The sequence below is a fragment of the Croceibacterium selenioxidans genome (assembly GCF_018599195.1).
Taxonomy (GTDB): Bacteria; Pseudomonadota; Alphaproteobacteria; order Sphingomonadales; family Sphingomonadaceae; genus Croceibacterium_A; species Croceibacterium_A selenioxidans.
The window spans coordinates 1,520,223-1,577,073 of sequence record NZ_JAHFVK010000001.1 but is presented as its reverse complement, the minus strand read 5'-3'; the positions used below and the strand labels follow the sequence as shown (position 1 = coordinate 1,577,073).

54 protein-coding genes, 2 tRNA genes and 1 pseudogene (2 of these 57 only partly in view) are annotated in these 56,851 nt (G+C 62.5%); 26 read left to right on the top strand and 31 right to left on the bottom strand.

Going from position 1 to position 56,851, the window contains the following annotated elements; genetic code table 11:
• Positions 1-1,312, bottom strand: partial view of an energy-dependent translational throttle protein EttA gene (gene ettA / locus KK137_RS07700; RefSeq protein WP_214535552.1) — the 5' portion only. The gene continues 362 nt to the left of window position 1, outside the view; the window shows 1,312 of its 1,674 coding nt (coding positions 1-1,312); its start codon is at positions 1,310-1,312; its stop codon lies beyond the left edge, outside the window.
• Between the two features lie 152 nt (positions 1,313-1,464).
• On the bottom strand, positions 1,465-1,932 hold the full coding sequence (locus tag KK137_RS07695) for a GreA/GreB family elongation factor (protein ID WP_214535551.1): 468 nt from the start codon (positions 1,930-1,932) through the stop codon (positions 1,465-1,467).
• Positions 1,933-2,081: 149 nt separating this feature from the next.
• On the opposite strand from KK137_RS07695, the gene KK137_RS07690 reads away from it, so the two are divergent.
• From KK137_RS07690 to KK137_RS07680, 3 genes are all read left to right on the top strand, one after another.
• The gene (locus tag KK137_RS07690; protein WP_214535550.1) at positions 2,082-2,288 is read left to right on the top strand and encodes a hypothetical protein; all 207 of its coding nucleotides are present in this window, start codon (positions 2,082-2,084) and stop codon (positions 2,286-2,288) included.
• Between the two features lie 84 nt (positions 2,289-2,372).
• The gene (locus KK137_RS07685; RefSeq protein WP_214535549.1) at positions 2,373-2,633 is read left to right on the top strand and encodes a hypothetical protein; all 261 of its coding nucleotides are present in this window, start codon (positions 2,373-2,375) and stop codon (positions 2,631-2,633) included.
• A 646-nt stretch (positions 2,634-3,279) separates the two neighbouring features.
• The gene (locus tag KK137_RS07680) at positions 3,280-3,882 is read left to right on the top strand and encodes an alpha/beta hydrolase-fold protein (RefSeq protein ID WP_214535548.1); all 603 of its coding nucleotides are present in this window, start codon (positions 3,280-3,282) and stop codon (positions 3,880-3,882) included.
• A 221-nt stretch (positions 3,883-4,103) separates the two neighbouring features.
• Here the strand turns inward: KK137_RS07680 and KK137_RS07675 are convergent, their stop codons facing one another.
• Both KK137_RS07675 and KK137_RS07670 read right to left on the bottom strand, forming a co-directional pair.
• Positions 4,104-4,592 carry a hypothetical protein gene (locus KK137_RS07675; RefSeq protein WP_214535547.1) on the bottom strand — a complete coding sequence of 163 codons (489 nt, stop codon included), beginning with the start codon at positions 4,590-4,592 and terminating at the stop codon, positions 4,104-4,106.
• Between the two features lie 106 nt (positions 4,593-4,698).
• The gene (locus tag KK137_RS07670; protein ID WP_214535546.1) at positions 4,699-5,541 is read right to left on the bottom strand and encodes an oxidoreductase; all 843 of its coding nucleotides are present in this window, start codon (positions 5,539-5,541) and stop codon (positions 4,699-4,701) included.
• 49 nt (positions 5,542-5,590) lie between these two features.
• On the opposite strand from KK137_RS07670, the gene KK137_RS07665 reads away from it, so the two are divergent.
• From KK137_RS07665 to KK137_RS07635, 7 genes and pseudogenes are all read left to right on the top strand, one after another.
• A complete protein-coding gene (locus KK137_RS07665; RefSeq protein ID WP_214535545.1) occupies positions 5,591-6,217 on the top strand; it encodes a TetR/AcrR family transcriptional regulator in 627 nt (208 codons plus the stop codon).
• Positions 6,218-6,650: 433 nt separating this feature from the next.
• A complete protein-coding gene (locus KK137_RS07660; protein WP_214535544.1) occupies positions 6,651-7,316 on the top strand; it encodes a sensor histidine kinase in 666 nt (221 codons plus the stop codon).
• A 4-nt stretch (positions 7,317-7,320) separates the two neighbouring features.
• A pseudogene (locus tag KK137_RS07655) lies at positions 7,321-7,512 on the top strand (hypothetical protein); the annotation flags it as partial.
• A gap of 250 nt (positions 7,513-7,762) precedes the next feature.
• Positions 7,763-8,569: an OsmC family peroxiredoxin gene (locus tag KK137_RS16820; protein ID WP_338028004.1), complete on the top strand. Its 807-nt coding sequence runs from the start codon at positions 7,763-7,765 to the stop codon at positions 8,567-8,569.
• Positions 8,570-8,647: 78 nt separating this feature from the next.
• Positions 8,648-9,661, top strand: coding sequence for a zinc-binding alcohol dehydrogenase family protein (locus KK137_RS07645; RefSeq protein ID WP_214535542.1), 1,014 nt, complete (start codon positions 8,648-8,650; stop codon positions 9,659-9,661).
• A 59-nt stretch (positions 9,662-9,720) separates the two neighbouring features.
• Positions 9,721-10,155, top strand: coding sequence for a GlcG/HbpS family heme-binding protein (locus KK137_RS07640; RefSeq protein ID WP_214535541.1), 435 nt, complete (start codon positions 9,721-9,723; stop codon positions 10,153-10,155).
• A 242-nt stretch (positions 10,156-10,397) separates the two neighbouring features.
• On the top strand, positions 10,398-10,628 hold the full coding sequence (locus KK137_RS07635) for a DUF3363 domain-containing protein (protein WP_338028003.1): 231 nt from the start codon (positions 10,398-10,400) through the stop codon (positions 10,626-10,628).
• Here the strand turns inward: KK137_RS07635 and KK137_RS07630 are convergent.
• The 4 genes from KK137_RS07630 to KK137_RS07615 all read right to left on the bottom strand — a co-directional run bounded on the left by KK137_RS07630 (position 10,550) and on the right by KK137_RS07615 (position 15,006).
• Positions 10,550-11,101, bottom strand: coding sequence for a flavin reductase family protein (locus KK137_RS07630; protein ID WP_214535540.1), 552 nt, complete (start codon positions 11,099-11,101; stop codon positions 10,550-10,552). The genes KK137_RS07635 and KK137_RS07630 overlap by 79 nt on opposite strands.
• A 76-nt stretch (positions 11,102-11,177) precedes the next feature.
• Positions 11,178-11,990 (bottom strand): SDR family NAD(P)-dependent oxidoreductase, encoded by an 813-nt coding sequence (locus KK137_RS07625; RefSeq protein ID WP_214535539.1) that lies wholly within the window; start codon positions 11,988-11,990, stop codon positions 11,178-11,180.
• Positions 11,991-12,036: 46 nt separating this feature from the next.
• Positions 12,037-13,029: a helix-turn-helix domain-containing protein gene (locus tag KK137_RS07620; protein ID WP_214535538.1), complete on the bottom strand. Its 993-nt coding sequence runs from the start codon at positions 13,027-13,029 to the stop codon at positions 12,037-12,039.
• A 471-nt stretch (positions 13,030-13,500) separates the two neighbouring features.
• Entirely contained in the window at positions 13,501-15,006 is a 1,506-nt protein-coding gene (locus tag KK137_RS07615; protein ID WP_214535537.1) for an ATP-binding protein, read from the bottom strand.
• 55 nt (positions 15,007-15,061) lie between these two features.
• Here KK137_RS07615 and KK137_RS07610 point away from each other — a divergent pair, with 55 nt between their 5' ends.
• Together KK137_RS07610 and KK137_RS07605 are read left to right on the top strand one after the other, a co-directional pair.
• Positions 15,062-15,700 carry a response regulator transcription factor gene (locus KK137_RS07610; RefSeq protein ID WP_214535536.1) on the top strand — a complete coding sequence of 213 codons (639 nt, stop codon included), beginning with the start codon at positions 15,062-15,064 and terminating at the stop codon, positions 15,698-15,700.
• A gap of 85 nt (positions 15,701-15,785) precedes the next feature.
• The gene (locus tag KK137_RS07605) at positions 15,786-16,199 is read left to right on the top strand and encodes a response regulator transcription factor (protein ID WP_214535535.1); all 414 of its coding nucleotides are present in this window, start codon (positions 15,786-15,788) and stop codon (positions 16,197-16,199) included.
• Between the two features lie 157 nt (positions 16,200-16,356).
• Here the strand turns inward: KK137_RS07605 and KK137_RS07600 are convergent, their stop codons facing one another.
• From KK137_RS07600 to KK137_RS07575, 6 genes are all read right to left on the bottom strand, one after another.
• Complete coding sequence (locus tag KK137_RS07600; protein ID WP_214535534.1) at positions 16,357-17,109, bottom strand: alpha/beta fold hydrolase; 753 nt, start codon at positions 17,107-17,109, stop codon at positions 16,357-16,359.
• Positions 17,110-17,731: 622 nt separating this feature from the next.
• Positions 17,732-20,425, bottom strand: coding sequence for a TonB-dependent receptor (locus KK137_RS07595; RefSeq protein ID WP_214535533.1), 2,694 nt, complete (start codon positions 20,423-20,425; stop codon positions 17,732-17,734).
• 157 nt (positions 20,426-20,582) lie between these two features.
• Complete coding sequence (locus KK137_RS07590; RefSeq protein ID WP_214535532.1) at positions 20,583-21,569, bottom strand: hypothetical protein; 987 nt, start codon at positions 21,567-21,569, stop codon at positions 20,583-20,585.
• Entirely contained in the window at positions 21,566-22,357 is a 792-nt protein-coding gene (locus KK137_RS07585) for a hypothetical protein (RefSeq protein WP_214535531.1), read from the bottom strand. The genes KK137_RS07590 and KK137_RS07585 overlap by 4 nt, the downstream gene beginning before the upstream one ends.
• 1 nt (position 22,358) lies before the next feature.
• Entirely contained in the window at positions 22,359-22,784 is a 426-nt protein-coding gene (locus KK137_RS07580; protein ID WP_214535530.1) for a DUF6152 family protein, read from the bottom strand.
• A gap of 705 nt (positions 22,785-23,489) precedes the next feature.
• Positions 23,490-24,539: an NAD(P)-dependent alcohol dehydrogenase gene (locus tag KK137_RS07575; RefSeq protein WP_214535529.1), complete on the bottom strand. Its 1,050-nt coding sequence runs from the start codon at positions 24,537-24,539 to the stop codon at positions 23,490-23,492.
• A 345-nt stretch (positions 24,540-24,884) separates the two neighbouring features.
• Here KK137_RS07575 and KK137_RS07570 point away from each other — a divergent pair, with 345 nt between their 5' ends.
• Together KK137_RS07570 and KK137_RS16575 are read left to right on the top strand one after the other, a co-directional pair.
• Positions 24,885-25,721 (top strand): chromate resistance protein ChrB domain-containing protein, encoded by an 837-nt coding sequence (locus KK137_RS07570; protein ID WP_214535528.1) that lies wholly within the window; start codon positions 24,885-24,887, stop codon positions 25,719-25,721.
• Between the two features lie 218 nt (positions 25,722-25,939).
• The gene (locus tag KK137_RS16575; RefSeq protein ID WP_250893616.1) at positions 25,940-26,494 is read left to right on the top strand and encodes a hypothetical protein; all 555 of its coding nucleotides are present in this window, start codon (positions 25,940-25,942) and stop codon (positions 26,492-26,494) included.
• A gap of 9 nt (positions 26,495-26,503) precedes the next feature.
• On the opposite strand, the gene KK137_RS07560 is transcribed toward KK137_RS16575, so the two are convergent.
• The 5 genes from KK137_RS07560 to KK137_RS07540 all read right to left on the bottom strand — a co-directional run bounded on the left by KK137_RS07560 (position 26,504) and on the right by KK137_RS07540 (position 32,327).
• Positions 26,504-29,200: an N-6 DNA methylase gene (locus KK137_RS07560; protein WP_214535527.1), complete on the bottom strand. Its 2,697-nt coding sequence runs from the start codon at positions 29,198-29,200 to the stop codon at positions 26,504-26,506.
• Between the two features lie 174 nt (positions 29,201-29,374).
• Positions 29,375-29,451: transfer RNA gene (locus KK137_RS07555), tRNA-Pro, on the bottom strand.
• Positions 29,452-29,526: 75 nt separating this feature from the next.
• Positions 29,527-29,602, bottom strand: a tRNA-Ile gene (locus KK137_RS07550).
• Positions 29,603-29,661: 59 nt separating this feature from the next.
• Positions 29,662-30,657, bottom strand: coding sequence for a polysaccharide deacetylase family protein (locus KK137_RS07545; protein ID WP_420829314.1), 996 nt, complete (start codon positions 30,655-30,657; stop codon positions 29,662-29,664).
• Positions 30,658-30,692: 35 nt separating this feature from the next.
• Entirely contained in the window at positions 30,693-32,327 is a 1,635-nt protein-coding gene (locus KK137_RS07540; RefSeq protein ID WP_214535526.1) for a histidine kinase dimerization/phospho-acceptor domain-containing protein, read from the bottom strand.
• Between the two features lie 201 nt (positions 32,328-32,528).
• On the opposite strand from KK137_RS07540, the gene KK137_RS07535 reads away from it, so the two are divergent.
• The 4 genes from KK137_RS07535 (at position 32,529) to KK137_RS07520 (ending at position 34,803) form a co-directional block, all read left to right on the top strand.
• Positions 32,529-32,993, top strand: coding sequence for an Lrp/AsnC family transcriptional regulator (locus tag KK137_RS07535; RefSeq protein ID WP_055920287.1), 465 nt, complete (start codon positions 32,529-32,531; stop codon positions 32,991-32,993).
• 180 nt (positions 32,994-33,173) lie between these two features.
• On the top strand, positions 33,174-33,572 hold the full coding sequence (locus KK137_RS07530) for a DUF6152 family protein (protein ID WP_214535525.1): 399 nt from the start codon (positions 33,174-33,176) through the stop codon (positions 33,570-33,572).
• A complete protein-coding gene (locus KK137_RS07525) occupies positions 33,572-34,315 on the top strand; it encodes a hypothetical protein (protein WP_214535524.1) in 744 nt (247 codons plus the stop codon). Before KK137_RS07530 ends, KK137_RS07525 begins: the two co-directional genes overlap by 1 nt.
• Positions 34,315-34,803, top strand: a complete 489-nt coding sequence (locus KK137_RS07520; RefSeq protein WP_214535523.1) for a GNAT family N-acetyltransferase — start codon at positions 34,315-34,317, stop codon at positions 34,801-34,803. Before KK137_RS07525 ends, KK137_RS07520 begins: the two co-directional genes overlap by 1 nt.
• A 53-nt stretch (positions 34,804-34,856) precedes the next feature.
• On the opposite strand, the gene KK137_RS07515 is transcribed toward KK137_RS07520, so the two are convergent.
• The 3 genes from KK137_RS07515 to KK137_RS07505 all read right to left on the bottom strand — a co-directional run bounded on the left by KK137_RS07515 (position 34,857) and on the right by KK137_RS07505 (position 36,157).
• Positions 34,857-35,141, bottom strand: coding sequence for a barstar family protein (locus KK137_RS07515; RefSeq protein WP_214535522.1), 285 nt, complete (start codon positions 35,139-35,141; stop codon positions 34,857-34,859).
• Between the two features lie 127 nt (positions 35,142-35,268).
• Positions 35,269-35,478: a hypothetical protein gene (locus KK137_RS07510; protein ID WP_214535521.1), complete on the bottom strand. Its 210-nt coding sequence runs from the start codon at positions 35,476-35,478 to the stop codon at positions 35,269-35,271.
• Positions 35,479-35,893: 415 nt separating this feature from the next.
• Positions 35,894-36,157 carry a TetR family transcriptional regulator gene (locus tag KK137_RS07505; RefSeq protein WP_214535520.1) on the bottom strand — a complete coding sequence of 88 codons (264 nt, stop codon included), beginning with the start codon at positions 36,155-36,157 and terminating at the stop codon, positions 35,894-35,896.
• Between the two features lie 94 nt (positions 36,158-36,251).
• Between KK137_RS07505 and KK137_RS07500 the strand changes: the two genes are divergently transcribed.
• From KK137_RS07500 to KK137_RS07485, 4 genes are all read left to right on the top strand, one after another.
• The gene (locus tag KK137_RS07500) at positions 36,252-37,283 is read left to right on the top strand and encodes a hypothetical protein (RefSeq protein WP_214535519.1); all 1,032 of its coding nucleotides are present in this window, start codon (positions 36,252-36,254) and stop codon (positions 37,281-37,283) included.
• A gap of 287 nt (positions 37,284-37,570) precedes the next feature.
• On the top strand, positions 37,571-38,125 hold the full coding sequence (locus KK137_RS07495; protein WP_338028002.1) for a GNAT family N-acetyltransferase: 555 nt from the start codon (positions 37,571-37,573) through the stop codon (positions 38,123-38,125).
• Between the two features lie 279 nt (positions 38,126-38,404).
• The gene (locus KK137_RS07490) at positions 38,405-39,385 is read left to right on the top strand and encodes a sterol desaturase family protein (RefSeq protein ID WP_214535518.1); all 981 of its coding nucleotides are present in this window, start codon (positions 38,405-38,407) and stop codon (positions 39,383-39,385) included.
• Positions 39,386-39,512: 127 nt separating this feature from the next.
• Positions 39,513-40,151, top strand: coding sequence for a hypothetical protein (locus KK137_RS07485; protein WP_214535517.1), 639 nt, complete (start codon positions 39,513-39,515; stop codon positions 40,149-40,151).
• An 88-nt stretch (positions 40,152-40,239) separates the two neighbouring features.
• On the opposite strand, the gene atzF is transcribed toward KK137_RS07485, so the two are convergent.
• From atzF to KK137_RS07445, 8 genes are read right to left on the bottom strand one after another with little or no spacing between them, the layout of a single operon-like run.
• Positions 40,240-42,018, bottom strand: a complete 1,779-nt coding sequence (atzF, locus tag KK137_RS07480) for an allophanate hydrolase (protein WP_214535516.1) — start codon at positions 42,016-42,018, stop codon at positions 40,240-40,242.
• Positions 42,018-45,605, bottom strand: a complete 3,588-nt coding sequence (uca, locus tag KK137_RS07475) for an urea carboxylase (RefSeq protein WP_214535515.1) — start codon at positions 45,603-45,605, stop codon at positions 42,018-42,020. Before uca ends, atzF begins: the two co-directional genes overlap by 1 nt.
• A complete protein-coding gene (locus KK137_RS07470; RefSeq protein WP_214536060.1) occupies positions 45,602-46,237 on the bottom strand; it encodes an urea amidolyase associated protein UAAP2 in 636 nt (211 codons plus the stop codon). Before KK137_RS07470 ends, uca begins: the two co-directional genes overlap by 4 nt.
• A 19-nt stretch (positions 46,238-46,256) precedes the next feature.
• Positions 46,257-47,081, bottom strand: coding sequence for an urea amidolyase associated protein UAAP1 (locus KK137_RS07465; RefSeq protein ID WP_214535514.1), 825 nt, complete (start codon positions 47,079-47,081; stop codon positions 46,257-46,259).
• Positions 47,078-47,557 carry a CopG family ribbon-helix-helix protein gene (locus KK137_RS07460; RefSeq protein ID WP_214535513.1) on the bottom strand — a complete coding sequence of 160 codons (480 nt, stop codon included), beginning with the start codon at positions 47,555-47,557 and terminating at the stop codon, positions 47,078-47,080. Before KK137_RS07460 ends, KK137_RS07465 begins: the two co-directional genes overlap by 4 nt.
• 12 nt (positions 47,558-47,569) lie before the next feature.
• Complete coding sequence (locus tag KK137_RS07455; RefSeq protein WP_214535512.1) at positions 47,570-48,352, bottom strand: ABC transporter ATP-binding protein; 783 nt, start codon at positions 48,350-48,352, stop codon at positions 47,570-47,572.
• Positions 48,349-49,164: an ABC transporter permease gene (locus KK137_RS07450; protein ID WP_214535511.1), complete on the bottom strand. Its 816-nt coding sequence runs from the start codon at positions 49,162-49,164 to the stop codon at positions 48,349-48,351. Before KK137_RS07450 ends, KK137_RS07455 begins: the two co-directional genes overlap by 4 nt.
• Positions 49,165-49,194: 30 nt before the next feature.
• Complete coding sequence (locus KK137_RS07445) at positions 49,195-50,280, bottom strand: putative urea ABC transporter substrate-binding protein (RefSeq protein ID WP_214535510.1); 1,086 nt, start codon at positions 50,278-50,280, stop codon at positions 49,195-49,197.
• A 210-nt stretch (positions 50,281-50,490) separates the two neighbouring features.
• On the opposite strand from KK137_RS07445, the gene KK137_RS07440 reads away from it, so the two are divergent.
• From KK137_RS07440 to KK137_RS07425, 4 genes are all read left to right on the top strand, one after another.
• On the top strand, positions 50,491-51,579 hold the full coding sequence (locus tag KK137_RS07440) for an MBL fold metallo-hydrolase (RefSeq protein ID WP_214535509.1): 1,089 nt from the start codon (positions 50,491-50,493) through the stop codon (positions 51,577-51,579).
• A gap of 28 nt (positions 51,580-51,607) precedes the next feature.
• Complete coding sequence (locus KK137_RS07435) at positions 51,608-52,618, top strand: MBL fold metallo-hydrolase (protein WP_214535508.1); 1,011 nt, start codon at positions 51,608-51,610, stop codon at positions 52,616-52,618.
• A gap of 31 nt (positions 52,619-52,649) precedes the next feature.
• Positions 52,650-53,579 (top strand): Vgb family protein, encoded by a 930-nt coding sequence (locus tag KK137_RS07430; RefSeq protein WP_214535507.1) that lies wholly within the window; start codon positions 52,650-52,652, stop codon positions 53,577-53,579.
• Between the two features lie 625 nt (positions 53,580-54,204).
• Positions 54,205-56,595 carry a TonB-dependent receptor gene (locus tag KK137_RS07425; protein WP_250893615.1) on the top strand — a complete coding sequence of 797 codons (2,391 nt, stop codon included), beginning with the start codon at positions 54,205-54,207 and terminating at the stop codon, positions 56,593-56,595.
• Positions 56,596-56,659: 64 nt separating this feature from the next.
• Here KK137_RS07425 and KK137_RS07420 read toward each other — a convergent pair whose 3' ends face one another.
• On the bottom strand, positions 56,660-56,851 hold the 3' portion of the coding sequence (locus KK137_RS07420; RefSeq protein ID WP_214535505.1) for a tetratricopeptide repeat-containing sulfotransferase family protein. 1,374 nt of this gene lie beyond the right edge of the window; the window shows 192 of its 1,566 coding nt (coding positions 1,375-1,566); its start codon lies beyond the right edge, outside the window; it ends in the stop codon at positions 56,660-56,662.

Genomic DNA, 56,851 nt, shown 5'->3' with positions numbered 1-56,851 from the left:
GGCCCTTGAAGTTGAACGCGCCGACATAGGCGCGAGTCGACATGTCGTGTCCGTTTACCTTCATGTAGTCGAGGCCGTCAGAGATCTCTTCCCAGACGTTGTGCTTGGGATCCAGGTGATCGCGGCTCTGGTCGACGAAGCCCAGACGAACCGTCGTCCCGACCTCGATCGAGCCCGAGTCAGGCTGCTCCTTGCCGGTGATGATCTTGAACAGCGTCGACTTGCCGGCGCCGTTTGGCCCGATCACCCCGACAATGCCGCCTGGGGGCAGGGTGAAGCTCAGATTCTCGAACAGCAGCTTATCGCCGTACGCCTTCGAGATATTGTTGACCTCGATAACCTTGCCGCCAAGCCGTTCGGGGACCTGGATGACGATCTGAGCCTTGCCGGGCTTGCGGTCGTTCTGAGCTTCCTGCAGCTGTTCGAACTTACGGATACGCGCCTTGGACTTGGTCTGACGCGCAGCGGGAGTCTGCCGGATCCACTCGAGCTCCTCCCGGAGTGCCTTCGAGCGCCCGCTCTCCTCGCGTTCTTCCTGGGCCAGGCGCTTGGCCTTCTTTTCCAGGTAGGTCGAGTAGTTGCCTTCGTAGGGAAAATACTTGCCGCGATCGAGCTCGAGGATCCAGTCGACCACGTGGTCGAGGAAGTAGCGGTCGTGGGTGATCATCAGGACCGCGCCGGCATATTCCTTGAGGTGGTTTTCGAGCCATTCGACCGATTCCGCGTCGAGATGGTTGGTGGGCTCGTCGAGCAGCAGGATCGAAGGCTTCTGAATCAGCAGCCGGGTCAGCGCCACGCGGCGCTTTTCTCCGCCCGAAAGGCTTTCGACGCCGGAGTCGCCCGGCGGACAGCGCAGCGCTTCCATGGCGATCTCGAGCTGGTTATCGAGCGTCCAGCCGTCGACAGCGTCGATCTTCTCCTGCAGTTCACCCATTTCGGCGCCGAGCGCGTCGAAATCGGCGCCGTCCTCACCCATCTCGATACCGATCTGGTTGAAGCGCTCCACCATGTCGGCCACGTGACGGGCGCCGTCCTTGACGTTCTCGAGCACGGTCTTGGTCGGATCGAGCTCGGGCTCCTGGGCAAGATAGCCGACGGTAATATACTCGCCGGGCCAAGCCTCGCCGGTATACTCCGTGTCGATCCCGGCCATGATCTTCATGAGCGTCGACTTGCCGACGCCGTTCGGGCCCACGATGCCGATCTTGGCGCCCTGGTAGAATTGCAGGTTGATGTTTGACAGCACCGGCTTCTGAGCGCCGGGGAATGTCTTCGTCATGTTCTTCATGACGTATGCGTACTGGGCGGCCATGGTCGTCCTTGGAAAATCTTTATGGGGAGATTGCGGCGCAGATAGGCGGTGCAGAGGCGGGGGGCAAGCGGGCAGGAACTATGACTGGGAACGCCCGCTGACACCAAGCTCACGACAACGCGGATCGCTGGGGCAGGGGGCGGCCGACAGGTTCATCCGCTCACGACCTTGATCTCCACGATCTCGATCGCGTCGCTCGCGTTGCCGAAGGGAAGGGTTTCGCCTGCTTCGGCTCCCAGCATGGCGCGGCTCAAGGGGGCGTTAAAGGAGAGCAGGCCCGCGGCGGGATCGGCCTCATCGTCTCCGACAATCCGAAATGTCTTGAGTTTGCCGTTGAGGAGAAGGCGGACTTCCGTCCCGAACTCCACCTTGTCGCCAAGCGGGAGCGGGGCAAGCTCGGCAGTCACCTGGCGGGTATTCCAATAGCGCAGGTCGCGCTGGAGCTTCTTGATAGCTTCAGGATCTTCGATGCGACCAAGCTGAGCTTCGAGTTCGGAAATCCGTTCCCTGATCAGCGCCAGGCCCCGGCCCGTAACGAGGTTCGGGCCAGCTGGAATGGGAAGCTCGAACTTGGGCTCCAGATGTTCCTCGTCACTCTCGCGACGGAATGCCACGCTCATCGGGTGATCTCTCTTTCTCGTTCCTCAAGTCGCGCAAGATGGGATGCGCAAGATCGCTTTACCAGCAGCCCCTCGTGCCTGAGGCGTGGCTGTTGATTAGCTACCTCCGGTCTCTGGACCGGCGCAAGTTCGCACCCTAGCGCCGCCGCATGGCTATCATTGCGACTATCATGAACACTGTCACCGGACGTCCGATCCAGAAGATGTCGTTCGGACGAATGCCTAAGCCTTGGTCGAGCTTCAATCTCGCCACCGGTGAACTGGTCACGGCCGAGCGCATCGATATCGGAAAGCCCGCTCCTGGCAAGTTCGTCGCTCCTGTCGACGTCTGGGTGACTGTAAAGTCGGCAGAGTAAATCGGGCGCCAAATTGCGGCGATGAGCCGTGGCGTGGCAGACGTTGCTGTTTGCTCCGCCGCAGCTATCCGCTAGCACTTGGCGATGGACTTCGATGATCTGTTGCAGCGCTATTTCGGCACATCCGACCTCTCGGATGCATCCGCGGCAATGCAGACCGCCGCCCTCGATCGGCTTCGGGTGGACTTCGGTTTGGAGACCGATCGCGCGCGACGTTTTGCGCTATGGTCGGTGCTCTATATGCTCGGACAAGCGCCCGATCTGGATGTGGCGTTCAAGGACGAAGCCGATCGCGAAGCCGCTCGAAACCTGATGGACTTGCTCGACGCCGGCGGTGGCAACTGACCGACTCAGCGCGGTAAGGCCCACGGCCTGGCGCAAGGTGGTCGGGGAGACAGGATTCCAGACCGGAATAGCTCTCGCCCAGAGCCACGGATTTCCGCGGTTCTCGCAGGATTGCCCGCGCTGTGTGACTCGGTTGTGTGTACCCGTCTAGTGCCATTGAGCGATACTTGGGGACGCAGAGTTGGCAACGGACGATCCGCACGAAGACATCATGGCCAGCGGCGCACTTCAATGCCGCATGACAAGCCGAACAGATGGCCGCGCAAACCAGCACATCGCGACGGCCTAAGTACGCATTTGCCAACGGAGGGCCGTCCACACACGGCCATAGACGTCCCTTAGTGAGTCAACGGGGCAGAGTTGATGCTCGCATCCAGTCAAACTGCCTCATCACCCGTTGGGGAGCAGGGCCGCCAATATCTCTCACAGAGCTCTACGGGATCGTCGCCCAACTTGGGTGCATCCGGAAAAAAGCCCAGCTCACGCCACTGCTCTAACCCCTTCCAGCTAGCGAGCGGATTCAAGTAGGCTAGGCAAGCCTCTTCCTCGAACAGGTGTGCATCCTGAAGACGCATATGCGGGGGTGGCGGGTTTCCGTTCGTCACCCACTCGTGAATCTCAGCCTGAAGCGCATCGCTAGGCGAGGGTGACTTACGCCGCCGCATCCGAACTTTTAACCTCTGATATGCGCGCATGGCTGCTGCAGTCATCAGTTGCTCGGGACCTCCTTCAAGCAGCGGCAGAAGAGCTCTCAGGCGAGAGACCTCTCCAATCAAACGCGCTGCTTCGATTTCTGACAAACCGGCTCAAGCCCTTCGTGGACGAAAACTATCGGACGCGGCCGGGTCGCCTGGACACAGCGATCTTCGGTGCGAGCATGGCCGGCGTCATGGCGGGCGCGATTTTGGTTGAAGCGCAACAGGTATTCGGACGCGGCGCCTGCATGTCGCCCAACTGGCCCATCTACGACAACCGCTTCATCGACTACGAGCAATTGCTGTCGATCTGGCCGAGCTACTTTGGCAGGCTGGGAGCGCCCGAAGGCAGGCGTCTATGGCTCGATCACGGGACAGAAATGGGACTGGACGCGGGGATAACGCCACACCAGGTCAATATCGCCGATCGATTGGTCGAGTTGGGATGGGTGCGGGGCTGCAATCTGCAGACGCGAGTTTATCAGGGCGCTGGTCACGCATTTGCGCAAACCGCAGTGCAAATGGACGAGGTGCTCGCGTGGCTGCTTGCTTAGACTCACGAAACTGAGTCGAAAAAGCGGACCTCGACCAACCTCCGCAACGGGTCGTTTGCAGATCGTCCGCTTTCCAGGGTGGAAATTCCAGAACCAGATTGTCGACGCGACCGTCAATCGCCATGTGGGCAGTATGGCGGAGGCGCATCCTTCTACCGCCAGACGCGGACGTTTATGTCCGGCGTCTGGCGGTACCTTCGGGGCGTAAGCCGGCGAAGGACTCAACTTCCGGCAATCGTTGCCTGTCTTGCGAGGCGGACAACCTGGACGGCCAGGCCGACCAGGAGAAAGACCAGCAGTCCTCCCTGGGCGCCTAGAAGCAACGGCGATTTCAGGTCTGTGACCAGGGGGTGGCCATCGGGGACCCGACGCAGCACTTCGGTAATGGTCGGCAGCATCAGGAGAAACGCGCTCAGGCTCAGAGAGATGGTTTCGATGTATCGGGCTGCGCGAGCCCGGCCCAGGATGCGCTCGGCCCCATAGCCTGCAAGCAGGAGCAGAATGGTCGCGGTACCGAGAGCGTAGCTGACCGGAGCATGGGCTATGAGGAACACCGTGACGGCGCCGACAAGCATGGAAACGAGATAGACGGTGCCCAGTGGGGAGTGGGGAACAATTCGGCCGTGCCGGACAAACATGTAAAGAGCCACGGGAATGGCAGGAAGGCTGCCGATCGTGTGGATCCAGCCAAGCGTTGAAATCCCAAACATGGTGCGTGACCTTTCTGATCTGTGGGGGGAGGGGTGCCCAAGCGACTGGTCTCCGGCCTACGAAGACGCGTGGATCGCCTTCGCAGGCCACCGCGGCCTTAGGCACTCACGATGCGAAGCTGGTGGAGCGAGAAAGGTCCTTCCACGCGTTGATTTCGCTCCGCATCCCGTCGAGCTTCTGGTTGACTAGCTCCAGCGCATCATCGCCCAGGAACAGCCGCACGGGCGGATTCGCGGCGTCGACCAGTGCGAGCAACGCCCGCGCGGCCTTGGCCGGATCGCCCGGCTGGTTGCCGCTCTTGGCCTGTCGGCCGGCGCGGATCGGGTCCATGACAGCGTCATAGTCGGCAATGCTGCGCGGCGTGCGATCCATCGAGCGCCCGGCCCAATCGGTACGGAATTGGCCGGGAGCGAGCGCCGTCACCCGAATCCCGAAGCCCGCCACTTCCTTGCCGAGTGCTTCGGAGATGCCTTCGAGCGCAAACTTGCTGCCGCAATAAAATGTGATTCCGGGCAAGGTGATGAAGCCGCCCATGGACGTGACGTTGACTATATGGCCGCGCCGCCGTTCGCGCATGCCCGGGAGCACTGCCTTGATCATCGCGACCGGCCCGAAGACGTTGGCGGCGAACTGGCGCTGGAGATCGTCCATGGAGGATTCCTCGAGTGCGCCTTCGTGGCCGTAACCGGCATTGTTCACCAGCACCTCGACCGGTCCCGCCAGCCGTTCGGCTTCGGCGACCGCCGCCGGGATCGCCTCGAAATCGGTCACGTCCAGCGTGACCAGGTGAGCGCGACCGGGCGCCAGCGCGGCGAAGGACTCGGCGTCGCCCTTCCGCCGCACCGTGCCGATCACCCGATGGCCCGCTTCAAGTGCGCCCAGGGCAAATGCTCGCCCCAGCCCGGAACTGACGCCGGTGATGAGGAATGTCTTGGGAATGGATGTCATGGTGCAACTCCGGGCTATGAATCTAACTATATCATGATATAGATACGGCATGACACGAGACAAGACCCAGGCTGTTCCGACCGCCGCACGGGGCGAGCCGCTTCGCGAGCGGGTGATCGATGCTGCGGAGCGGCTGCTCCGCCGGGGCAAGGCCGATTTCTCGATGCGCGACCTTGCCGCCGAAGCCGGGGTCAGTTTCGCGACGCCGTTCAATCAGTTCGGGAGCAAGGCCGCGATCATGCATGCCCTCTCGGGGCGGCGGATCGATACGATGGCAAAACGCTTTGCCGAGATGTCGCCGCCTCCCGATGCCGCCGGCCGGGTGCTGTTGGCCGTCGACACGGCGGTCGAGGTGATGCTCGAAGAGCCGGAGATAAACCGAGCCGTGATGGGGTGGATCGGCACGGCCGGCCCGTCCACCGGAACGGTCCTGGCGCACTCCACCACCTTATGGTCGCTGGCCCTGGGAGCCGGCGACGGCTTGAGTGTTGAGGGCAGGCAGGAGGCGCTGCGCTGCTTGCCAGAACAGCTCGCCTTCGCCTTTCGCGGGGTTCTGTCGTTCTGGACCGCCGGCGAACTATCGAGTGATGCTCTTGCCTCGAATGCGCGAGAGATCACGAAAACCTTGCTGCGTGGATTTGCTGGGCGGCCGCTGTCCCGCGAGTCCGCATCCTGAGCTTCCGTTCGAAGGCGCACTTCGCGAATGAGGGTTGCGTGTCGCCGAGCCATTGTCCGGTCTCCTTTGTGAAGGTCTCGGAGTAGGACACGACGCCGGCGGGTTATTCCGGATTCGCACCGCTATCGTCGAAAACAACCGCTCATCGCTCTTGCGACGCGCGCTCGCGTCAGCGGCGCGATCGGCCCGCTTGAAGCGGCTCGCTGTGACCTCAATTTCGAAACCGGACTGCCGACCGTGGGAGCCGAGCCCATCAGCCTGGCAGCGGACCGTGCCGTGCGCGCCGGCAAGCTACGTGCCTTCGCGGAAGATCGCATCCGTGGCCACCGCTAGAGCGCCCTTGGTCCGTCACGGACCGGGCAACCTAGGAAGGTAGATCATGCGCAATGCATTTCGGTTAGCGGCTGATGATTCCAGCTCATCTGGTTCCGGCATGGAGGCGGATGCCCGCACGAGCATCGCACATGATTTTCGCAATATGCTCCAGGTGGTGTCGAGCTCAGTGCAGGTGGCGCGACGGCATCTCATCGACAGGTCCGATCGAGAACTTGCCGAGACACTGGACGGCGCACTGGAAGCCCTGGAGCGTGCCAACTATCTCGCCCGTCGCCTGGGCTCGCCGGGATTCTTGACGGAGCCGGAACCGGTCTTGATCCAGTCGCTCGTGCCGTCCTTGCGGAGGTTGCTCAGCCGCGCCCTCGGGGATGCCATTTGGCTCCAGACACTCGTCTCCGAGGACCTTCCCCCGGTGCTGTGCAACCGGCACCAGCTTGAGGACGTGTTCCTGAACCTGGCAGTAAACGCGCGGGCCGCCATGCCTGACGGCGGCGCGTTCATCATCGAAGCGCGGGCCTGCGTCCCGCACGCTCACAGCCAGGGATGCGTGGCAATCAGTTTTACCGATACCGGGATGGGAATGACGCCGGAGGTTGCCGCTCAGGCCTTCGAGCGGCGTTTCACGACCAAGCTGTCCGAAGGCAACTCGGGACTGGGCCTCTACAACGTACGCCAGTTCGCCAATGGGCTCGGTGGCAGCGCTGACATCATCAGCACGCACAAGAATGGCACCTGCATCCGCTTGCACCTGCCCGGATCCTGAACCCATGAACTTGGGGCTGAGGCGTGTGCTGAATCAAGGCTTCCGAAAGGAGCCTTGGACGGCGCGATACGATCTGAGCGTGGCGGAGCGTCGGCTGATCGAGACGCGCGGGGTGGCGCGGGTGGATGACCGGCGAGTGATCAACGGCATCTTCTACTGGCTTCGACAAGCTGGCTCGCAAGGTCCTCGTCGCACTCTTGCTCGTTTCGGCACGTCTCCCGGCGTGCGGGCGCCAGCTGCGGCGGCGCAGCGGGAATAGCGGAAAGTGTGAGAGCTCGATCAGCGCCGTGCATTCGTCGTCCGAGGGTGCAGATCCGAAATATCTCGCCGAAGCGATCATTTAAGAAGGTGTGGTCGCGGCGCTTTCGCGCTCATCCAAAGGTACCAACGATGACTGACATAATGCTGCCGGACACCGTGATGGGCTGTTGGCAGGGAATCCCAGCGTGAACTCAGCGCCTATCGATCTCGCTGCCGAGGTCACCGTCTTCACGCTCAGCGGAGATGTCGACAGCACTGCCGTCAAGTCTGCCGTCGACCGAAAAGTCGGGAAGCGCTCAGGCGAGATAGCCGTCGAGCCATACAAGTCCGACATCGCGCCATTTGAAAACTCGGGGGCGGATTGGAAAGACACGGGCGCCAAGGCCGACCAGGCTTCGGGGGTGATGACGCCGCATCGGCGTATCGTGGCCAGATCGGAGGCTTTCGTGCCCGCATCAAATCCCGAGTCCGCGGCAAGCTACACATCCGCAATCGCCCATGACGTCAGCCCCTCGCGGGGAGGGGCTGACGCGTCAACAGAGCAACCCCGCAGGAGCTTTGAAATGATCCGCACATCATCCGCCATCTGGCGCGGCACCGGCCGTGACGGCAAGGGTGTCCTGAACTCGCAGTCGGGCGTTCTGGCCGAGACCCATTTTGGCTACCGGAGCCGTTTTGAGGATGGCGCCGGCACCAATCCGGAGGAATTGCTCGCGGCAGCGCACGCCGCCTGCTTTACGATGGCAGTCGCATTCGGTCTTCAGGCTGCTGGTTTTGCCGCGACGCAGCTCGAGACCGAAGCAGCGATATCGGTCGAGCCCGATGCGGGCGGCTTCAAGATCACCAGGTCCGCGTTGACGCTGATCGGGTCAGTCCCCGGAATCGACGAAGCGCAATTCCTCGAGTTTGCCCGCTCGGCGGAGAAGAATTGCCCCATCTCAAAGGTCCTGCGGGCTGAGATCACGCTGACAGCGAGCCTGGGTTCAGACTGACGCGCCTGCGATCAGCGGAAGGCGGTTGTCGCAACTGAACGCCGTTGGGACAACCGGAAGGGCAAGCTGGAGACCATCATGAAAGCAATAGGCTACCAAATCCCGGGCCCGATTACGCAGGACGCCGCGCTCGTCGACATCGAGCTTCCGGTGCCCGTTCCCTCGGGCCGCGATATCCTCGTCGCGGTGAAAGCGGTCTCGGTTAACCCGGTCGACTACAAGGTCCGCCGCAGCACCGCGCCCGAGGACGGCGAATGGAAAGTGCTTGGCTGGGATGCCGCGGGCGTGGTCAGCGCCGTCGGCCCGGAGGTGACCTCGTTCCAGCCGGGCGACGAGGTGTTCTACGCCGGATCGATCACCCGCCAGGGTACCAATGCCGAGTTCCATCTGGTGGACGAGCGCATTGTCGGCCGCAAACCAGCCGCACTGGACTGGGCCCATGCCGCAGCCTTGCCACTCACCTCGCTGACCGCCTGGGAGGCGCTGTTCGACCGTCTGGACGTCAAAAAGCGGGTACCTGGCGCGACACCGGCAATCCTCATCATCGGAGGGGCCGGCGGCGTGGGATCGATCGCAATCCAGATCGCGCGGCAATGCACCGACCTCACGGTGATCGCGACCGCTTCGCGCCTGGAGTCGCGGAACTGGGCGCTGTCGTTGGGTGCACATCACGTCATCGATCATTCGCAGCCGCTCGCGGCGCAGGTTGCCGATCTCGGCCTCGGCGCCCCGGCGTTTGTCTTCTCGACGACGCACACCCAGCCGCATGTCGGCGACATCGCCGAGCTGATTGCACCGCAGGGTCGCTTCTGCCTGATCGACGATCCGGATGGCTTCGACGTCATGCTTTTCAAGCGCAAGGCGGTGTCGATCCATCATGAGCTGATATTCACGCGACCGATCTACGGAGCGCCGGACCTCGCCGAGCAGGGCAAGATCCTCAACCGGATTGCCGCTCTCGTCGACGGCGGCAAGATCAGGACGACGCTGACCGATCACCTCTTGCCCATCAACTCAACGAACCTCAAGCTGGCACACACGCTGCTCGAAAGCGGTACGGCCCGGGGCAAGATCGTCCTCGAAGGCTTCTGAGCACCCATTCCCCAATCCCCATCATCCCGAGCCGATCCGCGCTCGGGGAAAGGAACGTCATGAGCACCAAGTCCATCGCCACCGCATCGATCAACCGCGAGGCTGCCGCCGCCTTGATCGACGCCGCAATCGCCTCGGCCCGCGAGGTCGGCATCCCGGCCGCGGTTGCCGTGGTCGATGCCACCGGCAATCTCCGCGCGTTCGAACGCACCGACGACGCACCGTTCCTCACGGTCGATGTCGCCGTCGACAAGGCGTGGAGCGCGGCCTCGTTCGGCTATCCGACGCATGTCTGGAACGACTACGTCAGCAACGACCCGAAAGTTACGCCGCTCGCCTATCGTCCCCGAATGGTGGCGGTCGGCGGCGGTTATCCTATCCTGGAAAACGGCAAGCTGATCGGCGGGATCGGCATCTCGGGCGGCACTTACCAGCAAGACCAGGACGTCGCGTCCACGGCGCTTCGGCAGCTGGGATTTGAAGTCTCAGCTTGAACACGGCGCGGCCACCTCAACTCCGGGGTGACCCCAGCTTGGCGGTCCGAGACGCCGTCGTTCGGCGGCGTCGCCACCTGTTCGAGGTCCCAGGCCCAGACGCGGGCATAGCCTCGCGTGCGTGAAGGAAGACGCCCCGGGGAAGCTGCCGAAGGTTCCCGGATCGAGACCATCTGTCGTCGCCCGGTCGAGGTCAACAGCGGCGTTTTGAGCAGATCGAACCCGCCCGGGAATTCACGCTCGTGCCGTGGCGACCGGCGCTGGAGCGCCAGCTCGGCAAATCGGTCTCAGGACTGATGCGGCGCGACGGCGCCAGCTGGTCGATCGGGCGGGCCGGAGCGGGCCGACGATTGAATGAGCTCGAGACACCGCCAGATGTGCCGAAAAGACCACCCTACAAATTCTGGGACTTGAAGCGGGCACGAAAATCCAACTCCTTCCCGGCTACCATGAAGGTGCCCTGGCCCCGGTAGTGGATGGTGCGGGGCGCAACGATATCCGCAACGTGGGCTTTGACGACCTCCCATATGAAGAAGCTGTAGTCGTGCACCAACTGGTCATCGAACAGCTTGCATTCGAAGCTGGCGTAGCATTCGGCGATGAGCGGCGCACCGACGCGCGATGCCGTTACCGACGTGAGGCCTGTCGCGGCGAACTTGTCGCCCGCATCGGCATGGCTGTTGCCGATCTGGACGACCTGATCAGCGAGATCTTCGGTGGGCACGTTGATGACGCATTCGCGCGCCGCGTGGATCATCGCATGGCTGCGATTGCCCTCCCAGATGTAGCAGCCGACGAGCGCTGGCGAGAATTGCATCATGCTGTGCCAGCCCATGGTCATAATGTTCGACTGTCCTTGCCACTGTGACGTGACCAGAACGATTGGCCCGGTTTCGAGATGGCGGCGGATGTCGATGAGTGGGAAATCCCGCTTGTCGAGGGGCATGGGCTGCTCCTGCTGTAGATGGACGTTGAATGGGCGGACGGCCCCGGCGGCACCGGGGTCGTCCGTCCTTCGCCGATCAGTCGATCGCCACGCTTATGCCGCCGTCGGCCATGACGACCGAGCCGACGATGAAGCTCGCGCGATCCGATGCGAGGAATGCGACGATCTCCGCGATCTCGACCGGATCGGCGGCACGCCCGATCGGTGCCTTCTTGCCATGCTCTGCCAGGAATTCGCGTCCGTCCGCCCTGAAATGGTTGAGGAGGTTGGTGACGACGTCACCGACGCCAATCGCGTTCACGCGAATGCCGTCGCCGATCGCCTCCAGCGCCTGGGTGCGAGTGAGCTGTGCGAGCGCGCCTTTGGACGCCGTGTAGGCGGCGATGCCGGGAAAGTCGAAGTACGAGGCATAAGACGCGATATTGACGATCGCCCCTGACTTGTTCGGCGTCATCGCTTTTTGCGCTTCGCGCGAATAGAGGAAGGCGCCGGTGACATTCGTCTCCATTTGCCAGTTCCATTTCTCGCGGGTCAGCTCGCTGAGGTTCTTGTAGAGGATGCGGCCGGCATTGTTCACGAGGATGTCGAGCCGGCCGAAAGTGGTGACGGCGAGCGAGACGGCCTGCTCGGCGGTGCCGTCCGCAGTAACGTCGCCTACGAACGCCACCAGGCCGTCGCGTTCGAGGGCCTTGACCGAAAGATCGATGTCCTCGGCCACGACCTTGGCGCCGCGGGCATGCAGCAGTTCGGCGATGGCACGGCCGATACCGCTGGCGGCGCCGGTGACGAGGGCGACCTTACCCTCCACTTCATTCACGGTCGATGCGAAGTCGGTCATCATGCGTCTCCAGTTCGGGATCACGGCGTCCTGCAACGTCGTGTCAGTCACGGGTGGTGCCTCTGGATGAGCGCGAAATCCCCGCGACCACACTTTCCTAAATGATCGCTTCGGCGAGATATTTCGGATCCGCACCCTCGGACGGCGAACGCACGGCGCTCCACGGGCTCTCATCCATTCCATTATCCCCGATGCGCCGCTGCAGCTGGCGCCAGCGCGCCGGGGACTCGCTCACCATCCGGCGGAACACGGTGGTGAAATGCGCCTGCGTCTGGAAGCCGACGGCAAGGGCAACTTCTGCCAGGGGCATGTCCGACGTACGCAGAATCTCCTGCGCACGCTGGATGCGTCGGCGAACCACATATTCATGCGGCCGCATGCCTGTCGCCGCGCGGAACTGGGCCGCGAAATGCATGCGGCTGAGCCCGGCGCTCTTGGCTAGATCGCTGAGTGACAAAGGCTCCGACAGGCCCGCCTCAACAAAGGCCTCTACTCGCTTGAGGCGCCACTTGATCAGACCCCGGTTGCCGGTTTCGGTGCCAGCGGCCGGCCCGTTCGACAGCCGCGCCATGATCGCCAGCGCGATGCCGTGCATATACAGCTCGGCGCTCTTCGGTTGAAACTCCTCCGCCTTGAAGAGCAGCCACGCCAGCCGCTCGATGGTCGGATCGGAAGGCCTCAGGCCGGGTCCGCCAAGGGGATCGGCAACGTCTGCTTCGTCGGCATCCTGCGAAAGCCGACCGATGCGATCTACCGGAACAAACAGGCAGAGCATGTCGCACGGACTGCGAAACCGGACCGTGGCTTGCCGCCTGTTCGGTGCGATCAGCGCCGTCCCGACCGAAACCAGTCCATCGTGCACCTTCCGGCCACCTGCCGTGAACGTGGCATCGGTCGGGCGAAGTGCGATGGCCACGACGATGCAGTCGGGGTCTGCGGGGATTTCATGTTCTTGACCGTCACCGATGTCGTCCCGCCATCTGCGGACGAGGATTCGCGGGGGAGTCCGATCCGGCACATGCTGCCGGCCCGAGCGCAAGTCGCTCCCCTCCGAGGGGCCGGGGTGCCGGATCAGGCGGGAATGAAGCATGGTCTTCCTCCGATAACCAATCGAGATGTTCGTCTCGCTCGGTTATCGAAATCGGCTCGTCCCCCCGCCATTCTACGCGCGTCGATCAGACTTATACTCGCGTATGATCGCGCTATGAGGCGCAGACAGTGACGTGCCGCTTTCCAAGCCGGTCGAGGCTTGAGGGCTTCGGAGTCGGCGGACGTTGCACCGTCCTGCTGATGATCTGGCGAATACCGGTGCGCGACCAGCCGATTGCGTGAGGCGAGCCGCAGATCACAGCGATCGATTCACTTCGGGGGGGGCGGGCCGGCGAGGGAAGAAGCCGGCCCGCTCGAGGTTGCCGCGTTGCGGCGACTGCCGGATCGGGGGGCGATGGACCCTGGCGTCCGGATCCAGATAGGCCGAAGCGCCAACACGCTCCATTAGACCTGAGCGTTCCCCGATAATACCTGAGTATGATTAGCGGCGTGGCTTCCCCTTCGCGACGCCTCAGGTGTCTGCGTCGCCAGCGTATGGAAGCCGCACGGTGAAGCGCGCGCCGTGGGGAGATCGCGCCTCCGCGGTAATGGCGCCACCATGGGCCTCGACGATCGTTTTCGATACCGACAACCCGATCCCCATGCCCGTGGCCTTGGTCGTGTAAAAGGCGTCGAAGACGGTGCTGACCTTGTCGTCCGGGATGCCGGGCCCGGTATCCTCGACCACGAACACGACGCCGTCCGCGGCTTCCGCTGCCTGGAGGCGGATCTCGCGGTGGCCGGCCTGTCCCGCCATCGCCTGCGCGGCGTTGATCACAAGGTTGACCAGCACCTGCTGCATCTGGACGCGGTCAGCGCTGAGCTGTCGCCCGATGTCCGGGGTTTCCAGGGCTAGAGACGATCCAAGAGACCGCACCTGCTGCGAGACTATCGCCCGCACGTCGCGCAGCAGCTGGGCCGGATCGACCGGCTTGCGCTCAAGCGATCCCCTGGAGGCGAGCGCTCTCATGCGAACGATGATCTCGGATGCGCGATTGGCCTCGCCGACGAGCAGCTCGAGCGACTGCCGGACCTCGTCAAGGGCCGGCTCGGACCGATTGAGCCACCGCAACGCGGCGCTGCCGTTGTTGACGATCGCGCCTAGCGGCTGGTTGACCTCATGCGCGATCGACGCCGCGAGCTCGCCGAGCATCGCGACCCGGGACGCGTGGGCCAGTTCATTCTGGAGGGTCTCCACCGCCGCGGCTCGGGCCTTCCGTTCGGTAAGGTCGATGATCGCGAGCGTGATTGTCGACCGGATGTCACTGGATTGGGGGAAGACGCAGTTCAGCAACACGTCGAGCGGCGTGCCGTCCTTGCGCAGGAGCCTGGTCTCCACCTCGAACCGCTCGTCTCCCGCCCTCGCGGCATCGACGAGGGTCTGGAAGTCGGGCTCGCTCGAGGCGGGCCACAGGTCGGCGATTCCGCAGCCGATGGCGTCCGCCCGGTTCATCTGGAAGAGCAGCTCGGCTGCCCGGTTGAGATCGACAAGGCGGAGCGACGGCAGGATCTCGCGCACGCTGCCGCCGACCTGGCGGTTCTTCCGTAGCGTGTAGTCGATCTCCCAGTATGCGACCGGGCTGCCATCGAACACGCTGTGGAAGCGGTGCTGGTGAGATGCGGTCTCGAAGATGAAGGCGAGGAAGCCATTGTATCCCGCGTCGTCTGACTGGGGCACGTAGCGAACGGATAAATCGCGCATCGTGCCATCGCGGTGCCGCGACCGCGCGTCGAACGCGACCTGCTCGCCGGCGGCGACTTGCGCCAGGAAGGGTGTGAGGCGAACATACTCGTCATCGCCGAGGATTTCCCGCATGTGCATGCCGATGAAGTCATCGGGCGCGCGCCCGAACCATTCCTCGAACTGGCTGTTCACGAAGCGACAGTTGTGGCCGGCGTCGTAGGAGCAGATCAAGGCGGGAATGGACGCGGTTATTTCCGCCAAGTCCATTCCGACCCAGTGTGCTGGAGTGGCCATTCCTCGCTCCTCACCATAGATTGACGGGGTCATGCCAGTGCTTCACCATTCTTCCATGCAGATCAAGCAGCCCTCCGCCGACGCGTTGCGGCAGGTGGTCCACGTCGTCGATGACGACGCGGGCATGCGCGCATCGCTGGAGAATCTCTTCCGGTCCGTCGGTTACCACACGCGGTCCTACGCCAGCGTCGACGAGTTCCTCGCGGCGGACGCCGAGGCCGATCCGGGCTGCCTCGTGCTGGACGTGCGTCTTCCCGGCACCAGCGGCCTCGACTTTCAGGATCAGCTGCGTGAACAGGATTCGCTACTCCCTGTCGTCCTCATGACGGGCCACGGCGACATACCCATGTCCGTCCGGGCGATGAAGGGTGGGGCGATCGACTTCCTCGCCAAGCCGTTCCGCGAGCAGGACATGCTGGACGCGGTGTCGACGGCCCTCGCGCGCAATCTTTCGACTAGGGCGGCGTCCACACAGAAGGCGGACGTGCAGTCGCGCTACGAGACGCTGTCGCCGCGCGAGCGCGAGGTGATGGCGATGGTCGTTGCAGGCAGGCTCAACAAGCAGATCGCCTACGACCTTTCGCTCAGCGAGATCACGGTGAAGATTCACCGCGGCAACGCGATGCGGAAGATGGGCGCACGCAACCTGGTCGATTTCGTGCAGATCGCCGCGTCGCTGTCGCCGGCGGTCTGAAGCTGCTCATCCCCGCGTATAATCATAATTCCGGGTATCTGCGCTATCTGGGTGCCACATCCTTTCTGGCTGCAGGACGTCTAAGTTGGGCAACGAGCGCATCATAGCGGTGATCGACGATGACGAGGGCATGCGCGTCTCACTCGACGGACTGCTGCGCAGCCTCGGCTACCGCACTGCGCTGTTCGCAAGCGCGGAGGCGTTTCTCGGCGACGGCGCTGGCCGACTTGCGGACTGCGTGATCAGCGACGTCGCGATCCCCGGTGGCATGAGTGGGCTCGAGCTCGCACGGCGCCTCGCCACCGATCGTCCCGAGGTTCCGCTGATCCTGATGAGCGGGTGCGCGGACAAGAGCTGCCGCCAGGAGGCCGCTGCCCTGGGTGTCGACGCTCTGCTGGCCAAGCCTTTCGGGGACGAGATGCTGATCCGGTTTCTCGATCGTGCGCTTGCCGAGGCATCGCCTTGGCGAGAGGGTGGCAGCGGGCGCTCGCTCCCTTGAATGGCTCATCCGCCGCATCAGAACCGGAAGGCGAGCATCCCGTGCGTTTCCGCAGCGATGGCCGAGACAAGCGAAGGCGCTGAAGCCAGACAAAGTGGCTTCAGCGCCTGACCAGGACGACGCGTCGGGTCCGAAACGGACGTCAGCGGCCCCTGCCTTACTTGCTCGCCGCCTCGGCGATGACGTCGGCAACCTCGCGCGGATGCGAAATGTATACGGCGTGGCTGGCACCAGGCACCTCGGTGATCTTCAGGTTCGCCCGCTTGTACATGGACCGCACCGCCTCGGTGCCGGCCGCCATGTCCAGCCCAGCCACGATTCCGTAGCCCGGCTTGGTCTTCCAGGCGGCCTGCTGCGTCTTCGTTCCGAGGATCTTGCCATCGACAGGAACCTGCGAGTTCGCCATGAAGTCGGTCTCCGCCTCGGGCAGGTCGGCCGCGAAGCCCGCCCCGAACTTCGCAGGATCGAAGATCAGGAAACCGTCCGAGGTCGACATGAACGGGTCCACGGTCGGGCTTGGCATCTTCTCGAAGATGTCGCCCACGCTCTCGCCAACATCGGGCACGATCGCCGCGACGTAGACGAGTGCCGACACCTTCGGATCGACGCCGGCTTCGGTGATAATCTGCCCGCCGTAGCTGTGACCCACGAGAACGACAGGGCCGTCCTGAAGCTCGATGGCACGACGGACCGCCTGCAGGTCATCCGCCAGCGAGGTATTGGGTTCCTGGACGACGGTGACCTTGAAACCCTTCGCGACCAGTTGGTCGAAAACGCCCTTCCAGCCGCTGCCGTCGACGAATGCGCCGTGGATCAAGATCACGTTGTTCGCCGGCTGCGCGTGAGCCGAGGGAGCTGCTAACGTCGCCGCTAGGGCGGCAGCACCGAGGGAGAGAGACTTGAAAGACATCTGCTGATCCTTCCATATGAAAAAACAAGGTTTTCACGTTCGGGTTGATCGGATGGACCGACCGGGCCTTGGTAGCTCCCGAGGATGCGGACAGCTGAACCGAGGTGCAGCGAATATCGACGCTGGCATGCCGCCGGAAAATTGGACGTCGGTCTGACGCCGATCATCCTCGCGTATGAGCGTGCTCGTCACCGGGAGTGTGAAACCGGCGGTTCGCCATGTGGTCCTGGCGCGTCAGGCGGAGGCGTCACGCCAGACCGTGGCTGCGGGTACGGCCCAGCGAGGATAGCAGCGCCTCGCCGCGAAGAAGCTTCGCGAGAAGTCAGAGCAACTCTAACAACTCGTAGGCAAGGCGTAGAATGGCCGATTGCGGACGGTCGGCTTTCGAAGCGAGGTGAGCGTTAGCTGACGGTCAGTTGTCTGCACCAAAAAAGTTGGTTCTGCATGGCCGCTGCGAGCGGACAGCAGCCATGAGAAATTGCGTCGCGCGTTCACGCTTGGCACCGCCGGTTGCGTGAGCCGGGGATCGTAGCGTTCGGGCAGGCGCAATGTCTGTCCCGAACGACCACGATTCTTCAAACTTCGCGCACGGCGCCCACCGCGCGGTAACCGGCGAGATGCGTCAATGCCACCTGGTGCTAAAGACCACGCCCGCCCAACGAGGGCGCTGGTAGACGGTGTAGCTGTTCCAGCCCGCGTCACCCCTATCTTCGTTGAACACGTTCCGCACGATCAGGCTCACATCGAATAGCCCGTCCTCGCGACCGAGGCCGATCGCCAGGTCGGCAATTCCGTAGGGATCCCGCCAGCCGTAGCTCGACAACGCGGCATCCCCGTTCTCTTTGCCGGTGTACGTATAGTTCACGCTCGCGTGGAATTCCTTGTCACCGAACACCGGGCGCCGATAATCGGCCGACGCGTTGAACTGGATCTTCGGTGCGTTGGCCAAGGTGTAGCCGGACACGTCGCGGAAACGCTGCGTCAGGTTGGCGTTCTCGGAAGGCTGTCCCGAGAACTGGTGGTCGATATACTTCGCATCGGTGTATCCGCCGGAAAAGCGGAATGTGAGATACTGGATGCCGGTGTAGACCAAGTCCAGCTCGAGGCCCTGCGTGCGCACCTTGGCGACGTTGCCGACGCCGCTCGAATAGTAGAGCGTACCGTCGTTGTTCAGTTCCGTGAGCAGCTCATCGTAGAAATACACGCTCTGCTGGAAGTCCTTGATGTTCGCGCGGAACAGGTTTGCATTGAGCACCAGGTCGCCGTTCAGCCAGTCGGTGCGCACGCCGAGCTCGAAAGATGTGGTCCGCTCCTTCTTCGCGGGAAGGTTGCGCGGCGCGCCGCTGTTACCGGGCACTAGCCCGTTAAACTGCGCGATCCCGGGCTTCTCGCCGTACTGAATGGTCGCGTAACCGGTCAGGTTTTCGGAAAATTGATTCCGGACGCTGAACTGTCCGGTGTAGATGTTGCCTTCCCACGGCTCCGCTTCGGTCTGGTTGTACAGCGTACCCAGGGTGCGAAGACGAATAGCCTTGGCGGCAGCCACCTGGCGACGCTGTGCAGCCGTCAGGCTGTTGTAGGCGCCGCCTGGCGTCCCCGTCCCGGCGACACCGAAATACTGCTGGGCGACGGTGTCGGCCAGCGTCAGCTGCGCCGCACTCTGGCCCGGCAGCAACTGGCCAGCATTCGCACCGGTGAACCCGACAGTATTGAACCCGCCCAACTGGACTGCGCCAGCTTTGACCGGGTTCAGCGCTGCCCCGTAGCCATTGTCGATCACTGAGATACCCTCGTTCAACTCGCGCGTTTCGCGCGAGATGCGGGCCCCCGTGGTGACCGTCAGCGGCCCGCTGATATGCCAGTCGGCCTGGGCAAAGACCGCCTTGCTTTCGTTGCGCCCATAGCTCTGGGTCGAAGTGAAGAGGTTCGCCAGCGAATTGGTCAGCAGCTCCCGGCCCGAGCTGTCCACGTCAAGCGCCCCGTATTCCTGGGGATTGGCATTGTAGGCGCCGGAATCGCTGCCCTGCCGGCTGCGCGGTCCGAATGAATCGTACTTGGCCAACAGGTAGAACAGGCCGGCAGTGTAATCGACCAACCCGTCGCCCAGCTCGCCAGTGATCTTCGGCTCGTGCGTGGTCTGCCAGTACTCGGTGATGTAACCGCCATTCTTACTGATGTCGAACGGAGTGCCATCGTCGTTGCCGGCGAAGAAATAGTGTTCGCGATATGACGACAGCAAGGACAAGGTCTGGCCGCCCACATCCCAATCTACATCGACATACCCTCCCTTGCCGCCGGTGGTGATCGGGAGGTTGTTGTCTAGATAAACCGGGTAACGATAGTAATCGTCGGCCGAGTAAACGTTTTGCTGCGTAAACCATCGACGATTAAGCTTGGCGGTCGCGTCATTCGTTTTGTTGACCGGGGCGCCATCGGCGTAGACGTCGGGCGTCGGCTTTCTGAATGCCAGGCCGTTCGAATATTCGCTGCCGTTAGGCTGATGATCGTAGAGCACGCGGACGCTCAAATCGGGCGTCGGCGTAAAAAGGAGCTGCACGCGACCATAGGTGCGGTCGGTGTTCACGTAGCTCTGCACGTCGCGTAAACCTGGGTATTCGTTCCACCAATAGCCATCTTGCTGGTTGCGGGTCGCGGTAATCCGAAAGGCAAGCTTGCCATCAATGATGGGACCGCCGGCCGCAACTTCGGCTCTCAACGCGTTTCTTTCCCCCAATGTCAGCGACGCGCTGAAATCGGGGGTGAAGCTCGGCTGGCGGGTGAACACGTTGATCTGGCCGACACTCGTGTGGCGGGCGCCAGTGGTGCCCTGTGGACCGCGCGTGACGTTGACCTGCTCGATGTCAACGAGATCGGTGCCGGCCGCCATCGCCAGATAGGCATACGGCACGCCATCGACGGTGAGACCCACGGATGGATCGATTTTGTCGTTGCCGGCTCCCGCCGTCAGTCCGCGCATCGAGAAGCTGCCGGTACGCGGGTTGCCGTCGTTCCAGCGCACGTTGCCGAGGCGGCTCAGGGCGTCTTGCAGGCTTACCTGATCGAAGATTTTCAGATCGTCACCGGTCACCACCGAAACGGGCTTCGGCACATCCTTGAGGTCGCGCAGTTCCGCCCCGACCGTCGACGCGGCCACGATGATCTCTGCGTCGGCTTCGCTTGCGGGCTGATCTTTTGCAGGCGCATCTGTCGCCGGGGTCGCCACTGGGGTCTGCGCTTGAGCATGGGCGCCTTGGGCAGCCAGCGCCACGATCAGCGCGCCAAGCGCCACGCCGTGCTTGATTGTGTTCGAGTTCAATGTCGTCCTCCTAGTGAACGGACCGCCGCCCTCATGCGGCGCCGGGCGCCGCGTTGACGCGCGCTGACCCGGGGGCCGATCCTCGCGGACCGGCCCGACCAATGGTTTTTTGATTTTTGGGATTGAGCGTGCCGGCGTGGACGCCTGGCAGATTGTGCTAGCGGTCGATCACGCGGGCGTGCACCGGCACTCCGACTGCGCCGCCGCCGAACGGACCGTTGTTCTCGATGCAGATCCGCTCGGGTTGCTCGTAGTGCAGGGGTTGTCCCGGCCGGTTCGAGGCCACGACTTCGTAGTGCCAGCCGTCAGGCTTGTCCGCCTCGGTGTAGCGCCGCGCGGGGATCGTCGCAGTCCAGGGCCTGGAATAGGCCGTTGGATCGGTGAAGGTCGCAACGAGATTGTAGTGTTGGCCGTCGTTGTCGAAAATGAAGCGTTCCTGCACGGTGGCATTCTCGCTCATGAAGTCGCCGGTGCGTCCGAACAGCGCCTTGCCGTTGTTGTTCGCGACCTCGACGACCAGCGTGTTGCCCTCCCAGTGGCCGCGTGAGTCCCCGTTCCACAGCTTGATATCGGACGCCAGATGCGGCTTGCCATCGAGCCGGATGATCCGCGTGCCCGAATTGAAGAGCAGAAGGACGTAGCCGGGGTACTGCTTGATCTCGTACCCGTGCCAGTAGAACGACTTTGGCACGCCGGCCGGCGCGCAGCGCGCCAGTGGTTCAATGTACCGCTCCTCGGTCGGGTTGGCGAAGTTGCTGGCGAACTCCTGCTGCAGGGCGCGGGCTTCGGGCAGATAGGGAACTTGACCGTCGGCCGGATCCGATACGCGGCTCGGCGCCCTCTGCTCGCGAGGAAGCCCCGCCTGCCGCGACCGTTCTCCGGGCGCGCCCCCTTGCGGATCGGTGAAGTTGCTGTGGTTCGAGATCGTGTTCGACCAATGTCCCTGGACGTCGGGTTGTCCGTCGGGAAGTCGCTTGCCCAGCCACTCGCCCGATTGGATGACGGGCACTGTGGGGGACCAGCGGCTCGAGAAAGTCGGCGTGCCCTGGGCTGGCGGCTGCTGGGCCGGTGCCTGGGCAGTGGCGCTGCCCGCCCAGGCCGAGAGCAATGCCGCCAGCAGCGGAACCTTGCGGATACGATTCATGGCGTAACGTCCTTGTGCGGGTAGTGCGGCTCGTACGGGAGTGTGAAGCAGTAATCCTCGATCAGCTCGAAGCCGGGATCGCGGCGCCGATTGAGCAGAACACTAACGGTCCATGGCCTTGTATAGACGTCGGGGTCTTCCACCGTGGCGCTGTAGGAAACGGTGTTGGCATCAACGAAGGCCCATTTTTCGACCACGTGCAGCGCCTCGCCATGATATGCGCCCGCGCGATCGAACCAGGTCTCGCCATTGAAGTGATTGACGTCGACGACGAGCGTGTCGCCCTCCCAGTGGCCGCGTGAGTCACCCAGCCAATAGCCTTCCTCGAGGTGCTCAGGATGAAGCGAGCCGTCGGTGAAGATTGTGCGTACCTGATGGCCCAACTGATGGACGAGCGTGAGCTCTTCCGGGTGCTGGAATATCTGGAACGGTGCGGGATAGTACACGCTGCGCGGCACCCCGAGCGTCCAGCATTTCAGCCTCGGGTCGTCTTCGCCGCGCTTGTCGAAGTTCGCCTTTTTCTGCGCGAGCGCCTCGGGTCGATAGGGCAGCGCGGAGCCATCGACCACACCCGCGCTCGGCGGCGCGTCGCGGCGGCCAGCGTGGGGCTCAAGATCGTAGTCAGCTTCGCTCAACGTCTGCCAAACGCCGGAGAAGTCCGGCTTGCCGTCCGCCTGGCGAGGGATGGTGCCAGGCGTGGTCTGCGCTTGGGCGAGCGCCCCCGAGAGCGGAATAGCCAGTGCTACAGCCAGCGCCGTTCCGCGAAGGATGGAGAAAGGGCCGCGCATCTCAGCGTGCCTGCCTTACTGGAGGCGCGTCGGGCGCGGATCCAATCGGTATGTTCCGCCCGTCGCCGAGCACTACCGTTTGAGCATAACCGTAAGGCCCGGTATTCCGCGAACGAAAGCCGGTGATCCGCACGCGCGTTCCCGCGCGGACGTCGGCCTTGGTAATGTGGCGCGCCTCCAAGATTCCCGGTGATCCGAATTCGAAGCCCCAGTTGGTTGTCGAACCGTCCTGGTTCTTAACGTCGAGATAGATCCAGCTGTGCGGGTTCACGAACTGCGACTTGGTCACCAGCCCCTCCACGGTGACCGGCCTTTGCACGTCGAATTCGGAGGAGAACGAATGGTGCGCGAGGGTTGCGGAGGGTACAAGGGCGACCGCGAGCGATAGGCCCGCAATCGCCTGACGGCGGTGTACTGGGTGTCTCATCGTTGTTCCTCATTTGCGCGAAAACTGCGCGAAGTTGTCCCTGAAGGCGCGCGCCAGGGCACCCGAGCAACGGGGTGCCTGGGTCGCGCAGCCTCGGAGGCGTGTAGCCTCTCTTGAGTTATTGCCGTGGGGAGTGACGCAGACCGCAGCGACGCGGTCGCAACGGACCGCCGCATCAAGAGCGGATCGGGGGGCAGCAGTTGGTCACTGCGGCCTGCGACAACCTGGCTACGAAATCCTAGTTATGCCCATCGTGTCACCTCTATGGAGGGAATTTGACACCGGGCGTGGCCGCCTGGGCATCGCGCTTTAGCTTTGGTAACGCGGAGCAAGCTGCTTCCCATCAAATGCCGCGGATCCAACAGGGTGAAGGCGAAGTTGGATCAATCCTCGCCGGCGAGATCGATCCAGCCGCATGGCGCGAATGTTCCCGTCGGCACACCGTGTGGCAAGGAGGGGCAAAGATTGAAACCGATTATCAGTAATTTGCATATGCCCGTGCGGAATATGTTCGCCGGTGCCGGCAACCAAGCACGCCGTCGCCACGCTCGGCGATCTACGTCGACGAGAGCTAAAATGAGTTGGCAGCTGCATGCCTGACGACGACCCATTGCGGACAAGCATCGATGCTATCATGCCGCCGAGATGCGTACCCGCAAAGCACCGCTGCCCAAGTTCGCTCCACAATCGTCTCACAAATGGAGGTCATGTTAGAGAGGCACTGTCGATTACGAACCGATACTTCACGTCGCTCTTGAGCATGCGCTCGTAGGCTTCGTTGATTTGTCCGGCTGGGATGAGCTCGATGTCGGACACGATTCCATGCTCCGCGCAGAAGTCGAGCATCTCTTGGGTCTCCGCGATGCCGCCTATGGTTGAACCCGCGATCGCCTTGCGCCCCATGATAAGGGTGAAGACCTCTGGCGAAGGATGGGGATGCCCAGGCGCGCCAACCAGGCACAGCGTCCCATCTCGCTTCAGAAGGGTGGTGTAGTCATCGAGCTTGTGACTCGATCCCACCGTGTCGAGGATGAAGTCGAATGTTCCGGCATGCTCAGCCATTTGGGCCGCATCTTTGGAGAGGATAACTTCGTCGGCGCCCAGGGCGAGGATGTCGGCTCGCTTGCTTTCCGATGTCGTGAACCCGACGGTATGCGCACCCAGCGCATGGGCAAGTTTGACCCCCATGTGACCGAGCCCGCCAATGCCCACGATCCCGACCTTCTGACCCGGCCCGACATTCCAGTGCCGGAGGGGCGAATAGGTCGTGATCCCCGCGCACAGCAGCGGGGCGACGGCAGCCAGATGCTCCTCGCCATGGGTCACCCGCAGGACAAACTTCTCGTCCACGACGATCTGATCAGAATATCCGCCAAGAGTGTGTCCAGGCGGGTCCTGGGTGGGCGAGTTGTAGGTGAGGGTGTTTCCCGTCTCGCAATACTGTTCGAGCCCCTCCGCGCAGGATGAGCAATGCTGGCAGCTGTCCACCATGCAGCCGACGCCGACAGTATCCCCGATGGCAAACTTGCTCACTGCTGCGCCCACGGCGCTGACATGACCCACGATCTCATGACCGGGCACACACGGGTAGATCGTGCCTTCCCACTCGCTGCGCGTCTGGTGCAGGTCGGAGTGGCAGATACCGCAGTAAGCGATCTCGATCTGGACGTCTTCGGGTCCAGGCTCGCGGCGCTGGATGACCAGCGGAGCGAGCGGCTGGTCAGCAGCGGTGGTGCCATAGGCTTTGACGGTCATGTTAAGTCCTTGACGTTGTCTTGCATGCCGAGGGCGGCGCCCGCGAGCGCTGCATCGAGGCTACGATCATGCGCGATCGTCAGTTCCACATCAGGTGACGCGGTTCTCGTTCACGCGGGTCGATTATGATCCCCCCGGGATGGGCAAGGCCCAAACGATACCGGCTGGAAACCGGGGGCGGCGAACGACCCAGTGCGGCCATTCGCTGTCAGGAAAGTATCCGCTCGCACGCTGACTTAGTTGACAGGGTGGAGCCCGTGAACTTAGTCGTTCGGCATGGGGTCGCGATCACCCCATGAGGCGACATGCTGAAGTATCGCGTCCTCTCATAATCACGGACGCACTATGCCCAGCCTAAACGCCATTACCGCCGAAAAACTGGTCCGACTGGTCGGGACACCCCACTGTCCGGTCATCCTCGACATCCGCTCTGACGTCCCGACCGACGGACAAGCAGTGCCAGGCTCCATCTTCCGCGATGTGAACGCCCTCGCCGAGTGGGTCGAAGGCTTCGCCGGTCGGGAAGTCATCGTGATCTGCGCCGATGGGCTGACGGACAGCCCCGGCATCGCCGCGTTCCTGAGGCATCATGATAGCGACGCGAGGATCCTCGAAGGCGGGTTCGAAAGGTGGGGCAAGCAGGGCCTGCCGCTGATCGACCTGAGCAAAGTGGTGAGATCGTCGGTTGATACCGGCTCGGTCTGGGTGACCCGCGCCCGTCCAAAGGTCGACCGGATTGCCTGCCCCTGGCTCATCCGACGGTTCGTCGATCCCCAGGCAGTGTTCCTGTTCGTCACACCGACCGACATCCCCGAAGTCGCAGAGAGGTTCGGGGCAACCCCGTTCGATGTCGATGGCGTCTTCTGGAGCCATCGCGGCGAACTCTGCACCTTCGATGTCATGGTGCAGGAGTTCGGCCTGGGATCGCTGGAGGCGCTCACGCGCTTAGCCCTGATCGTGCGCGGTGCGGATACGGCAAAGCCTGAGATCGCACCGCAGGCCAGCGGTCTGCTGGCAGCATCACTCGGGCTTTCGCGGATGTTTTCCGATGATCTCAGGCAGCTCGACGCTGGAATGCTGCTCTACGATGCGTTCTTCCGCTGGAGCCGCGATGCCGTCGACGAGACCCACGATTGGGTTTCTCACCAGCCGAAGCGACGCAAGGAGAAAGGCGGGAAGTAGTTCATGGCCGACTCCCTCCCAACGCGCGCTTCGGAAGACCCTGCTGCTCTGCTCGATGCAGTGCAGCTCTTGAAGCGACGGCCGCCCCTCACAGCCCACGGAGATCGGCACCCATGATGGACCTAACCCGCCGCACTGCTCTTGGAGGTCTGGCCGCAGGGGCGGTCGGTCTCACCCTAGGGACGGCACAATCAACGTCAGCACAGGAGCCACTCAAGATGGCAACTACCGCCCCCGCGTTCGCCGGCCAGCATCAGCCTAAACCCTTGCGCTTCGATCCGGCCAAACTCGACGGCCTGTCGGAACGCCTGATCCAGTCACACTGGGAGAACAACTACGGCGGCTCGGTGAAGACGTTGAACCTCATCGAGACCAGGCTCGCCGCCGCCGTCGCCGACCCTGATTACCCGCCGGCAGCTTACGGCGGTCTCAAGCGCGAAGAGTTGCTCCGCACCGGCTCCGTCGTGCTGCACGAAATCTACTTCGACGGCCTCGGCGGCAACGGCCAGTCTGGCGGGGCAATCCAAGAGGCCCTCACAATGCTTACCAAGCTGCTGGGAGAGTTCCTCACGCGCGAAGTCGAAGCGAAGCTGGAGGTTACTGACCCCGGCCTACTGGACGCGCTCAAATCAACGCTTGGGGACCTCTGGAAGCAGCGCTGTAGCTTCGCGCATGCTCACGTTGGTGCCAATGTCGCAACTCAACAGACCTTTCCAGCGCCCAGTTTCGTGAGCAATCAGCATCGGCTCCTGAAAAACTCGAAGCCGCCATAGCGTGTTGCATCAAACACCTGCCTCCTCAGGCTCGTCCTCGGCAACAGGGATCTCCATCAACTCGACATCAGCCTCTTCGGCCAGCCGACCAAAAAGACGATCAAGCTCATCATTTGCCTCACTGTCGAGACGCGCCGCTTCTTCTCTCAGCTGGCTGATCCTGCTTACCTGACCTTGAATACGTTCCAGACTGCCTTCTGCGCGCGGCAGCGGGATAGGGATGTCCTTCACGTCGTCAGGCTCGATATGGTCCTGATTGGTGCCATATACGTTTCTGAGGAGCAGCGTTTGCCCAATGGCTGACCGAAGGAACTGGTAAACGTAAGCCCGGCGTGCATCATCCTCGATCACAATCCTGATCATATTGTTGTTGCCCACCATCCCGTCGTGGAAGCCCGCCGCCATACCCACGCGTCCCAGCAACCTTCCGGCCGTGCCGCTATCCACGACGAGGATGTATCCAGACCGCAAGGTAAGCACTTCCATCTGCCTCAGTTGGGTAGGGGTTGCCTTCGCCAAATCGAGATGTTTGACGCTCTCGCCTCGTTCCTCAAAAAAAGCCTTCGGAGTGAACATCTTTACGATGCTCGGTCCTTCGGTCACTCCGTGGTCTGCAAAGGGCCGCTTGAACCGGGGGCCGTTGAACACCTGAGCGAAGTCGCCAAGTCGCTCTACTGCCCATTCCTCTGAGCCCGCGAGCTCAAGGACACTTGCCAAGGCTCGCTCTGCTACTGGCGCAAAACGAACCGGGTTAAAACGCATCTCTGGCGCATCAATGATGCGCGACAGCGGGACAGTCCACGCACCCTCGTAGCTGATCTCGCGACCTTGCTGAACGTCTATCCATGCGCGGCTTATGTCACCCAAATCGTGGTCGAGAACTGGTTGGCCAGCAACGAGCACGAGATCGCCATTGTCATTGGTCCGATGTATCTCACGCCCCATAGAGTCCTGCCCCACCTTCTGGCTGACTGCCATAAAGACCGGGTAATCATCTCCTCGCGAGAACGACGGGTTTGCCTTCTTTTCCAAAAAGAGAATTGCGGCCTTCGTTCCGTTGAAAGGTGCAAATGTATTTGGGTGACAGTTCACTACTCCAAGTAGCCTTGTTTGGGTCAGAACGTATTGCCGAGCTGGCAATGCATCCCTGTTGTCGAGGACGCCTCGCGCTATAACGATTGCAAGCCGGCCACCCGGTGCGAGCATGTCGATGCACCGTTCCAAAAAAAGAATTTCTGGTGGCACGCCCTCACCAGTATTTAGCTCCGAGGTTGGCTGAAGTAGGCCCTGCGTATCCGGTTCCCAAACATGCCCGAGAGAGAACCCCCGCAGCACATCACGATTGCGTTCGCGAAGGTCATGACTCGCGCCGAAGGGCGGGTTGCTCAAAATCCTGGTCGGACGAAGGCTTGGTTGCGCACTGGGCTTAAGGGGGAAGTTTTCTTCTATTTCACGCATATCGCGCAGAGCGTTCGCCCTGACGATGCCACCATGCCCGTCACCATTCAGGATCATATTCGTTTTGGCGACCCGCACGAGCCTCGGTGCAATGTCGGTTCCAAACAGGCGTTGGCTAACAGTTCGAATCTCCCGCTGTTTCGCAGCAGGGCTTCGATCAGACTGAAGTATGCGCCCACGCACGTAGCGCAATACCGCAATAAGAAAGCCGCCAGACCCGCATGCTGGGTCATAAATAGTATCTGTCTCAGACGGGTTTAATATCTCAACCATCATGTTTACGACGAGACGATTGGTAAAAAACTGGCCTCTCGCTCCTTTCAGATGCGCTGAAACGTAGACCTCAAATGCTGTGCCTATGACGTCATATACTTGTTCTGTTTCATCATCGGCCAAAAACCGAAACGGCTGCAACTCATTTATTACAACCGCGAGGTTGCGATCTCCGATAGTAATCTCTTCCGTAGGCGGAAAAACGTCCGCATGATCGCTGCGCACTTGAGCAAAGAGATCTCGCACGCGCTGAGCAGCCTCATGCTGACCTTCGGCTGAGCTGAACTCGTCGGGAGTGCATCGAAATTGGCAAAGCTCACCAACGTTTTGCTCATCACGGTATTTCGCCAAGATGATGCGAACCATGTCTACCGCGACATCTTCGGAGTCCAAACCCGCTCGGTAGATCGCATTGTGGCAACGTTGAAAGACGTGCTTCAGTTCTCGGGGCGGTCGAAGGTCCCTCTTCCGGTAGTGGCCAACGGTGTCCCACGTCTCGCCTGTTCGTGGAATGTTTGTCCACTCTCGAAGCTCAAGGCGAGGCTGCTCTACCCGTCGGAAGTAAGAGATTTCTTCGCCGTTGAACCAGACACCTCCAGATGAAGAACTGGAGCAAACATAGGAAACAAGCTGTCGATGTCCATCAGTAATCGTGGGAGCCTTGACCTCGACAATGAGCCATATTTGGCCTTGATCCCTAGCTGCCGCGGCTTCGGGAGAATTATATACTACTATATCAGCTTGCTTGGTCTCATGTCCTATGTTGATGGGTGCCTCAAAAGCCATGTGACTCCGCTGATAGCCATATTCTTCGACAAGAACTCGCGCATAATACTGCCGAACACGCTCTTCAGGACCGTCGGGGCGAGTCGTCTCTGGACGGAGAAAATCTACGATGCGTCCGTTGGCGGCCAAATCAACCGTCAGTTCGCTGATCAGATCTAGCCTGGATCTTACGTCGGCCGTGGTAGACATTACTTAACTCCCCTCGCCACGTCGGCGCGCAATCTCGCTATATCGTCGGGTTGGCAAATCAACAGGAGAAGCAAAGGAAATTGCGGCAAGCGATTGTTCTTTGCTACAGCGCGGCCAACGACGTTTGTTACAGCACCGAAAAAATTATCACGCCTTTTCAAGGACAGAAAAGGTTGGTCGGGGAGACAGGATTCGAACCTGCGACATCCTGCTCCCAAAGCAGGCGCGCTACCGGACTGCGCTACTCCCCGACCGGGGCGCCTCCCTATGGGTGCCGCTGGCTTGGCGCAAGTCAAAAGCCGATACGACTGGGTGGCACGGGAAAATGGTGGGCCCGGCAGGATTCGAACCCGCGACCTAGCCGTTATGAGCGGCCAGCTCTAACCGCTGAGCTACAGGCCCGTGCACCATGGGCGCCGCGGCGAGGTAGCTTGGTGCCGGGGCGCTGGCAAGTCAGGGTATTAGCGCTGCACCGACTTGAGAATTTCGGCGACCGAGGTCGGCGCCACCTGGCGCTGTTCGAGGTACGAGAAAATCCGGCGCCACCAGTCGTAAAGGTTGGCGAGATCCGCCTCGTCGCGGACATAGGGCGTGTGTCCCGGTTGGAGCGAAGGGCTGTGGAAAGACAAGACCAGCAGCCCCAGTCCGTCGTCGAGAGCAATGTCGATTCCGCGGATCGCCTCCTCCACCGCGATGCCTTCGGGCGTCAGGGGAATGCGCTCTAGCATACCCGTGCGGGCCAAGGCGCCAAGCAGACGCGGAGCGCGAGCGAGGGCGGAATGGAGCCAGTCGCCCTGTCGCCTCAGCATGCCCCAGTAGACCGTGGTGAGGGGCAGCTCGAGCAAGGTCCGTTCGTCGTCAACCCAGTAGGGGGCGAGCGGGTGCCGCCCGTAGTCGGCGCCGCCGCTCGCGGAATAATCGAACTTGGCCCTGACCGAAGTGTCCAGCGCGATCCCGTGCCGAGAAAGCATCGCCGCGCTGTTCGGGCCGAGGCCGTAGCGGCCGGCGCGGTAGATTCTGGGTTCGGCAGCGAAATTGCGTTCGATCGCTTCCTTCAGAGTTCGAAACTTGGCTTCTTCAAGTTCTGGGGGGAGGTTGCCGGCAAAGGAGTTGTGCTGACTAACGTCTTCCACAAACGGGGGATTAACCCATGGGTGGAGCTGGATGCCCACCTCGGCCTTGCCCGCAGCCAGGGGGGCTCGCAAGATTTCGGCCGCAAGAGCGGACTGCGCGATCGGCCAGTCGACCAGGTAGACCGGCACCACGCCCTCCGCCTCGCAGAATTGCTGGAACCTCGCCAGCTCGGGCACGTGATCGAGCCCGTGCCGGTCGCGGGTAATGGGCTGGGTCCAGTCGAACTCTTCCTCGGTATCGACCGTCAGCAGGAAGCGGCATCCGAAAGCGGAATCGAACCGCGCATTCGCTGGTCGCGCAGGCGGATCGATCATCGATCGCATGATTGAGCTGTCCCCCTCGGTGGCGGTCGATCCGCCTAGATCCTTCTATCGAGGGTAATCCGCGCATCGGTCAAGCTTGGCAGCACGAGCTCCAGTCGGTCTTCCCGCCGCGCGAGCTCCCCGCCAGCGGCCCTGGCTTCAGCGCGCGCAAGGCGGAAGGTGAAGCCGCTGCCGAACATTCCGGCCGATACCGCGCGAGGCTGCGCCGTGGCCGTGGCGGCGAACAGGTCGCTATCACCCATCATCGAGCCGGGTAGGTCGATCTCCATCGTCACGTCTCCGGATCGGCCGATCAGCGTCAGATCGATAATCTCGCCGGGAGCCAGCGCACCGGCGAGAGTGGCGAGCAGCCGCCAGACCAGCTGCAGCGCATCGCTGCGGTCGAGGCCGACAGTGAAGTCCGTCCCCTCGGCCTCGAACTCGATGCGAGCGCTGCGCTGACGCAGTACCCCATCGAGCCGGCGGAGAAGTTGGTTCACCACTTCGCGCAAATCGCACTGGCCGCTTTCGAACTCGAGCGCACCCGACTCCAGCCTGGCGAGGCGGTCGATCTCGTCGAATCCGGCCATGATCCGCGCCGCATCGACGGCGACGGCGGCGGCGAGGGCGCGGTATTCGTTGGGTGTTGTGCCGAACATCTGCTGCTGAATCATCTCGGCAAAGCCTTGGATCGCGTTGGCAGGCGTGCGCAATTCGTGGAGCAGCTGCCGCATCCGATCGCCCGTCCCGGCCGCCCTGGCTGGAGCGGCGGCGGGAGCAGACGTCGAGGCCAGCACCGGCAGAGGCCGTCGCATGCGGCCATTATAACCTGTGAACCTTCCCTCATCCGGCGAGAACACCGGCGTGGCGTCGATCCGCCATTCGCCGGCGATCTCGGCGGTGCCTTCAAGGTTTAGGGACGCGCCGCGCAACGGCAGACGCCTGAGCATGGTCCTGGCCCCGGCATCGTCGAGCACGGCCAGTGCGTCGGGCCGGGCAGGGCCCAGCGTGAGACCTACGACCATCGGCGCCATCGCCGGATCGGCCCAGGTGATTACACCCTGTGCGTCGGTAGAAAAGTCGAACGCGCGGCCGTGGCGGAAGTGCTCAGGATCGTAATCCCGCCCGTCCCCTAGCGGCAGGCGCGGAGCGGTGGGACCCTTGCGCTTGGCGTTCTGGAAGGCCTCGATCCGGCGAACGAGGGCACCGATGCCGGGGTCTTCAACCTGGGTATCGGTTTCGATCCGCTCGGGTTCCGGAAGGACCAGGTCCTTCACTCCCAGCCGGTCGAGAACCCGCCTCGCGCCCGGCGGAAGCTCGCGCCGGTGGCGCAGGAAGCCGCGAGCGGTCAGCGGCAGGCGCGGGATCAGCTCGACCCACTCGCTGTCGGTCAACTGGGCCGTGGCCATGACCGCCGCCGCAGCCTGGGGTTCTGACTGCGCCAGCCAGGCCACAAGGCGGGGGTTGCGCAGCCGGAGACCGGGAGACCTGAGGATGGCGGATTGCATCGCCGCCGGAAGCTCGTCCGCCAGATCGCCCAACCGGGCATAGGCCGATTCGGTGAGCTGACTTGGCGCGTCGGCGGGCATGCTGCCCAAGAGGTCGAGCAGTTGCCGGTACTGCGTACGGGCCGCCAGCTCGCTCTGCGCCGGAAAGCGCAGCACGGTAGCAAGGCGATCGTCGAACAGCATGGGCGCTCCGGTAGGCGTGGACAGTCCCACGCAGCAATACGCAGACTGCCACTTAGCGACACTTTTCAAAGGTGGAACCACGAACGCATCGTGCGTTGCAAACCGGGACAATTGCCGTCATAAACAATAATATTACGGGATTGCCGTGGTGTGCGGCGCATAATTACACTCATGGTTAAAAGGGGGGCGGCATCCGGCTTAATGGCAACGCTCGACTCAATCGATCGCCGGCTCCTGGCCGAACTGCAGGCCGAAGGCCGCATCACAAACGTTGACCTTGCCAGCCGTGTCGGTCTGACCGCTCCGCCGTGCCTTCGCCGGGTCCGCGCGCTCGAGGAAGAGGGGGTCATCCGGGGCTACCACGCCGATCTGGATCCCTCGCGCCTCGGCTTCACCATCACCGTCTTCGCCATGGTCAGCCTAAAGAGCCAGGCCGAAGAGGACCTCCGCGCGTTCGAGCAGCATATCAAGGGGCTGCCCGAAATCCGCGAGTGCCACATGCTGAACGGTGAGATCGACTTCATTCTCAAGATCGTCAGCAAGGACCTGCAGAGCTTTCAGGAGTTCCTCACCAGCAAGCTCACTCCGGCGCCCAACGTCGCCAGCGTGAAGACGTCGCTGACGATCCGCACAGCCAAGAACGAACCGGGCGTACCGCTGGAATAGCCGAATTCCTTCTCCCCTAGGGAGAGTGAGGAGTGCCGAGGGGCGCGGTGGGTGAGGGGCCGTGGAGCTCGCGCCTGAACACCCTCACCACCCCTCTCACGGAGGGAGAGGTCGCAAAGACGATTCACTCGACCGCAATTATGCTCTAGCGTGCTGAAAAGCTTTGGGAGAGGTCCGCACATGAGAGGTCGCGCGCTTATCGCCGCCGCAGCGCTGGCATGTATGACGCCAGTTGCCGCCGAGGCGCATCACTCGTTCGCCGTCTATTTCGATTCGACCAAGGACGTGTCGATCACCGGCAAGGTGACCTCGTTCCGCTTCACCAATCCTCACGGAACTGTCGTGCTCGACGTCACTGACGCGCACGGCAAGGTGAGCGAATGGCGGGCGGAGACCAATGCGCCCGCGGTGCTGCAGCGGCGCGGTTGGACACGGGACAGTATAAAGGTCGGCGAGACGATCACGATCGAGGGCTGGCCTTCGCGCGACGGCAAGCCGTACATGCGCCTGCGCCGTGCCGTTCATCAGGACGGAAGCCTGGTCGGGACGGCCCCGTTCGGGCAAGCGGACCAGAGCTGATGCGGATGGCCATCCTTGGCGCGGCGCTGCTCGCGCTGTCCGCGCCCGCTTTCGCCGAACCCGACCTGACGGGGTTCTGGAACCTGAGCTTCGAAGCCGGCGATCCGCCTGCTGACCTCGTGGCCAAGCTGCCGCCCGACACGGTGATCATCGCGGACACCGGCGTGGTCGAATTTCCCGAGGGTGAATACGGCGGCCTCAAGCTCAAGCCCGAGGCACTGGCCAAAGCCAAAGCCTGGAAGCCGGCGGACGAGATGACCTTGTCGCGCGTCTGCCTCGCCCCCTCGATCGTCTATGCGATCCAGGGGCCGTTCCCGTTCGAAGTCTTCCAGACGCCCGAGCTGATCGTGTTCAAATACGAATATTTCGATCAGGTCCGTCTCGTGCACATGGACGGCCGCAGCCACCCGCGGGCCGATGCGCCCCACTCGAAAATGGGGCATTCTATCGGTCATTGGGAAGGCGACGAACTGGTCGTCGACACCACCCACATCGCGGCCTCGACGATCACCAACAATGGCCTCGACCACAGCGCCGACATTCACATGGTCGAACGCTATCGCCTGAGTCCGGACGGCAAGCGGCTGATGGCAACCCAGTGGTTTGAGGATCCGGCTGTGCTCGACAACAACGGCGCGCGCTTCATCCAGTGGGCGAAGCAGGCGGGACAATATGTCTTCCCGTACGAGTGCGACCCGGCCTTTGCGCTCGAATACCAGGAGGCGGGGAAGGCGGGGCAGTGATGCCGGTATGCGATGGCGTGTATGTGCGCGCGGCTGAGCAGCAAGATGCCGACGCGGTCGACCAGCTATTTCTGTACCTGGACCAATTCCATGCGGAGGCCCGGCCAGATCTCTTTCGCGTGCCATCGGATAAGCCACGCGGCGAGACCTTCCTTCAAGCCGTCCTGGAAGATCCCCGGCAACATGTTCTGGTCGCGGTGAGGAATGACGAGGCCGTTGGCTTTGCGCATGTCATCCTCAAGCGTTTGCCTCCCGGCAATCCGCGTGTCGAAAGGCAGTACTCGGAAATCGACTCGATTGCCGTTCACCCTTCTGCGCAAAGGCTTGGAGCCGGTCGTGCCCTGCTCGAAGCGGCCCTGAACTGGGCTGCGTCAAACGGGGTCCACGACCATCAGGTCGCCGTACACGACTTCAACCGAGCCGCCCGCAGATTGTACGAACGCCTGGGTTTTGCTCCGTCAGTTACGTTGCTTCGCCAAAAGCTCTGAATGGCCGCAAGGGGTGGAAAGCGGACACTCCTTCGCCCCGGCCCTTTCCGACGTTAAAGCAGCCGCAACCTCTCTGGAAACTCCCGCACGGCGTCCGCTAGAATTTCTCGATATATCTCTCGGTCCCGTGCGGTGAGGCCGGACAGGTCCTCGTTCAATATCTCGATGAGAATGTCGCTGGTCTCCAGCCTGCCCAGAAGCATATCGTTGAATGCATCCCAGCCATTGAACGAGCTATATCCCAAGTATGCCGTGTCAGTGATGCGGCTGAAAAGATCGTCCTTTGTCCTCACAGACGAGTCAATCGTGACGACGTAACGTTCCTTCGGGATGGCCATTGCCCGTTTTGACGCGCCCGATGAATGTCTGCAATGGGTCGAAAGCAGTCTGTCCGCAAACGGTTGAGCCAAGGTTCGGAGGATTTGACGCCCTGAATGGCTGCCATGGGTAGACAGCGGACGGTCGTCAGTCGACCTCCTCAATGCGCATGCAAGCGCGGAACACGCCACCCTCTGTGTCCTGTCGGTGCCAGACTTCAACGACATTGTAGTATTTGAAGTAACCTGGCGGCGTGTCGATTGAGAGATATTCACCGATGCGGGGCAGGAACTCGAACCCCGCCACGATTAGTGGTTTTAGGGCGTCCTCGTGGTCAAAAACTTCTACGATCGGCACGGTGGCATGTTACGCAATTGCCGAACGTCCGCAATGGGTCGAAAGGAGACCGTCGGCAAACGACCCATTGCGGACATTCAGGGCAGTCGGCGGTCTTTGGAGTGTCGCTCTAGGTTCGCAAGCGTCCGAATGGATCGAACCTAGTCCAGCTTCTCATGATCCCATCTTCGGATCACCGCGTCGAAGCAGTGCAGGAAGCTCTGCTCGGGCGGTTTGTCGCCAAACGCCGGATCATTCGGCACCATCATGCACCTGGCCAAGGGCGAGAACCGACTTCTGCGCCTCGAAAGTTATCGCAGGATCGAGCCCTCTGCCAGCCAACTCGCTGACGATGCGCGGTGAAGCCGCGCAGTACGGCGTGATCCATCGCGGATTGCATCATCCGTTGGTGGACATCCGGCGTTCGTCGCTGAGTCTACCACACGCTGGGGCCCAAACCGCGCAGCCAATCCCGCCAGTCGTCGGACGGTGGCACTTGCTCCAGGCTCTGTTTGAGGACAGCCTCCGACATCAGGCCGAACAGCGCCCCTTTGTCCGCCCCGTGCCAGTAGAGGGATGGGGCTCGGGCGCCGACGGCCACCGCCACCTTGCGCAGTGTGACGGTGGCAAGGCCGCGCTCGGCGAGGAGGCCCAGCGCCGCGCGGACGATGGTCTCCCGGTCGAGATTGCGACTATCCATCCTCCCCTATTGTGCAGACTAACAGTGTTAGTCTAGAGCGTACCGCCCCTGAGGCGAGATGGAGGGACTGGTGAAAACGTGCAGGCTAGTCCTAGTGGCGTCAGCCTGCTTGGCGGCGGCCACCGTACGCGCTCAGCCCGCCGAGGCCGGGCCACAGGCGCCCTCCGGCCAGCCGCTTCCTCGCACGCCGTGGGGAGACCCCGATTTGCGCGGCACGTGGCCGCTCCAGAACATCAACGATGCGCAAATCCGGCTTGAGCGGCCGACGGAATTTGGCACCCGCGAGCGGCTCACCGACGAGGAGTTCTCCGCGCGGGTGCAGGCCGCCGAGCAGTCGGACGCGAATTTCTCCGTCGAATGGGGTGGCGGAGGAACGGCCGGTTTGGCCGCGTGGCTTCGTTCCTCGGCAATGGGACGCCGCAGTTCGCTGCTGATCGAACCCATCGACGGTCGGCTTCCGCCTCTCACAGAGGCTGCCAAAGAATTGTATGCTAGGGGCCGATCCACTTGGCGTGCCCCCGAGGCCACCAACTGGGTCAGCGATCTGGATGCTTTCGAGCGCTGCATCACCCGCGGCTTCCCCGCAGTCATGCTGCCGCAGCCTTACAACAATGGGATCCGCGTATTCCAATCGCCCGGTTACGTTGTGCTGCAGCTGGAGACTTTCGGGGCGCGGGTGGTGCCGCTTGGACGTGATGGGCACTGGCCCTCGCCTGTGCGCGCGTGGCACGGTGACAGCCGCGGACGTTGGGAAGGCGACGCGCTGGTCATCGAGACTACCAACCTGAAGAGCGGCGACAGCGCCACGACGGACGCGTCAGGGCGTGCCGCGGGACCCATTCCGGGGCGCACGCTTGCCACGCTGCCGGTGGGTCCATCGGCCAAGGTGACCGAGTGGATCGCCCGGACCGGGCCGGACACGATTTCCTACCGCGTGAGATATGAGGATCCGGACGTCTTCACCGCGCCCTGGACTGCTGCGTTCGAGTGGTCGCGCGACGACGGCTACGCAATCTACGAATACGCCTGCCATGAAGGGAATACCGTTCGTGAGGCGATCACCTCGGCCAGGGCGCTGCGCAGGGAGCTGTCCGGAGCGGTTCCGCCGCAGGACGCCGCCCGCTAGCTCCGGCCCGCTCCCCCGACGTCCGCACGAGGTCAAAAACGGAAATGAGCCGAATGTCCGCTTTCCACCTTTCGCGGTCACAGTCGACCACGCAGGGATCACCCAAAACTCGACCGTCTGCTTTTCTCATTCAAGCGTTCATTAACGGACCGACAGCATTCGAACCTTTGCGGACATTCGAGGATTGCCGGATAGTTATCGAATGATCGAACGCGAACCGACCTGGCTCTCGCACATCGTCGGCTGCGCGAAGCTCATTGGCGTCGGCCAGCTGGAGACGATAAGCAGTGAGTGAAGCGTCGGCGCCGACCATTATTACGCCGCGCTTCGTCCTGCGCAAACTTACTCGCGCGGACGCGCCCGCTCTTTATCCCAGCTTTGCCGATCCGGTCGTCATGCGCTGGTGGAGTCGCGGGCCCTTTCTGAGCGTGGAGGAGCTGGCCGAATGGCTCGTTCCCAGCACGGGTTGGGAAAAAGGCCGAAGCTGGGCCGTGACTGAGGGGGAGGGAGGATCAGCCATCGGCCGGCTCGCCGCCATCGATCGCGGCGACGGCATCACTGAACTCGCTCATCTGGTGATCCGCGAGAGGCAGGGGCAGGGTGTCGCCCGCGAGGCCCTCGGCGCGCTCGTGGATCATCTATTCGGGATCGAGCAGCGCCGCCGGGTATTTGCCGACACCGACCCTGACAATCTGGCGTCCAACCGAGTGCTCCAAAGCCTCGGCTTCGTTTGCGAAGGGCGCTTGCGCGAACAATGGACCACTCACATCGGCCGCCGAGACAGCTTGATTTGGGGTCTCCTCGATCACGAATGGCAATCGCGCGCTCAGTCCCCGAACTGACAGGGGCCCTGCCGGTTCAACGATGAAATGCGCCCCGATCGGCGTCCCACTGGTCTCGGTCATCTCTGCGCAAAGCGTGAGCCAATTCACATGCTCGCTTGCAGGCTCCAAGCCGTCATACCCGAGGTCATAGATGGCGTCTATGAGATCTATACCATAATGGCATCTGGCGTGATGGGCGCTCTCTAACGATGCTGAATTGGTTGCAGATATCATTCTCGTCCCTCTGCGTGCTGGACGAAATCACAGCACGGAGGGCGAACATTGCGGGTGTTGGGCATGAATGGAACTCGCGTAGGTAAAAGGCTGATAGGCACTCAGGCGCCCGTCACCGTGGGGTGGGAAAACATACCCCGCGTAGAGGGTGGCCCGGTGAAGCAGTTCGTCTTTACCTGGTTCCAGCCGACCATGCTCTTCGCGCTGCTCGCGTTCTGGTACTACGCACCCAATTCGATCGCCAAGGCGTCGACCGCTATCATGATCGGCATCGGCTTCCGGGCGTTTCTGCTAGCACTCGAGTGGGTCAACCCACGCTTCGATAGCTGGCGCCTGACCTGGAAGGAATTGGCGACCGACCTGTTCTATGTCGGACTGGGCTATACGCTGCTCCGCGTGGTCGACGAGTACATTGGGGACGGCGCCATGGTCGAAGCCGTCCAGGGTTCCTTCGACTGGGACAAATTCGCGTGGTTCATGGGCCTGCCACTCCTGCTGCAGGCCTTCCTGATCTCTTTCATCTTCGATTTCGGGCAGTACTGGATGCATCGCGGGATGCATAACTGGCATCCACTGTGGCTGACGCATGCGCCGCATCACTACATCACCCAATTGAACATCAACAAAGGCGCAGTCGGCAATCCGATCGAACTGTTCCTGATCGGGCTCGGTATCGGAGGGTTCTTCGATTTCCTGCCGCGGGCCGCCCTGCTTGCCGGCACCCTCGGTCTGGCGGTCGGAACCTACCAGCACATCAACGTCCGCTTCAACTCCCCGCGCTGGTGGCGCTTCGTGTTCAACACCACCGAGCACCACAGCGTGCACCACTCACAGGACTTCGAAGCCAGCCGCAGCAACTATTCCGGCACCTGGATCATCATCGACCGCATGTTTGGCACCTGCGTCGACGGCGAGGCGGAACTGCTCGGGATGGAAGGCGGGCGCCGGATGTCGATCCGCGAGACGATGGTCTATCCCTTCGCCGAGGGCTGGAAGACGCTCAAGGAGCGGTTTGGAAGGCAGGAGGCGGTGCCGGCGGAATAATGGAACGGCTCCTCTCGTACGATCACTCTCCCCATTCGTTTTGGCCATGCCGGGCCGCCGCTAGCGGCCCCGGCTTGAGCCTGGCTGTCCCGGGCTTCACCGAAAATTTCGCTCAAGAGGAGATCCCGTGAACCTGCGCTTCACCGACTGGATATGGCACGTAAAGGGCAGCCTGGCCCTCGCTCCCGGGCAATCGAGCGACGAAGCCTTTGACAGGCTCGATCCCCTCTTCCGTGAACCCGGCACCAGCCACAAACGGACTGGCGACACGCTGACGTTCCGCAAGAAGGACCAGGCGGCCCAGGACAAGATGTCCATTTTCACCGATGGCATCCTGCAGATTGAAAGAGGCGTGAGCGGACTTGTCCTGCGCTATCATCTGACCAGCCGGGCCTTGCTGCTCTGCTTTCTCGCGCCGCTGCTGTTTCTGGGATTTGCTCAGCTTACCGTAGCCATCGGCATTCTGGACAAGCCGACAGCCGAAGAGTTGGCGAAAGAGAAGAAGAAAGAGGAGGAAGAAGAGAAGAAGATTGCGGCGCGGCCGCTGAATCCGATCGACAAATTCCTTGGCGCGCCGGCACCCGACAAGCCGAAGAAGGACAAGGGCAAGGACAAGAAAAAGAAGGGCGAAGAGGAGGATCACGGCCCTTCGCCAATGCCCGCCTATGTCTTCGCCGGGATCTTCGCAGCCCTGTATATCGGGGGACGTATCCTCGAAGACAGGCTCGTCAAGTCGCTGTTTAGAAAGCGCTTGCTGGACTCATAACCTTACACAAGCCGCCCGTTGTCTCCATGCGTGGGCGGCGCCTCGGCGCAAACAAGGTCGGACCGGTAGCTCCGATCCGACCACGTCGTCAGTTGTCGGCATTCAGCCTTTCGATATAGGCGCGCCAGCCACCGAGATGAGTAATATCCTCCGCGCCGGTCAGGGCACGGGGCTCGGCCACGAAGCCTTTGACGCTGGTGCCGTCGGCCAGGGTCACCGTTCCGATGGCCAGCGGGGCCGGAACCTCGACGACGAAGCTCCCGAAGGCCGCGACGTCAAGCTCATAGACTTCGACCGCGATCGACGCGCCCTCGGAACTGTGGACCAGGGCCGGCTTGGGCGGAACGCTGTCCGCCATCGCATAGAGGCGATAAGTCGGCGCCGTTTCGAAGGCGCCGACGAAAGCCGCGTCCCTCGAGGTCAACTGCCAATGCAGCGGCATATCCTTCAAATGGGCACCAACGACGGCCAACTTCACCGTTTCCATTCTTCCCTCCAAGTCGAGTGCGGGTGCGGCCGGCAGGTCAGCCGTCGCGAGATAGGTTTCTGCCACTGCAAGCAGGCCGCGGTCGCCGTTGGCGGGGCCGATGAGGGTGATGCCGAAACCGGTCCCGTTCGAACGGGCACCGGCGGGCACCGCCACTGCCGCCATATCGAGCAGGTTCACGAAATTGGTATAGCGACCAAGATTGCTGTTTAGAGCGACAGGCGACGCGAGCAGCTCCGCCACGCGATATGTCGTGCCGGCGGTCGGAAAGGCGAGAAGGTCGACCGTGTCCCACAGGCCGTCAGCGTGGCGCTTCAGCTCGGCGAGCCGGTAGATGCCGTTCCACAGCTCGACCGCACCAATGTCACTGCCCGGCTGTATGACGCTACGGACGGTTTCGTCGATCGCGTCGGGGTTGCTCGCCAGCAGCCCGGCGATCGCGGCGGTACGCTCTGCGACCCAAGGTCCGCCGTAAAGAAGCTGAGCGGCCTCCAGCAGCGGCTCCAGGTCAATCTCGACGACCTGTGCCGTCTCGGACAAGTGGTCGAGCGCACGGTCGTAGAGATATTCGGATTGGCTGTCGCCGAACCACACGCGCTGATCCGGGAAGGGTACGCCGATGCGCTCCGGCCGAACCGGCGCGTCAGCCAGGGGTTTCGAGTAAGGATCGGCCGGATCGAAGCCCGCCACGACCTTATCAACCAACCGTGCATCCGCCACCGTATCGGTGAAGACCGTAATGCAGTCGAGCGTGCGGCACGCAGGGACGAGCCCGCGCGTGCTCCAGCGACCCTTGCTGGGCTTGAATCCCACCAGGTGGTTGAAGGCGGCAGGTACCCGGCCCGAACCCGCGGTGTCGGTGCCTAGGGCAAAAGGCACCAGTCCGGCCGCAACAGCGACCGACGACCCCGAGCTGGAACCGCCGCTGACATAGGCGAGATTGTAGGCATTGCGCGGAATGCCATATGGGCTGCGCGTGCCGACAAGCCCGGTCGCGAACTGGTCTAGATTGGTCTTGCCGACACAGATCGCTCCAGCCGCTTCCAGCCGTTCGACGACACCGGCCGATCCTGCGGGCCGGTAGGCGAACGCGGGACAGGCCGCGGTCGTCTCGAACCCGGCGACGTCAATGTTGTCCTTCACCGCATAGGGGACCCCGGCAAGCGGAAGGGTCTCGCCGGCCGCGAGGCGTGCATCCACCGCGCGGGCGGCAGCCAGGAAATCCTCGGGCTCAATCCGGCTAATCCAGATCTGCGGCTGGACGGCGTCATAGGCGGCGAGGCGGGCCAGGGTATTCTCGGCCACTTCGACCGCGCTCGATGCCCCGCTACTGACAGCGTTGGCGATGGCCGCCACGCCGTATCGGTTCAGCGCGGTCATCAATGCGGCCTCAGGGCCAGCATTGGCGTGCCGGGTTGCAGTGACTGCCGCTCCTGCATGTAAAGCGCCGCAATCGTGCCGCTTCCGGGGCTTTCGAGCGGGCATTCCATTTTCATCGATTCGATTACCGCGATGATGTCACCCGTTTCGACCGTATCGCCGGCAGCCACCATTAGCTTCCAGACGCTTCCCCCGAACGGCGCCTCGATCACGTCCGCTCCTTCCGGTACTTCGATGGCAGCCGTCTCGGCGCGCGCGGTGGCGCCACCATCCGCAAGGTCGGTAACGCGATCGAATTCGCCGGACCGCTGCCATTCGGCACGCTCCTCGTCGAAGGCCGCCTGGCGTTGAGCCTCGAAAGCAGCGATCGAGCCAGCATTCTGCGCGAGGAAAGCCCGGTAATCCGCAAGGCGGAATTCGGACTCCTCAACTTCGATCGAGCGCCGGCCATTGGGAAAGTCTCGGCGCCACTCGACGAGCTCCTCTGCGCTGACCTTGAAGAAGCGGATCTGGTCGAAGAACCGTAACAGCCACGGCTTGCCGTCGACGAAGGCATCCGTCTGCCGATGAGTGTTCCACACCTGAATAGTCCGACCGAACAGCTGATAGCCGCCCGGACCCTCCATTCCGTAGATGCACATATAGGCGCCGCCGATGCCGACGACATTGGGCGGGGTCCAAGTCCGTGCGGGGTTGTACTTGGTAGTGACCAGCCGGTGCCTTGGATCGACCGGTGTCGCTACCGGCGCTCCGAGATAGACGTCGCCCAATCCGAGCACGAGATAGCTTGCGTCGAAGATCAGGCTCTCGACCGCGTCGGCATCGGGCAGGCCATTAACCCGGCGGATGAACTCGATGTTGTCGGGACACCACGGCGCGTCGTCACGGACGGCGCCCATGTACTTCTCAATTGTCTCGATCGTTGCCGGATCGCGCCAGCTTAGGGGAAGGTGGACGATGCGCGAGGGCGCCGAGAAATCCTCGAGATCGCCGAGCGATTCCTCAGCTGTCATCAGGACGGCGAGGGCGCCGCGCTGGTCGAGCACATCGCCATCGAAGTGCAGCTGGAGCGAACGGATGCCGGGCACGATGTCGATGACGCCGGGCAAGGCCAGCTCCTCGAGCTCGGTCATCAGCGCGTGAACGCGGATGCGAAGTTCGATGTCGAGCACGATCGGCCCATATTCGACCAGGATATTGCGGTCGCCCTGCTGCCGGTAGACCGTGCGCGGACGCAAGCCCTGTGCCGGAGTTTGCGCGAGGATGGGCGAAAGGGTTGCGATGTCGCGCGCCGGCGTTTCCGCTGCGAGAAGCTCAAGCGGAGCCTGGTTCGCCGCGGCCGCGTCTTCCGCGGTGACCGGAACGAACCGCAGGCGATCGTCCGGGGAGAGTTGCCCGATCTTCCAGCGATCAGCCGCGATCACGGTAAACGGACAGACGAACCCGCCAAGCGATGGGCCGTCAGGGCCCAGGATGATCGGCATGTCCCCGGTGAAATCCACGGCGCCGATGGCGTAGGGATTGTCGTGAATATTGGAGGGGTGCAGGCCCGCTTCGCCTCCATCCTTTCGGGCCCATTCCGGCTTGGGCCCGACCAAGCGAACACCGGTTCGGTTGCTGTTGTAGTGAACCTGCCATTCGGCGGCGAGGAAGGCACGAATGTCGTCGTCGGTGAAGAAGTCCGGTGCGCCGTGCGGACCGTAGAGAACGCGCAGCGTCCAGGTTTCGCCGAAGTTCGGTGCAGGGCTGGGCAAAGCCGGCGTCGCAACTTCCGCCGTCCCGAGATGAACCGTGTCGCCGGCCAGCAGTCGCCTTGCTGCATGTCCGCCGAACTGACCGAGTGCAAAGGTGCTGCGGCTATCGAGGTAGGGTGCGATATCGAGCCCGCCGGCGAACAGGATATAGCCGCGCATACCGCCGCCTGAAGCCCTGCCCAGGGCAAGTGTCTGGCCGGCCGCAATGTCCAAGGCAGTGCCGCGTTCGACGGGCTTGTCGTCCAGCATGGCGCCGAAATCAGCACCGATGACGCACACGCGCGCGGGTGCATTGAAGATCAGGGTCGGGCCACTGGCGGTGACCTCCAGCCCGGCCGTGCCCTCAGGATTCCCGAGCACTCGGTTCCCGATGCGGAAAGAGCGGTCATCCATCGGGCCCGACGGGGGGACACCAATCGCCCATAGGCCCTGCCGGCCGGGCCAATCTTGCACTGTGGTCGCGGTACCGCCGCTGACCACGCGGAAGCTGCGCGGATTGTAGGTGACGGTCTCGAGCAGTTTGGTCGAGACTTCCCCACTGGCGAACCTCCCGTTCCTCACGACATCGCGCAGCCAGCGCAAATTCGTTTCGATGCCGTCTATGCGGCTTTCATCGAGCGCGTCCTGCATCGCCGCGATGGCCGCCTCACGCGTCGCGGCGTGAACGATCAGTTTGGCGAGCATCGGATCGTACCAGGCGCTGACCTCGCTGCCGGCCATGCACCAGGTTTCGGCGCGAATGTCCGGCGGAAAGCTTACGGCTGTCAGCGTGCCGCTGGTGGGGCGATAGTCGAGCGCGGGATCTTCGGCATAGAGGCGCACTTGCAGCGAATGGCCTTGCGGCACTGGCGGTTCGGCATCGAGGAAGGAAAAATCACCCGCGGCCCCGCGGATCATCCATTCGACCAGGTCGATCCCCATCACCTCTTCGGTGACACCGTGCTCGACCTGGAGACGGGTATTCATTTCGAGGAAGAAGAATTCCTGCCGATCCGCATCGTACAGAAATTCGACAGTTCCGGCGGAGCGATAATTTGCCGCTTTGCCAAGCCGGACTGCGGCGGTGGTGAGTTCGGCACGCTTGGCTTGGGATAGGAGTGGGGCGGGGGCTTCCTCCACCACCTTCTGGTTCCGGCGCTGCAGTGAACAGTCTCGTTCGCCCAGCGGCATGACCCGGCCTTCGCCGTCACCGAATATCTGGACCTCGATGTGACGCGCACGGCCGATGTAGCGTTCGAGGAACACACCGGCATCGCCGAAATTTCCTTCGCCCAGACGTGCGACGCCCGCGAAGCCCTGTCGCACGGAAGCTTCATCCTCGCAGATGCGCATGCCGATGCCGCCGCCGCCGGCGGTCGCCTTGAGGATCACCGGAAAGCCGATCTCCCGCGCCGCCTGGGCGGCTTCATCCTCGTCCGTCAGCAGGCCCGTCCCGGGTGCCAGCGGCACGCCATGCTCGGCCGCCAGCGCCCGAGCGCTATGTTTCAATCCGAATGTGCGGATGTTCTCCGGCGTCGGGCCGATGAACACGATCCCGGCGGCCGCGCAGGCGTCGGCGAACTCGGTGTTCTCTGCCAGGAAACCGTAACCCGGATGGATCGCGCCCGCGCCGGTATCCTTCGCGGCCTGCAGGATCGCGGAGATATCGAGATAGCTTTCCGCTGCCGGAGCGGGGCCGATGCACACCGCCACATCCGCCTGCGAGACGTGGAGCGAGCCGGCGTCCGCCTCGGAATAGACCGCGACCGAGCGCAAGCCCATGCGGCGCAAGGTGCGGATGATCCGGGTGGCGATCGCCCCCCGGTTTGCAACCAGGACTGTGTCGAAGTTCATGCGGTGACGATCATCCGAACGGGTGTGGGATTGAAGGCATTGCACGGGTTGTTGATCTGCGGGCAGTTCGACACGACGACGATGACGTCCATGTCTGCCCGTAGATCGACCGTCAGGCCGGGTGCGGAAATGCCATCGACGATGCCCAGCGCACCGTCCTCTTCCACTGGCACGTTCATGAAGAAGTTGATGTTCGAAACCATGTCGCGCTTGCCGCGGCCCTCGATCAGGTTGGCTTCGAGAAAATTCTCGACGCAGGCGTGCTGCGATTTGGTGTGATGGCCATAGCGCAGCGTATTGGACTCGCACGAACAAGCCCCGCCGATCGTGTCGTGATATTCGACCGAGGTGCCGACGATCGTCATCATCGCGCGACCTTCGTTAGAGCGCAGCACCGCTCCGGTACGCAGGAACAGATTCCCCTGCGCCGCGACGGTATCTTGCGCGCTGTAGCGCTCGGCATCGTCGGCGGCGGCATAGAGCAGGAAGTCGACCGCCTGGTTGCCCTCGAGGTCGACGATGCGCAGCGTCTGGCCAGCGGCCACATGGTGCAGCCAGGGCGCTCTTGCCGGGACGATCTCGTCATGGACGACAGTGCCGGCAAGGCCCGAGAGGCCCGGATCGGTGGTCATTTTGGCCTTGGCGTCCTTTCTAGCGACGGAAATAGTCTTCGACATTCAGGAACGCCCGCAAACCCTCCGGCGTGGCCGAGCGAATGGCGTCGGTCTCAGGGGTAACCGCGCCGCGCCAGGCCGAAACCCGCAGTGGCGTTACGGTCCATTGCGCGCGCGGATCGAGCACGTGCGGGCAGTTGGCGATCACGACGATCACATCCATTTCGGCTCGCAGGACCATGCTCCGTCCAGCCTCATAGGGGCCGATAAGCGGTGTGATGGTGCCGTCCGCCTCAATTCGCGTGCCTTTGAACAGGTTTACGCAAGGGTGGACGTCCCGCCGCTGCAGTCCATGCTTGGCCGAGCCCAGCACGAGCCGATCGCGCCCATTGGGAAAGGCGCCACTGTTGCGGCCTTCGCCGTATTTCGCCTGATTGGTGGCGGCGTTGGAGGTGCCGCAAAAGGCGTCATGAGTTCCCGCCTCGTCCGCGAGGATGCTCATCAGCACGCGCCCCATATCCGATAGCAGCAGCTTACCGGCGCCGAGGTAGGCGTTCCATTGCACCTTTACCGTGTCGGCGACGTTGAGCCGCTCGCTCGGCATCTCGGCGTTGTAGATCAGCACCGACGCACAGGCGTCGCCTTCGAGATCTATCAGGCGCAGGCGCGAACCGCGGGCCAGCCTGCGGGTCGCATAGCCGCCCGCGGCGATTGTTTCCTCCCACAGCAGGTCTTCGGCAGGAACGTCAGTCGGAAGGTCTACGGCGACGGGCGGTACTTGCGGCATCGCTTCCACGACGGTGCCAGCCATGGCGCGAGCATGGTCACGTGCCGCCATGGGATCGGCAAGGGCGCCCATCATGCGATGGTTTCCTTTTCTGCGGGGCCTTCGCCGCCCAATTCGTGGAGCGGCGGGAGCAGGGCGGTGGTGGTGACGAGCTGTAACTGATGCACGCCGCGGATGCTGCGTAAGGCATCGCACAGCTCCTTGAGGCGAATGGCCGGCCCCTGAACCAAGAGCACCTCGAGCGACTGGTCGTCCTCCAGGAATACGTGTTGGGAGGAGATCACTTCCTTCAGGTATTCGACCTGGGTTTCGGCAAGCTGCTGACGCACTCGCCCGCGATTGCCGCGATATACCAGCGTGATAGTACCAGCGAGCATGTCCTCGGGTCGCGTCAGCGCCTCGTGTTCGGCCAGTGCGTGGCGGATCAGTTCGGCGATCAGCTGGGAGCGCGACGGAAGGCCGCGTTCCTCAACCATCACATCCAATTGGCGGAAGAGTTCTGCCGGAAGGCTCATGCTGAGCCGGGCGAGACTGGTGGGATCGGGGGTCATCCTATTGTACTCTCAAATATTATTAAAACTGTCAATCGTAATACCGCTTTCCGCGGGAGCGGAGACGGCTTGGCGCTTGTTGAGCGGCAAATCATAGACCACCGTCGCGCCGAACCGATTGGGGGCGTGGGGGTCGTGACGGCGCTTGTCCAAGGCCAGCACCCGGGTCCCGAGCGTGAACGCTTCCTTGATGTCGTGCGTGACCATGATCACGGTCAGGGAATAGTCGCTCCACAGCCGAGTAATCAGCGCGTGCATGTCAGCTTTGATGCCCGGATCGAGGGCGCCGAAGGGCTCATCGAGCAGCAGGATCCGCGGACGTTTTATCAAGGCCTGCGCGATCGCCAGCCTTTGCTGCATGCCGCCCGACATCTCCGCCGGATAAAGGTGTAGGTTGTCGCCCAGGCCGACCGCGATGAGCATTTCTTCCGCTTCGGCCAGGGCGGTGCGACGCCGTCCGCCAAATAGCCGGGCCGTCAACGGGGCCTGCGCACATTCCAGGCCGAAGAGCGTGTTGCGCAGGACCGACAGATGCGGAAACACCGAATAGCGTTGGAATACCACGCCGCGATCCGGGCCGCATTCTGGCGCCAGCGGCGTGTCGTCGAGCAGGATCGAACCCCGCGACGGTGCCTCCTGCCCCAGTACGACGCGCAACAGGCTGCTTTTTCCCGCGCCCGATGGTCCGACGATCGAGACGAAGGAGCCGGCCTCGATATCGAGGTTCACGCGTTCGAGGACGACCTTATCGCCATACTCGACCCAGACGTTGCGGAGGCTTAGCAGGGCGCTCAATGGCTGGCTCCGTGTGCCCAGCGAAACAGCCGCCGGCTCGACCACACGAGCAGGAAATCGATCGCCACGGCTAGCAGCGCGATCCACGCCACATAGGGCAGGATGATGTCCATCGAGAGATAGCGGCGGACGAGGAAGATTCGATAACCAAGGCCGATGTCGGACGCGATCGCCTCTGCCGAGATCAGGAATACCCAGGCCGGGCCGAGCGACAGACGCACCGCCTGGATCAGGCGCGGCATTGCCTGCGGCAGCGCCACGCGCAGCATGAGTTGCCAACTGCTCGCTCCCAGTGTTTGCGCTTTGATGATCTGCTCCTTCGGCAACGCGGCGACATGCCCCGCAAGATCCCGGATCATGAAGGGCGCGATACCGATGACGATGAGCGCCACTTTCGCCGTCTCGCCGAGACCGAAGGCGATGAACAAGATCGGCAGCAGCGCGATCGGCGGTATGACTGCGATCCCCGTCACCAGCGGACTGAAGGTGGCTCGTACCGGCGGAAGTACGCCAAGCACGAGTCCCACCAGAAGCGCCGAAAGTGTCGATATACCGAGGCCAATGCCGAGCCGCTGAAGACTGGCGAAAGTGTCCGCCCAGAACAGCAACTTGCCGGAAAGCTGGTCGGGCTGGAACAGCAGCGCCGACATCGCTTCGGCCATCGCCCCCGGCATCGGCAGGATCTTGTCGTTGGGATTGTCCGCGTGGCGGCTGGCCGCTGCCACGAGATAGAGCAGCACCAGGAGCGCGATCGGAAGTGCGCCCAGAAGGATGCTGTTCCCTCGTCCGATCCGACGGTTCACCCAGCGCATAAGACCCCGCTTCTGCTGAAGACCGTGCGTTCAGAGCTTACCATCGGCAGCCATTTGCATGAAGGTCGGGTCGAAGCGCAGAGTGATGTTCTGCGTGTCGCCCAGCGTCTTGTTGCCCGGGAAAGACATGCCGACGGCGTCGGCGGACTTCGCTCCCTGACCGAACAAGCCCTTGGAGAAGCTGAAGTCGCGCACCCGGGTCATCGTGGTGAGGAGAGCGGGAGATGAAATGGCCTCCAACGCAGCCTTTGGATCGGCGTAGAGGAAGGTGGTGGCCAGTTGGCTCTCGAACTCTTCAGGCGTCGTGCCTGCCAGCTTCGCCATCGCCGCGCGTGCTGCTTTGCCTTCGGCATCCTGACGGTGCATCAACGCCATCGTCTCGTACCAGATTCCGGCCAGGGCCTTGCCCAGGTTGGGGTTGGCCTTCAGCGTAGCGGTATCGACCACCAGCAGGTCGAGGATCTCGCCCGGGATGTCGGCGGAGCTGAATACCTGCTTCGTACCGGGTGTGGCCCTCATGGTCGAAAGCTGCGGATTCCATGCGACTGCCGCTGTCACTTCCGGAGCCGCGAAAGCGCCTACAATGTCCGCGTCGGAAGTGTTCACCGTCTTGACGTCGGTGAGCGCCATCCCGGCGGATTCAAGCCCGCGAGCGAGCAGGTAATGGGAGACGGATAGCTCAACGAGGTAGACCTGACGGCCCTTGATAGCGCTGAGGTTGTCGGCGCCTTTTAGCAGGATGCCGTCGTTGCCGTTCGAATAGTCGCCAACGATGATCGCGCTGGTATCCTTGCCGCCGGCGGCGGGAATGGTCAGGGCATCCATGTTGGCGACAGTCACGCCGTCCAGCTTGCCGGCTGTGTACTGGTTCACCGATTCAACGTAGTCGTTCACCTGCACGAACTTGATCTGGACGCCGTATTTGTCGGCCCATTTCTTGACGATGCCTGCCTGCTGAGCAAACGGCCAGGGCATCCAGCCGGCATAGATCGACCAGCCGATGTTGAACTCCGTCTTCGGCTCCGCGGGCGCATCCGCCGCAGGCGAGCACGACGCCACCAGCAGGGCGCAAGCTATCAGTGCAATTCTTCCGGCGCTGCGGATCCCGTTGAGCATGATTCGACTCCTTTCGCACATGCAGCATTGCCGCAAAGCGAGGCGTTGTCCATCCGCTAATTATTACTGTTGATATAAAATGTAATATCCATATGATGATCGTCTCGCGGGCCGGATTGAGTGCGAACGGCAAGCCGCGGCGTCTGGGAGGGCGTGCATCGAAGGCTATCGTTCAAGGGCCGCGCCTGCGGCCGTTTTCGAAAGAACTCGATGCCTCAAAGCCCGACCTACAACCCGGTCCTCTCAGGCAATCCGCAGTCTGCGACGGCGCGCTCATACCCCAACGGAAACCCCACGCTCGGGTACAATCCGGCCGGGGCGCGCAACACCGACAGCGCCGTTCCGCTGCACCGCAAGGAAGCGGTTATCCACGACTATGCCAGCGACGGACCGGCACCAGGCAACTTGGCGTTCCGCTGGACTTACGGGTCGAATGTCGCAGCGAAAAATCGCGATCCGCGGGTGCAGGTGGTGCAATATAACGAGGACACCTTCGTGCTGCGGCAGAACGTCTGCGTGCATTGGGAGGCGCCGTTCACCTATTTGCTGTTCGGCAATGAGGGCGCGCTGCTGATCGATAGCGGCGCGACCGCGGACGCCGAGCTTTATCCGCTGCGCAAGACAGTGGACGCGATCATCACGCGTTGGGGACAAGCGCGCGGGCGCAATGCGGTTCCGCTTACGGTGGCGCTGACGTCAGGCGAGGACGTCGCACAAAACCAGGGGCTGGTGCAGTTTGCCGGACGTCCGGACACCACGATCGTCCCCAGGCCGCTCGGGGCGATGAAGGGTTTTTACGGCCTTGCTGCCAACTGGCCCGCGGGCCTCGGCCGGATCGATCTCGGTGACCGCGCGATCGAGGTGCTCCCCACACCGGGCACACACAGGGACGGGGTGAGCTTCTACGATCCCTATTGTGACTTCCTGTTCACCGGCGATCTGCTGTTCCCCGGCAAGATCAACATCAGCCACGACGGCGATTTCGTCGCCTCGCTCGAGCGGCTCAAGGCTTTCGCCGCAACCAAGCCGGTCAAATGGATCCTCGGCGGTCACATCGAGATGATGTTCGTGCCCGGGAAGTACTACGCCCGGTTCGCGACCTATAAGCCCTACGAACGTGTGCTCGAGATGGAGCCGAGCCTGATCAACGAGGCCCTCCAATATGGCCGCGAAGTGCAGGGCAAGGACATGATGCTCATTCGGCCGGACTTCGCGCTGTTCAATGGGGTCAGCCCCGATGCGCGGACACAGGTCTGGCCCGAGGGCGTGCCGAACATCAATGCCCCGCGCCCCTTCTGACGCCCCTCTGGACCCGAAGAGAGCCTCCATGGATCGCCGCACATTCCTCGCCTATAACGCCGCAGTGGCCGTGCCCCTGTCCGGCGCGGGCCTTGCTTCGTTTGCCAGCGCTGCATCGGCCGCGACCGGCGGGATGCCGATCGACTTCAAGAGCAACCTCCCCGCCGTGGGGAGCTTCCCCAAGAAGTGGATTTGCGGCTCGCCCTCCTGCATGGACAACATCGATCCGCCGGTGCAGGTCCATTGGTACAACCCCCACACGGCGATACTGCGGCAGAACAAGGCCTACAGCTACGAGGCGCCCTTCGCCCCGCTCTATTTCGGCAACGACCGGGTGTTGTTGCTCGATGAGGGCTTCGTGCAGCTTCGCAGCGATTGGGACCTGCGCGCGGTCGTGGATCAGTGCATCGACGAATGGTGCAGCCGCAATGGCCGCGATCCCGCCAGCCTCGAATTGCTGGTCGCCTTCAGTCACCTGCATGCGGATCACTACGCGGCGGTTAACCAGTTCGCCGACCGCCCAGATACCCGCTACATGGGCCTGACCCATGACGAGATGGTCGGCTTTTGGGGAATGACCAATTTTCCGGAAGAACGGGTGACGCTCGATCTCGGTGGGCGCGAGATCTTGATCTGGGGTTCGCCCGGCCACGTTGTGTCGGAATTCGCCTACTACGACAGCTACACCCAGATCCTCTACACCGGCGACATGTTCTACCGGGGCCGCTGCTACATAAGCTTCTGGGAACCCTGGTTCGACAGCATGAAGCGCCTAATCGATTTCTGCGACACCCACCCGGTGACGCATGTGATGGGCTGCCATGTGGAGATCAGCAACGCCGGCGAAGACTATGCCTATGGCATGACCTGGCAGCCGGACGAGGCGCCGGTCGAGATGACGGTGCAGCAGCTGCGGGAGGCGTTCGAGTACGCCAAGATGATCACCGAGCCCGGCATCTATTTCACCGGCACGGTTTTCCTCTGCAACCAGACGCGAGGCACGACGACAATCGATACCAATCCTTATCGTTACAGCTGAGCCGCGAAGGGCCCAGGACAGGAGCATGCGCATGAAGAAATCAGTTGGTCTGGCACTGGCTTCGGCCGCACTCGGCCTTTCGGCCCCTGGTCACGCCTCGGAGCTGACCGAACAGGAATTCAATGTGCCGGGCTTCGCCGACTTCCTGGCGATCGACGGAGCCACGGTGTGGACCACCAATGACGGCCGTGTCGAACAGTGGTCGATCGAAGGCAAAGTGGCGTCCACCGCTGTGCCGAGGCCCTGCGGCGCCATGTCGGTGGCATTCGGCTCGCTGTGGGTGGCCAATTGCAAGGACGGCAATCTCTACCGGATCGACGTGAAGACGGCCGCCGTGCAAGCGATCATCCCAACCGGGATCGCCAATCCCAAGGGCGAGACCAACGTCGTCGTCGGCGCTGGTTCGATCTGGGTGCCCAGCGACGGATCGGGCAAGATCGCCCGGGTGGACCCGGACACCAACACGGTGATCGCTTCGGTCACCGTCGATCCTGGTACCTTCTTTCTCGCCTTCGGGCTCGATGCGCTTTGGGCCGTCAGCAGCGATGCGCGATCGCTCCAGAAAGTCGATCCGATGACAAATGCGGTGGCGGGCAGGGTCGCGCTCGGCGCACAGCCCGGCTTTCTCGCCGCGGGTGAAGGGGCGGTGTGGGTGCAGGAGCAAGGCGATGGCACCGTTGCGAAGATCGATCCCGGCAAGCTCGAAGTGTCGGGTCGCACCAAGGTCGGGAAAACCTTGATGTACGGCGACATCGATGTTGGGGGTGGAGCAGTTTGGCTGCGCACGACCGAGGATCAGACCTTTGCGGTGATCGATCCGCAATCGATGGAAATTCTCGCCCGCGCCGGCAAGCCTGCCGGCAGTGGCGCGCTGCGTTATACACCCTCAGGTATTTGGACCACGGCGCATGATCAGCAGACCCTGTCATGGTGGACCGGGAGTGCAAAGAGCGGGGATTAGGCGGGCTGGGTTCGCCCGGATACGAATCGACGGGAAGGGTGCGCTGAAGCTGTTGCGGGAGCGTCACCCTGACCGACCCGATCCGGGAAAAATCGGACGATTTCAGGTGATACAGGGTTTTGGAAAAACATCCCAAGTTCAGTAACTTATCGTCCTGTAGCTCAGAAATATCCGCTCATAATTAATACGCTTGACGCATTAGGTAATATCTATACCGTGCCTATGTCGCCTGAAGAGCGGCATCAAGGCTCGGGGAGAGGATCTGCAACATTAGGCCGGTTAGCCGGCTTGATATGGAGATTCTAATGGACCAGCCGCCCGCCAGCATCGCTTATTTCGACGGCATCCAGGCGAGGTGCGGCAGCCCGGCGCCTGCGCCAAGCTGATTGATCGGACACCCGGAGGAACTCGGGATCGCAAGCCTCGACGAAACGAATAAGTCGAGCAGCAAGCGGGCCAGTCGATAGACCGAAAAACGGCCACGGCGGCAGCGCAAGATCCTCAAATCAAAGGCCAAACCGGTTCTGGCGCGAGCCAGGGCACGGGGAAGCTCTGCCCAAAAAGAAGATGGGGGTTACACATGACATATTGCGCGAAACTAAGGCGGGGACTTCTCTCAGCGACCATGTTCACCGGCGCGGCGTTGGCTACGCAGGCGTCGGCCCAGGATGCCAACAGTGCGGAACCGAGCACGGAGTTGCCCGCCGTCAGCGCCGCCGATTATGGCGACGCGATCATCGTCACCGGCACGCGACGCGCCACCACGATCATGGACACTCCGATCAATATCTCGGCGATGAGTGCTGAGGCCATCAACCAACAGCGGATCGACGACGTGCGCGATCTGGCGGCTTTCACTCCGGGCATGACCATAGCCGATACCGGCCCGCGTTCGACCGGTACGATCGTCCTGCGCGGCTTGCGCGCGTCGGACACCGACTCTTTCGGCTCCGATTCCGACACTGCCCTGGGCGTCTATCTCGGCGAGGTACCGCTCTATTTCGACTTCAAGCTGCTCGACCTCGAGCGTGTCGAAACGCTCCTTGGACCGCAGGGCACGCTTTACGGCCTAGGCACTCTTGCCGGCGCGATCCGCTATATCCCGCAGCGTCCAGATGTAACCAACATCGAGGGGGAAGCTCACGCCCGCGTCCATGCCAAGGATCACTCCGACAGTCTGGGATACCAGGTCGATGGTGTCATCAACCTCCCGATCGTCACCGATCACATCGCCTTTCGTTCGGCCACCGGCTATTACTTTGATCCGGGCTTCATCGATTACACACTCCTGCTGCAGAACCCGGGAGTGTCCTTGCCGCAGCCCGACGGACCCGACAGCATCTCCGACGCCGGATATGCCGCAAACCTTTACAGGCAGGAGGACCTCAACTTCGAGCGGACCTTCACCACGCGTAACCAGTTGCTGATTCAGACCACGGAAGACCTCAAAGCCATCTTCACTTACGCGTTCCAGAAAACCAATACCGACGGCACTCAATCCAACAGCGCCGGTGTTCTCGGCGCCGGCAAGTACGAATACGGAGCCCGCTACATCGAGCCGGTCTCTCGCCGCGCGCACCTCGCGTCGATGGAAATCAACGCAAACATCGCCGACATCGTCGACCTCGTCTCGACCACGGCGTACACCAATGTCCGCACCCAGGCGCGGGGCGACGTCACCGACCTGCTGCTCGACCTCGACTATGATTACGAGCTGTTCCCGGCCTTCTCCGGCTGGAACGAAAGCGTGGCGGAACGCGAGCAGGTCAACCAGGAAGTCCGGCTCGTGTCTCGTCACGGCGGCCCGTTCCGGTGGGTGCTCGGTGGTTTCTACAACGAGCAGAAGCTGCAGCGCGACTACGCCGAGCATGTCCCCAATCATCCGTGGGTCGAGTTCGGGACCACCCCCAACCCCGAGGAGCTGGAATACGTCTCCTACACGACCTCGAAAGTGACCGAGAAGGCCATCTTCGGCGAGGGTTCCTATCAGATTACCCCTGAGTGGCAGTTTACGGCGGGTGCGCGCTACTTCAAGTATAGTTCGGAGATCGCGGGCGCTGCCACGCTGCCGTTGCTTGGCCAGCCGCTCAGTCCCTACGACCTGCCCGTAAACGGGGGCAAAGATACGCAAGACGGCTGGGTGTGGAAGTTCAACACGTCCTACAACTTCAGCCGCGATGTCATGGTCTATGCGACCTACAGCAAGGGCTATCGCATCGGCGGCCCGAACACAGTCGCACCTTGCCAGAACCCGCTGCCCCCCGGGCAGAACATCTGCGCCCTGCCGGATGAACTCCAGTTCGGCCCCGACTCGACCAAGAACATCGAGCTCGGCGTGCGCACGCAGCTATTCGACGACATGCTGAGCTTCAACTTCAACGTCTTTAGAATCAATTGGGAAGGGATTCAGGTTGCCTCCGCCACCGTCAATGGCGCAGCCGGGATCACGGTGAATGGCGGCGCGGCCAGATCGAAGGGCTTCGAGACTTCGTTCGAGTTCGCTCCGATTCCTGAGGTGGCGATCCAGGGCACCTATTCGTACACGGATGCCTATTTGACCGAAGACGTCCCAGGAATTCTCACCATTCGTGAGACACCGGGCGACTACTCGAACCGTTTCGTCCAACTTGATGCCTTGGCCGGCGACCGCCTGCCGGGTTCCGCGAAGAATTCAGGAAGTCTTGGCGTTACCTACACGACGCCGATGTGGGACGGGGATGTCAGCGCCAACTGGACCGCAACCTATCGTGGAAGCGTCGTGACGCGGCTGGGCTGGGACCGGGCCTATGGCGACAAGCTTCCCGGCTATGTCCTGAACCGCGCGACATTGACCTATGACACCGACGTCTACAGCTTCTCGCTGTTCGTGAATAACATCTTCGACAAATATGCGATCTCGACCGTCGACAACGATCGTTCGCGGATTGGCGTCAATGACGGCGTCGCCGTGCGCTTCTACCGACAGACGGTGATCAGTCCGCGTACGTTTGGCCTAGAGGGTCGCTACAAGTTCTGATCTGCAGAGGGAGTGGGGCGCTTGCCGGTACCGGTGGCCGCCCTGCTCCCCTCGTCCCGAGCCGCTAGTCTATGGTAAATCCCTGGGCCTCGAGCCAATCCGCAACCGGGCGCAAGGCCGCCTCATGAGTGCGCCATTTTCCTATTGCATCGGCGTTAAGCGGTCGCCGAACTTGGGCCGCGCTGGGCGTCGCCACAGCGGCGGCATTTTCGTGAAATGACAGGCAAGCTTCATCCCAATTGAGGCCGCAATGTTC

Bases quoted from the DNA above. Each gene is read 5' to 3' on its own strand.
- KK137_RS07690 (WP_214535550.1), top strand. From the start codon at position 2,082: ATGGCTATCATTGCGACTATCATGAACACTGTCACCGGACGTCCGATC.
- KK137_RS07465 (WP_214535514.1), bottom strand. From the start codon at position 47,081: ATGATGGGCGCCCTTGCCGATCCCATGGCGGCACGTGACCATGCTCGC.
- KK137_RS07630 (WP_214535540.1), bottom strand. From the start codon at position 11,101: ATGCCCCTCGACAAGCGGGATTTCCCACTCATCGACATCCGCCGCCAT.
- KK137_RS07610 (WP_214535536.1), top strand. From the start codon at position 15,062: ATGCAGATCAAGCAGCCCTCCGCCGACGCGTTGCGGCAGGTGGTCCAC.
- KK137_RS07435 (WP_214535508.1), top strand. From the start codon at position 51,608: ATGGATCGCCGCACATTCCTCGCCTATAACGCCGCAGTGGCCGTGCCC.
- KK137_RS07545 (WP_420829314.1), bottom strand. From the start codon at position 30,657: ATGCGATCGATGATCGATCCGCCTGCGCGACCAGCGAATGCGCGGTTC.
- KK137_RS07430 (WP_214535507.1), top strand. From the start codon at position 52,650: ATGAAGAAATCAGTTGGTCTGGCACTGGCTTCGGCCGCACTCGGCCTT.
- KK137_RS07675 (WP_214535547.1), bottom strand. From the start codon at position 4,592: ATGTTTGGGATTTCAACGCTTGGCTGGATCCACACGATCGGCAGCCTT.
- KK137_RS07575 (WP_214535529.1), bottom strand. From the start codon at position 24,539: ATGACCGTCAAAGCCTATGGCACCACCGCTGCTGACCAGCCGCTCGCT.
- KK137_RS07570 (WP_214535528.1), top strand. From the start codon at position 24,885: ATGCCCAGCCTAAACGCCATTACCGCCGAAAAACTGGTCCGACTGGTC.
- KK137_RS07600 (WP_214535534.1), bottom strand. From the start codon at position 17,109: ATGTCTTTCAAGTCTCTCTCCCTCGGTGCTGCCGCCCTAGCGGCGACG.
- KK137_RS07470 (WP_214536060.1), bottom strand. From the start codon at position 46,237: ATGACCACCGATCCGGGCCTCTCGGGCCTTGCCGGCACTGTCGTCCAT.
- KK137_RS07640 (WP_214535541.1), top strand. From the start codon at position 9,721: ATGAGCACCAAGTCCATCGCCACCGCATCGATCAACCGCGAGGCTGCC.
- KK137_RS07615 (WP_214535537.1), bottom strand. From the start codon at position 15,006: ATGGCCACTCCAGCACACTGGGTCGGAATGGACTTGGCGGAAATAACC.
- KK137_RS07620 (WP_214535538.1), bottom strand. From the start codon at position 13,029: ATGCTTCATTCCCGCCTGATCCGGCACCCCGGCCCCTCGGAGGGGAGC.
- uca (WP_214535515.1), bottom strand. From the start codon at position 45,605: ATGAACTTCGACACAGTCCTGGTTGCAAACCGGGGGGCGATCGCCACC.
- KK137_RS07665 (WP_214535545.1), top strand. From the start codon at position 5,591: ATGACACGAGACAAGACCCAGGCTGTTCCGACCGCCGCACGGGGCGAG.
- KK137_RS07685 (WP_214535549.1), top strand. From the start codon at position 2,373: ATGGACTTCGATGATCTGTTGCAGCGCTATTTCGGCACATCCGACCTC.
- KK137_RS07440 (WP_214535509.1), top strand. From the start codon at position 50,491: ATGCCTCAAAGCCCGACCTACAACCCGGTCCTCTCAGGCAATCCGCAG.
- KK137_RS07450 (WP_214535511.1), bottom strand. From the start codon at position 49,164: ATGCGCTGGGTGAACCGTCGGATCGGACGAGGGAACAGCATCCTTCTG.
- KK137_RS07540 (WP_214535526.1), bottom strand. From the start codon at position 32,327: ATGCTGTTCGACGATCGCCTTGCTACCGTGCTGCGCTTTCCGGCGCAG.
- KK137_RS07590 (WP_214535532.1), bottom strand. From the start codon at position 21,569: ATGAATCGTATCCGCAAGGTTCCGCTGCTGGCGGCATTGCTCTCGGCC.
- KK137_RS07670 (WP_214535546.1), bottom strand. From the start codon at position 5,541: ATGACATCCATTCCCAAGACATTCCTCATCACCGGCGTCAGTTCCGGG.
- KK137_RS07520 (WP_214535523.1), top strand. From the start codon at position 34,315: ATGCCGGTATGCGATGGCGTGTATGTGCGCGCGGCTGAGCAGCAAGAT.
- KK137_RS07535 (WP_055920287.1), top strand. From the start codon at position 32,529: ATGGCAACGCTCGACTCAATCGATCGCCGGCTCCTGGCCGAACTGCAG.
- KK137_RS07525 (WP_214535524.1), top strand. From the start codon at position 33,572: ATGCGGATGGCCATCCTTGGCGCGGCGCTGCTCGCGCTGTCCGCGCCC.
- KK137_RS07445 (WP_214535510.1), bottom strand. From the start codon at position 50,280: ATGCTCAACGGGATCCGCAGCGCCGGAAGAATTGCACTGATAGCTTGC.
- KK137_RS16575 (WP_250893616.1), top strand. From the start codon at position 25,940: ATGGCAACTACCGCCCCCGCGTTCGCCGGCCAGCATCAGCCTAAACCC.
- KK137_RS07695 (WP_214535551.1), bottom strand. From the start codon at position 1,932: ATGAGCGTGGCATTCCGTCGCGAGAGTGACGAGGAACATCTGGAGCCC.
- atzF (WP_214535516.1), bottom strand. From the start codon at position 42,018: ATGACCGCGCTGAACCGATACGGCGTGGCGGCCATCGCCAACGCTGTC.
- KK137_RS07515 (WP_214535522.1), bottom strand. From the start codon at position 35,141: ATGGCCATCCCGAAGGAACGTTACGTCGTCACGATTGACTCGTCTGTG.
- KK137_RS07425 (WP_250893615.1), top strand. From the start codon at position 54,205: ATGTTCACCGGCGCGGCGTTGGCTACGCAGGCGTCGGCCCAGGATGCC.
- KK137_RS07490 (WP_214535518.1), top strand. From the start codon at position 38,405: ATGAATGGAACTCGCGTAGGTAAAAGGCTGATAGGCACTCAGGCGCCC.
- KK137_RS07585 (WP_214535531.1), bottom strand. From the start codon at position 22,357: ATGCGCGGCCCTTTCTCCATCCTTCGCGGAACGGCGCTGGCTGTAGCA.
- KK137_RS07560 (WP_214535527.1), bottom strand. From the start codon at position 29,200: ATGTCTACCACGGCCGACGTAAGATCCAGGCTAGATCTGATCAGCGAA.
- KK137_RS07580 (WP_214535530.1), bottom strand. From the start codon at position 22,784: ATGAGACACCCAGTACACCGCCGTCAGGCGATTGCGGGCCTATCGCTC.
- KK137_RS07505 (WP_214535520.1), bottom strand. From the start codon at position 36,157: ATGGATAGTCGCAATCTCGACCGGGAGACCATCGTCCGCGCGGCGCTG.
- KK137_RS07460 (WP_214535513.1), bottom strand. From the start codon at position 47,557: ATGACCCCCGATCCCACCAGTCTCGCCCGGCTCAGCATGAGCCTTCCG.
- KK137_RS07660 (WP_214535544.1), top strand. From the start codon at position 6,651: ATGGAGGCGGATGCCCGCACGAGCATCGCACATGATTTTCGCAATATG.
- KK137_RS07530 (WP_214535525.1), top strand. From the start codon at position 33,174: ATGAGAGGTCGCGCGCTTATCGCCGCCGCAGCGCTGGCATGTATGACG.
- KK137_RS07645 (WP_214535542.1), top strand. From the start codon at position 8,648: ATGAAAGCAATAGGCTACCAAATCCCGGGCCCGATTACGCAGGACGCC.